Here is a 56,314-nt window from a genome sequence, read left to right as displayed (position 1 = left end):
TGAAACTATACCTAAAGTAGGAGAAAAGCTCTTTCCTCCTCTCGCAGGTCAAGCCGACGCCACCTAGACCATCCAGGACATCGATAAAATCGGCGACAGCAGCCGAAACATGCCGATCCGTAACGACCCCATGGTTGGTTTTTTCGATGTTCGACGCGAAGATATAGTCCGCCCCCTTTTTCTCGAACGCGTCGCGTGCCATTCCGCTCGCTTCACTATGTCGGATACCAGTCAAAATAAGAATCGCCAAATAACATGCTGTAAGAAGATGGTCCCCCTTTCGGGTAATTGAACTCTTAATTGAATGTGTGCCAATCGCGAATGGGATTGATGGAAGGGGAAGCTGATCTCTCGACTTCACGTTCGGGTAACACTTGCAAAGCTCCTCGAAGAACACTTGATCTACAGACCAAGCCTTTAATCGGCTGCCATAGCATGTGCTCCGTTCACCAAAATTTGAGAAAAATTGGCCAGCGGTCTTCCAACTAGGAAGCCTTCCCTCTTCGCGAAGCCTTCGTTCCGTTTGAAACCACGCGAGGACGTATTTGGTCTCATCCGATTTTATCAGCTGGAAACAATAACCTAGGACAGCCAAAGCAATTTCGAAAGGAACGATCGAAAAACTTCCGCCAGCCCGCCAATCTGCGTAGCTTTCGCCGGCATCTCTCACCCATACTGAGCAAAGGTCTTCCCAACGCCCACTTAGATTAGACGCCGGTAAGTACTGCTCAGGCACCAAACGGTGCTCCGCGTACCGCAGATCATACATCCACGCAAGTAGACGAATTCTACTGAACACCGTGGGCCCCCGAGCAATCGAACCATCGATATTGTGTATCACGAGCTCTATAAGTTCACTCTCACTGAGATCAGCTAGCAGTCGCCCCTGAAACTTACTGTTCATGAAATGAAATACTGAGGCAATGTTACCATAGGTAGAACTCATGCTTCTGGGACTCTGCACAGTCGCAAAGCCATTATCCACCCCTTCACAACGCAAGAACACAATATTCTTTGCGACCAGCTGCTGCCAGCTTCGAAGCTCCCCGAAACGACTCCTAAAGTCAATTTTCACTACCTCGCCTGAATCGACGTGATGAATAAACCAAATATCGTCGAAATACTTACCTGGGTTCTTGGCGTAACAAGAAGAGTCAATGAGAGGAGCACCGTCAGACGAACTAGCAGCATCTATCATTCCACGATCCATGAGTTCCCCCCTTCCGATATCGGTGCATGTGGTATCCTGCGTTCCAAATGCCCATATTTTTCAGATGCATCTTTCAGACTGACAGCACTGAAGCGCTTCAGGAGCAACTCAAGAAAGTTAAGCTTTGCCCACGCATTGATAGCCTTGTCGAGGTCTTGGGTGGCAAAAAGACCCTCTAACTCTCCCTCGATATGGCGCACCTCTTCCATCATCATGCGAGCCGTGAGACCGGAATCGAAGAGATAAATCATTCCATCCTTTTTAATCAAACCGCTTTTTTCGACAATAAATTTCTCTGCCTTGGCGGCCGCTAGGATTGTTTCGGGAGGAGCTTCGAGACTACTTCCCCGCAAGCCTATAAAATCCACTAAAGCAGAAACTGAAAACGGGCTTGTTCTCTCCTCCCATTCACCAATAATATCATGTGAAATACTGGCCATTTCCTCTGACACGGCGGCGGCAAACGCCCTGCCCTTCCTCAGCTTCACTTTATCTCTCGACCGCGCCCGATAGATTTCCTCACGGGTCTTCAATGTATGAAATTCATTCTGCGCTTGTCGTGAGAGTTCATCTGGATCTTCACTGTAATAGGACTTCAGCAGCGTAGTGGATTTAATGAATCCTCCTCGTTTTGCTTCTTCCGCATATACATGCGACTGAGCAATTGCCGAAGGAAGCAGCGCTTTAGCCGTACGCCTTTCGACGTCACCAAAATTAAACGCTCTGCCATTCTGACGTTTGACTTGAACGACGCTTAAGTATATCTGTTTAACTACAATTAAGTTTGCGTCTGACAAACCGTACTCGATCAGCCCTTCCGAGTGATCGGAGAAAGCCAAATGATAGAAATTCCAGGTGGAGCTAAAACGGGCAGTCTGCGGTTTATAGGGTGATATCATCGCTTCAGAAACGACATTCCCCAATGGGCGCTGATCATAGTTCCACAGATATGCTTTAAGCGCTCGACCCATCCTAGTATTCTTCTTAATACAAACGTTCTCGGCCTTACCACTCCGCCCCTTGAAGCTTCTAATCCAAATTCCTGTCGCATCTTCATCAATTTGCGCCCGTTTGAGGCGAACCGTGTTAGACAACTGAATTCTTCGTGATGCCAACAGCCAGACAAGGCACGTCTCTTCTTCCAAACTGGGGCCTAAGAAGTCGAGAAGTGAAAGCATTAATCTGGACATAATGGAGAAATTCTTCCCTCCATTTTCCCAAATAGACCATTGAGATTTCGGGTATGAACATGACGCAGTGACTTTTAAAAGCTGGTCTGCGAAACCCTTCGCTCCATTTTTGGCCAAATTCACTGCGGATGAAAAACGTTCGAAATGTATTGACTTCCGCCATTGGGACATTGCGATTGCATTGAGAAACGCATCATCCATAGCCACCAGAATCTCGATGTTAATACCCAAGATTTCGAACCACTCATTCTCCCATTTCAGAACTCTGGGTGAGTACGCTTGTGTTCTTTCAATCTTCTTGAGCCGTTCCACGCCGATCCGCGTCACCGCATCACAGATCTTAGCATATAGCTCTGGATGTTCGTTCCGAAGTCGCTTTCGAACATCTGACCATTTTCGGATAAACGCAGATGCATAATCAGTAACAGCATCGATGTACTGCTCATTCGTATAGTTAAGACTATCGCCGAATACATCTTCGAGAGACCTGGTCGGGTATCTTTCTACCGCTCTTAGGTTTGGCCAATAGCCGCTATCGAGGGCTTTTGCCCCCTTCCCCCCGATAAGGGTTCTGATCTCGCGCTTCACTTTTAGATCATCGCTCTTATCGGCGGCTTTATTGAACAGCCTCTTGGCGTCGTCCATGCTTGCCTTAATGCTGTATTCTGATGTCAACTCAGACTTTAAACGCTTGAGTAGCGCTCTTCCAAAATAACGCCTGTCTGATTCTTCACCGCTGACCGCTACCTTCACTATATATTCAAATGCTCTTTTATAACTTGGCACACGGGAAGCTGTGATGCCCGATTCTGGGGAATTTATGACTGCAATCATCGGCCCGATATATCGGTGGCATCGTAGTTGGGCAGGGACGCCAACCTCTTGAACCACGCCGAGGCTATCTACACCAATCCGTGCCACCCCCTTCAATGTGCCTGGTACATTCTGGACGTTGCTACGGTATTCTGCAGCATAGTCGCTCTCTTCTTCAGTAAGGCCTCCACGAATTAAACGCGCTTCCGCAAATGAAGATCGATTAGTCATTCAAACTCCTCCGTCAAGTAGCGGACTTGGCTGGCATCAGATGTTTGATCGACCATTTTGGCATTCTGTTCTTCGGCGTTGCCATGGAGAAGGATTTCGAAGTTGATGTATATATTCGTGGTGTCGAGACTTTCATGCCCTAACCTCTCTCTAAGCTGCTCATAGTTTTCGTTCAAAGCGCGAAGCCTATTTGCAAGGTTAGTCGCGTAGGTATGTCTCAATCCGTGGAATGTCCGTGTCCGGCTATGCCGTATCCACATATCGAGATTGGGAGTGTTCGCATTCCCATTCAATAGTATGGCGTCCTTGCAAGACTTATAAATTTTTGACGGATATGACGTGCTTAATCTTCTGTCGCGCGCCGACCCAAACGCAATATCGCCCGACACATGAAAGGTATTAACATAGCGGAGGATATCCTTCGCCAAGGCAGTTGGGAAAGCAATCTTCCGTACCTTTCCGGAACCCCGCCCCTTACCAATGATTGCGTACAAAAATTCGTTTCTCTGGCTGCTTTCAGCTTTCTTCAGCTCACTCCTAATTCTTGGAATACTGAAGTTGTCGGGATCAACAATTTCAGCGCCGCGGCAACCGGTCTCGTAGGCTACACGAAGTATGAGTTCATCTCGCCTTCTTAGCCTCGCGTTCTTTTTAACAACGTAACCAGAGAGGGTTTCGAAGTCTTTATAGGAAAGGTATTTCGCGTAAAGGCCAAACGGATCGAGTGAATTCTTTGTTCCGGCCGCCAGATTCACTTCCTCTTGCAGACTATGATTTATGTATTCCGATACCTCTATAGCCTTCTCAATGAACCCCAGATGCTCCATCGCCCTATAGAACTTTGCGATGAACCCGTGATAGTGTTCAACGGTAGTCGCTTCTAATCGCTTCTCTTGAAAGAGATGTTTGTCTAAGTATGCTTCGAGAAAGAACGCATCGACTTGGAGAGGCTCTATCCCTTTGCTTTTGGCAAAGTTCAGGAAATTTGCGACTTGGTGAGCCAGTTGATCATAGCCTCTCGGCTTCCGGTAGTATTCATTCATGAGCCAGATAGACGCAGGGAAGTAGGGTGCGAGCGTATCACCGTCTCGGATCATCTTGACGGTTCTCACCATGCCTTGGTGTTCGACTTCGCAAGTGACAACCTCAAATCCGCTCATACTGCTCCTGATGATGATCTGCAGGCTGTGGGCAGGTAGTTAATTCACCATTCAATATTACATTTTGCCGTAAAAATATACCCCGTTGTCGAAACGACCCTCAAAACGCTGGTTTGGGTATTTTTTTGCTTTGGTCTATAGAGTTAAATATGAAATCAGGTTGTAATGCGAATCCCCCGATTTGTCGTATTGCGCGGCCCGCCGCATGAGGCGTTTCGACAGCCCCGCCTGGTCGAGCGGCGCATCGCCTTTCCACGCCGTGACCTGCTCGATCAGGTTGAGCAGCGCCCGCCCGTCGCCATCGGCCATCTCTAAAAGCGCCTCGCGCGCCTCGGGCTGCAACGGCAGGGGCTTGCCCAACTCGCGCTCGGCCCGCTGCGCCAATCGCTCCAGATCGGTGAGCGGCAGGCGTTCCAGCACCAGCACCTGCGCGCGAGACAGCACAGCGGCGTTCAATTCGAAACTCGGGTTCTCGGTGGTGGCACCGACCAGAAGGATCGTGCCATCCTCCATATGCGGCAAGAACCCATCCTGCTGCGCTTTGTTGAAACGGTGGATTTCGTCGACGAACAAAAGCGTCCCCTGCCCCTGCCGCCGCCGCATCTTGGCCGCGTCGAAAACCTTGCGCAGTTCCGGCACGCCCGAGAAAATCGCGCTGATCTGCACGAAATGCAGATCGGTCTCATCCGCCAGAAGCCGCGCGATGGTGGTCTTGCCCACGCCGGGCGGCCCCCAGAAGATCAGCGAAGACAGCGCGCCCGCGGCCAACATCACCGACAGCGGCGCATCGGGGCCAAGCACTTTTTCTTGCCCAATCACCTCGGACAGCGCGCGCGGCCGCAACCGATCCGCCAAGGGGCGGTGCCCGGCCTCTGCCGCTGGGTCGCCGTCACCAAATAGATCCGCCACGCTACCCCCTGAACCGCAGAGCGACACGCCGGTCGCCGCGCTGAATAACCATCTGAATGCGCCGCACCTTGCCCGACAGCAGGGCGGCCAAACTGTGCGTCTCTGCCACCTCTACCCCATTCACCGAAAGGATCACATCACCATCCCGCAGCCCCACACGTGGGCCATAGCGGCCCGCATCCATGACCACGACGCCACTGCTTTCCAGCGGCAGGTTCAGTTCTGAAATCACCGCCGGATTGATACGCGCAGCACGCAATCCGGGCAAAAGGCTTCGGGTGCCCAACGTGACCTCGGCCCGGTCCGGTTCATCTGGGGCGGCGATCAACGCCACGGTCATCTCTTGGAGAACGCCATCGCGCCTGACGCCCACGCGCGTGGAATGTCCAAGACCGGCGACCGACATGCGGTAGATCATCTCTGACGGCGTATTGACCGGCTGGTCATCGACGCTGACGATGACATCCCCCACCTGCAGCCCCGCCGCGTTGAAGGGGCTGGCGCGATGCAGCCCCGAGACGATGATCCCGCCCGGTCGATCCAACCCCAGCGGGCCGGCCATATCTGCATCCACCGGCTGCCCGGCCAAACCCGCCCAAGGGCGGCTGAACGCCACCTCCCCTGCGCGGGCCTGCGCGACAAAGGCCGCGACCAGATCAGCGGGGATCGCAAAACCGATGCCGTTGCTGCCGCCCGAGCGCGTCAAGATCGAGGTATTCACCCCGATAAGCCGCCCCGCCATGTCAATCAGTGCCCCGCCCGAGTTGCCGGGGTTGATCGGCGCATCGGTTTGAATGAAATAGCCCTGCCCGCCATTATCCGCCGCCCCCGACCGCGCAAGGCCCGAGACGATCCCGCTCGACACCGTCTGCCCCACGCCGAAGGGATTGCCGATGGCCAAGGCAAGCTCACCCACCTCCACCGCGTCGCTGTCGCGCAACTCAAGAAACGGCAGGTCCGCCGCGCCTTCCAGCTTGAGAATCGCCAGATCGCTCTCCGCATCCCCCAAAAGCACATGGGCGCTGAACTCGCGCCGGTCATTCAGGACCACACGGATATCAGTCGCCGTGCCCACCACATGATAGTTCGACACCACGATGCCATCCGCCGACAGAATCACCCCGGAGCCGAGCGAATTCTGCACCCGGGGCCGCTCTGAGAAGGGATCCCGAAAGAACCGTTCGAAAAATGGATCGGCCTGAAGCGGCGTGCGCTGTGGCTTGGTCAGGATGCGGGCGTAGATGTTGACCACCGCGGGGGTGGCCTGTTTGACCAGTGGCACGAAACTCAACTGCATCTGCGCGGCGGAACTGGGCACCTGCTGCGCCGCTAGGGGGGCAGCAAGCAGCGTTAGGATCATCAGCAAATATCTCATGCCGTCAGATATGCGCAGCCGCCCCGGCTGGCGCAACTCCCATTTCGGAATGATCTTGAAATCTCTGCCGCGACAACGAAAAAGCCCCGCCAAATGGCAGGGCTTTCCATTCCGCAATCTGCGAAATCTTATTCTGCGGCGTCTTCTTCGGCCAGACGCGCTTTGTCTGCGGCGCCTTTGGCGTCGCGGTCGCGGTCGACGAATTCGATGATCGCCATCGGCGCCATGTCACCATAGCGGAAGCCAGCTTTCAGAACGCGGACGTAACCACCTTGGCGGTCTTTGTAGCGCGGGCCGAGGATGTCGAACAGTTTCGCGACATACTGGTCTTCTTTCAGCTTGGCGGCGGCCTGACGGCGGGCGTGCAGATCGCCACGTTTGGCCAGCGTGATCATCTTTTCGATGATCGGCTTGAGTTCCTTGGCTTTCGGCAAGGTTGTTTTGATTTGCTCATGCTCGATGAGCGAGCCTGCCATGTTCGAGAACAGCGCCTTGCGGTGTTCATGTGTACGGTTCAGGCGGCGGTATCCACGTGCGTGACGCATTGTCTTACTCCAATCGTGATGCCCTCTACGGGCGGTTTTGCTTTGTCTGGCCCGCGATGCGTGTCAGGGGCTCTCCTTGGGGCTTGCGCCCGGTCGTAACGGTGCCCGATTTCTTTTGAAGAAATCGGCCCGGAAACTTTAAAAGTTTCCGGGTCCGTGTCTCTTAGAACGAATCCTCGAACTTCTTGGCGAGGTCTTCGATGTTTTCTGGCGGCCAGTCTTCGACATCCATGCCAAGGTGCAGGCCCATGCCCGACAGCACTTCCTTGATCTCGTTCAAGGACTTGCGGCCAAAGTTCGGCGTGCGCAGCATTTCGGCTTCGGTCTTCTGGATCAGGTCACCGATATAGACGATGTTGTCGTTCTTCAGGCAGTTCGCCGAACGCACAGACAGTTCCAACTCGTCGACTTTCTTGAGCAGCAACGGGTTGAACTCAAGACCATCGTCGTCGTCCTGACGGGACGCCGATTCCGGCTCGTCAAAGTTGACGAAGATGCCCAGCTGGTCCTGCAGGATGCGCGCGGCAAAGGCCACGGCGTCATCCGGCGTGATGGACCCGTCTGTTTCCACTTTCATGGTCAGCTTGTCATAGTCCAGCACCTGGCCCTCACGGGTGGGCTGCACGTCATAGGAAACCTTCTTGACCGGCGAATAGATCGCGTCGATCGGGATCAGACCGATGGGCGCATCTTCGGGCTTGTTCTTGTCAGCCGAGACATAGCCCTTACCGGTGTTGACGGTCAGTTCCATGTAGACATCTGCACCATCGTCGAGGTGGCAGATCACATGCTCGCGGTTCAGAATCTCGATACCGGCGGATTCGGAGATGTCACCGGCAGTCACAACGCCCGGACCTTTGGCAGAGATCGACAGGCGCTTGGGCCCTTCGACTTCCATGCGCAGGCTGACGCCTTTGAGGTTCAGGATGATGTCGGTCACGTCTTCGCGCACACCGGCCACGGAGGAAAACTCGTGCAGCACGTTGTCGATCTGCACAGATGTGATCGCCGCGCCCTGCAGCGAGGACATCAGCACGCGGCGCAGCGCGTTGCCGAGGGTCAGGCCAAAGCCCCGCTCCAGCGGTTCGGCCATGACGGTCGCCTGACGTGCGGGGTCGTTGCCCGGCTTGACGTCAAGCTGTTGCGGCTTGATCAATTCAGCCCAATTCTTGTGGATCATGCGTCCCTCCATCCTTGTTTGTGCCTCATGTCCAAATGACACAAACGCTCGAGGTTTCTGAAAAGCGGTATGGGGCCGCACGCAAGGCGCGACCCCATGTAAAACAGTCCCGGCTTAAACGCGGCGGCGTTTGGGCGGGCGGCAGCCGTTGTGGGCCATCGGGGTCACATCACGGATCGAAGTGATGTTGAAACCGGCAGCCGCCAAAGCGCGGAGTGCGGATTCACGACCCGAACCGGGGCCCTGAACTTCGACTTCCAGCGTCTTGACTCCGTGATCCTGCGCCTTGCGGCCAGCATCTTCTGCGGCCATCTGAGCGGCATAGGGTGTCGATTTACGCGACCCTTTGAAGCCCATGGTGCCAGCGGAGGACCAGGAAATTGCGTTGCCTTGAACATCCGAGATCAGGATCTTGGTGTTGTTAAAGCTCGAGTTAACATGCGCCACGCCTGCGGCGATGTTCTTGGAGACCTTACGCTTGGTCTTTGTCTTATCGCGTGCCATTGATCAGACCCTCCCTTATTTCTTCTTGCCAGCAATGGCCTTAGCGGGGCCTTTGCGGGTGCGAGCATTGGTGTGGGTACGCTGACCACGGACGGGCAGGTTACGACGGTGGCGCAGGCCACGGTAGCAACCAAGGTCCATCAGACGCTTGATGTTCATCTGCGTATCACGACGCAGGTCGCCTTCGACGGTGTAGTTGGCGTCGATGTGCTCACGCACGGCCAGAACTTCGGCGTCGGACAGTTCGTTAACGCGACGGGTCGCGTCGATGCCAACGGCTTCGCAGATGGCTTTGGCGGAGGAAGTGCCAATACCGGTGATATAGGTGAGGGCGATTGGAACCCGCTTTGCAGTCGGGATGTTTACGCCGGCAATACGTGCCACGTTAGCTATTCCTTTTCGTTGCGGGTCCGTCGTTCCAGACCCTTTTTTCACAACACAAGCCCGAGGCGTTTGGGCCATCGGGCTGAGGCTGATCAGGTGATCTTACGGGGCTGGGCGGAACCCTTGCCGCAATTTGATTCTCTTGCGAGATAGGGGTGACTATGAGGTTTTGCGCAGGGCGTCAAGCCTTGCACAAAACTCCCGTAGGATCGGCGGCGCGGAGCGAAAGGCAGCGTCGCCCCTGCCCCCACCGCCGGGAAATCACTTGTCGAGAATCTGCGCGATGGCGCCGCGGACTTCTTCGATCTGACCCAGACCATTCACACCGCTGAGCATCTCTTTGGCGTAGTAATAGCCGATCAGCGGAGAGGTCTGTTTGTAGTAGGCCATCAGACGGGTTTTGAGGCTTTCCTCATTGTCGTCCGCGCGGCGCTTGAACTCGGTCCCGCCGCAGTTGCTGCATTTCCCATCTTCGGGGATCGGCTTGGTCAGGTCGTTGTAAACCTCGCCGCAGGACGCGCAGGTGGAGCGTGCGGTGATGCGAGCGACCAGCGCCTCATCGTCGACCTTCATCTCGATCACGGAGTCGAGGGTCTGGCCCTCTTGCTGCATCAAATCGGCCAGCGCGTCGGCCTGCGCCAGCGTGCGGGGGAAACCGTCAAAGATAAAGCCGCCATGTTCGGCCTTGTCGGTGAGCTTTTCGCGGATCAGACCGATGACGATCTCATCGGTGACCAGCGCGCCGCGGTCCATGACATCAGCCACGATCTTGCCCATCTCCGTACCGCTGTCCTTGGCCTCACGCAGCATGTCGCCGGTGGAGAGCTGAACCATGTTGCGGGTTTCGACCAGATAACGTGCTTGGGTGCCTTTGCCTGCGCCCGGAGGCCCGAGTAGGATAATATTCATCGACGTACGGGGCTCCGTTTCTTGCGTGTACCTTTGCCTTTGCCCGCGCCCTTGCCGCGCAGCTGAGACTTCTCAAGCAGACCTTCATACTGGTGCGCCAGCAGATGGCTCTGAACCTGTTGGATCGTATCCATGGTGACCGAGACGACGATCAGCACCGAGGTGCCACCGAAGTAGAAGGGAATGGCGAACTGGCCGCGCAAAATCTCGGGCAGAACACAGACCGCCGCCAGATAGGCCGAGCCGAGGACGAGGATGCGGTTGACCACATACTCCAGATACTCAGAGGTGCGCTTGCCGGGGCGGATGCCGGGGACAAAGCCGTTCTGGTTCTTCAGGTTGTCGGCCACGTCATCAGGTTTGAAGCTGACGTTGAAGGTATAGAAATAGGCAAAGAAGACGATCATCGCCACGAAGAACAGCAGGTAAAGCGGCTGACCGGGGCCGAAGTTCGCCAGAAGCCACGACATCACCGGGCTGGTGGAATTGCCCGAAAACGTGCTGACGGTGACCGGCAGCAGCAGCAAGGACGAGGCAAAGATCGCCGGGATCACGCCCGCCGGGTTCACTTTTACGGGCAGGTGGCTGGTGCCGCCGTCATACATCTTCATCCCGACCTGACGGCGGGGGTATTGGATGTGAATCTTCCGCAGCGCGCGCTCCATGAAGACCACGAACATGATCGTCGCAATCACCATGACCAGCACACCCACGATCACCGCAGGGCTGATCGCACCCGAGCGGCCCGAGGCGAAGAACTGCGCGATGGCGGCGGGAACCTCGGCGATGATGCCGACGAAGATGATAAGCGAGATGCCGTTGCCGATGCCGCGTGCGGTGATCTGCTCACCCAACCACATCAGGAACATGGTGCCGCCGACGAGGGTAATCATACAGGCGGCGATGAAGCTAAAGCCCATCTGCCCATCGGCCACGATGTCCCCGGCCTGGAGGCTGACCGCAAGACCGTAGGACTGCAGGGTCGCCAGCGCCACGGTGCCGTAGCGCGTGTACTGGTTGATCTTCTTGCGCCCCTGTTCGCCCTCTTTCTTCAACTGTTCCAGCGCCGGGACCATGGAGGTCAGCAACTGAACGATGATCGAGGCCGAAATATAGGGCATGATGCCCAGAGCGAAGATACCCATCCGGCCAAGTGCGCCGCCGGTGAACATCGACACCATGCCGCCGATGCCTTGGCCCGCGCTCTCCATAAAGTCGCGCAGTGCGCCGCCGTCGATGCCGGGCACCGGGATAAAGGTGCCAAGGCGGTAAACGATAAGCAGCCCGAGTGTGAACAGGATCCGATTGCGCAGGTCTGTTGCCTTGCCCAATGCGGCCCAGCTCGTGTTCGCGGCCATGTTTTCGACGGCAGATACCATGAGGGGTCTCTTCTTTTGTTGCGAAAACGCCGCCCGGGCCGTTTTCCGGCGGGCGGCGTTCGGGAAAACTTGAGGTTATGTAAGCGGCTGGCGCGCCGCTCACAAGCCTTAAGGCCGCTTTACTCGGATGCCTCGGCCGCCTTGGGGGCGGTCACGGTCACCTTGCCGCCTGCCTTCTCGACCGCCTCGATGGCGGACTTGGAGGCGCCAGCGACGTTCAGGTCGATCTTGGAGGTGATGTCACCTTTGGCCAGAACGCGGATACCGTCCAGCTCACGACGGACCAGACCGGAAGCGATCAGGGCGGCACCGTCGATGGTGTTGCCGGCGTCAAGCTTCTTGGCGTCGATGAATTTCTGGATCAGACCCAGGTTCACGACAGCGAAAGACTTGCGGTTCGGCTTGTTGAAGCCACGCTTGGGCAGACGCTGGTAGATCGGCATCTGGCCGCCTTCGTAGCCGTTGATGCTGACACCGGAACGGGATTTTTGACCCTTGATACCACGGCCACCCATCTTACCCTTGCCAGAGCCGGGACCACGGCCAACGCGCATACGCTTCTTGGTTGCGCCTTCGTTGTCGGAAAGTTCGTGCAGTTTCATGTCGCTTCTCCTTTTGCCGGAAATGGCCCCCAGCGACGGGAGTGGCCAAACGCGGCGTTGCGATTCCATTGCGACCCAACACGGGCCACCGGGGGCGTATAGGGGATGGCGGGAGGCGTGACAAGGGGGTGGGTAAACGCAGGTAGGACGTCATCCTCCCCCTACCTGCGCAATCCGTTTGCTTAATGGCAGTGGTATGGCTCTGACCCAGCATGGCAGCATTGACCGGGCGGTGAAGATTTCCGGCATCCGCCGCCATGCGAAGGAACTTCGGAGGTATAGGGTGTGGCGCTTTGCGTGTGAGCTGACGCGAAGGATGGCATGCCGAACGTCGCAATAATGAGTACAAAAACTGAAAAGGCTTTCATCGTTTATCCAATACGTTAACGCCCCCGCAAAAATCTACGAGGCCACTCAACGGTAAATGTTAACTAAATATTAACAAGTGTACAAAATCCCGTTGTTACGGCAGCAGTGATAGCCTCATGGTTCCGTAAGACGCGATGAAGGCGTCCACCATCACTCCGACACATCGGTCCGGAACAGTACGTGAAGCCGCAAATAGCAAAACGCCCCGCAGTTCCCTGCGAGGCGCTTTCGTAGAGTGGTCCCCCACCCTACCGCTGAACCAAAGTTCAGCCTTTCTCTTCGACGATCTCGACCATATGCGAGACCTTGTTGATCATGCCGCGGACGGAAGGTGTATCTTCCAGCTCACGGGTACGACCCATTTTGTTCAGACCCAGGCCAACCAAAGTTGCCTTTTGCTTGGCGGGGCGGCGGATCGGCGAGCCGACCTGCTTGATTACGAGTGTCTTGGCCATGCTTATGCCTCCTCAGCCACTTGTGCGGAGGACTCTACGTTGTCTTCACGCTTGGGCAGAATGTCAGCCACTTTCTTGCCGCGACGCTGCGCGACGGAACGGGGCGATTGCTCTTTTTTCAGACCGTCCAGAGTGGCGCGGATCATGTTGTAGGGGTTCTGCGAACCGACCGATTTGGACACAACGTCTTTCACGCCCAGCATCTCGAACACGGCACGCATCGGACCACCGGCGATGATACCGGTACCTTCAGGTGCTGTACGCATGATAACGCGGCCTGCGCCGTGGCGACCATGCATGTCGTGGTGCAGGGTGCGGCCTTCGCGCAGTTGAACGCGGATCATCTGACGCTTGGCTTGCTCAGTCGCCTTGCGGATGGCCTCGGGTACTTCTTTCGCTTTACCCTTACCAAAGCCCACGCGGCCTTTCTGATCGCCCACGACCACGAGTGCGGCGAAGCCGAAACGCTTACCACCCTTAACGGTCTTGGACACGCGGTTGATCGCGACCAGACGGTCAGCGAATTCCGGGGTTTCGTCGCGTTGGTTGCGGCGGTTGCCCCCACGGTTGTCATCTCTTGCCATCTGGCATCTTCCTTTTTCTGTGGCCCTGAGGCCCTTAGGATCAATCCTGGTGAGCCCTTGGCCCCCGGATCATCGAGAGGGCCAACCCGGCCCTCTTCGCAGGAAAGCTATGCGCGGGGCACAGCCTCCATATGAAAGCAGGTGCGTGGTTGCCCACGCACCGCACAATCAGATCTTCAAACCGCCTTCACGCGCGGCGTCGGCCAGAGCCTTCACCTTGCCGTGGAAGAGGAAGCCGCCACGGTCGAAGTATGCTTCTTCGACGCCAGCTTTCTTGGCACGTTCGGCAATCGCGGCACCGACCTTGGTCGCTGCTTCGATGTTGTTCTTGCCGAAAACGCCCAGATCCTTTTCCATCGAGGAAGCGGAAGCCAGTGTCACGCCGTTCACATCGTCGATCAGCTGAGCCGAGATGTTTTTGGACGAACGGTGTACCGACAGGCGAAGACGCCCGGCGTTCACTTTGCGGAGTTTGTTCCGAACGCGCATGCGGCGTTTCAGGAACAGCTGTCTTTTGGTGTTTGCCATCTTTCCGTTCCTTACTTCTTCTTGCCTTCTTTGCGGAACACGAACTCACCCTTATAGCGGATGCCTTTGCCCTTATAGGGCTCGGGCTTGCGCCATGCGCGGATGTTCGCGGCGACCTGACCAACAAGCTGTTCGTCAATGCCTTCCACAACGATTTCGGTCTGCTTCGGTGCCGTTACGGTGACGCCTTCGGGCGCAACGTAGTCAACATCGTGGCTGAGGCCGAGGTTCAGTTTCAGCGTGTTGCCATTGACGGCCGCACGATAACCAACACCCTGGATTTCCAGCTCCTTCTTGAAGCCCTCGGTGACGCCGGTCACGAGGTTTTCAATCATGGTGCGGGACATGCCCCACTGCTGACGTGCGCGCTTGGACTTGCCACGCGGTGTCACAGAGATTGCATCGTCTTCGACCGTCAGGGTCACGTCGTCAGTTGCGCGGAAGCTGCGGGTGCCCTTGGGGCCCTTCACTTCGATCGTCTGACCGCTCACCGATGCCGAGACGCCCGAAGGCATGGCGACTGGTTTCTTACCAATACGAGACATTGTCTTCTCCTTAGAATACGGTGCAGAGCACTTCGCCGCCAACATTGGCAGAGCGTGCAGATGCGTCCGACATCACACCTTTGGAGGTGGAGACAATCGACACGCCGAGGCCCTGACGGACAACGGGGATGTCATTGACGGCCATGTAGACGCGACGACCGGGTTTGGAAACCCGCTTCAGTTCACGAATAACAGGTTCGCCTTCGTAGTACTTGAGGCTGATCTCGATGGCGGGGTGGCCATCGGCGCCCGTGACTTTTTCGTAGCCGCGGATGTAGCCTTCGTCGGCCAGCACGTCCAAGACCCATGCACGCAGCTTGGAAGCCGGTGTGGAGACGGTGGATTTGCCGCGCAGCGAAGAGTTACGGATGCGTGTCAGCATATCTGCGATAGGATCGTTCATCTGATGCGCTCCTTACCAGCTCGACTTGACCATGCCGGGGATTTGGCCCGAAGAGCCGAGGTCCCGCAGCGCGATCCGCGAAATTTTCAGTTTACGATAGTAGGCGTGCGGGCGGCCCGTCAGCTGGCAACGGTTGTGCAGACGCACAGCAGAGCTGTTGCGCGGCAGTTTCGCCAGTTTCAGGGAAGCGCGGAAACGCTCTTCCATCGGTTTGCTTTCGTCGCTCACGATCTCTTTCAGAGCCGCGCGCTTCTCAGCGTACTTCTTCACCAGTGCTTCGCGCTTCTTCTCGCGCTCAATCATGGATTTCTTAGCCATTTCTAATCCTTCCCGCGCTTATGAATTGAAGGGCATGTTGAAAGCTTTCAACAGCGCCTTGGCTTCAGCGTCGGTTTTCGCCGTGGTGGCGATCACGATGTCCATACCCCAAGTCTCGTCAACTTTGTCGAAGTCGATTTCGGGGAACACGATATGCTCTTTCATGCCCATGGCGTAGTTGCCACGGCCGTCAAAGCTCTTGCCCGAGATGCCGCGGAAGTCACGGATACGGGGCATTGCGATCGTGATCAGACGATCAAGGAATTCGTACATGCGGTCGCCACGCAGGGTAACTTTCGCACCCAAAGGCATGTCTTCACGCACGCGGAAACCAGCGATGGATTTCTTGGCCACGGTTGTCAGAGCCTTCTGGCCTGCAATCGCGGTCAGGTCTTCCTGAGCCGACTTGGCTTTTTTGCTGTCGCGCACGGCTTCGGCACCGCAGCCGATGTTCAGAACGATCTTGTCCAGCTTGGGGATCATCATGTCGTTCTTGTAGCCGAATTCCTCTTTCAGGGCGGCGCGGATCTTCCCGCGGTATTCGGCCTGAAGGCGGGGTGTGTAGGTTGCGGTATCAAGCATCGATCACGTCCCCCGTGGTCTTGGCAAAGCGCACTTTTTTGTCGCCTTCGATTTTGAAACCTACGCGCGTGGCTTTGCCATTGGCATCCACCAGTGCGAGGTTGCTCAGGTCGATCGGCATCGCCTTGGGGATGCGGCCGCCCTGAGATGTCTGTGTCTGGCGCGTTGCGCGGATGGCGATTTTCACGCCGTCAACGATGGCCTTGTTCGACTTGGGGTCAACGGACGAGATGGTGCCCGTCTTGCCCTTGTCCTTGCCGGACAGGACGATGACCTTGTCACCTTTGCGAAGTTTAGCAGCCATGATTACAGCACCTCCGGAGCGAGCGAGATGATTTTCATGAAGTTCTTCGCACGCAGCTCACGAACAACCGGCCCGAAGATACGGGTGCCGACAGGCTCGTTGTTGTTATTCAGGATAACAGCAGCGTTGCGGTCGAAGCGGATGGCGGTGCCATCTTCACGACGAACTTCTTTGGCAGTGCGAACGACAACGGCCTTACGGACGTCGCCTTTTTTCACACGACCGCGCGGGATGGCTTCCTTGACCGACACGACAATGATGTCGCCGACGGATGCGTATTTACGCTTGGAACCACCCAAGACCTTGATGCACTGAACACGGCGCGCGCCGCTGTTGTCAGCAACATCCAGGTTGGTCTGCATCTGGATCATTTGGTTTCTCCCGACCTTCTGGGGGGCGATGCGGCCCTCATCCCAGGGTTTCGTTTAAGGGGCTCAGGCTTCGGTCTTGTCCGAAGTCAGAACTTCCCAACGTTTGGTTTTCGACTTTGGTGCACACTCGATGATGCGAACGCTGTCGCCCACCTTGAACGTGTTGTTCTCATCGTGAGCCCGGTACTTCTTGGACTTACGGATGGTCTTTTTCAGAACCGGATGCGTAAAGCGGCGCTCTACGGAAACGGAAACTGTTTGTGCGTTGGCGTCCGATGTCACGGTGCCTGTAAGGATACGCTTGGGCATGTTTCAGGCTCCTATTATTCGGCTGCCGCAGCAGCGGCTTTCTGGTTCAGCACGGTGTGGACACGGGCCACGTCACGCTTAACAGTCTTCAGACGTGCGGGGTTTTCCAACTGGCCGGTGGCCTGCTGGAAACGCAAGTTGAAGGATTCTTTTTTCAGGTTCACAAGTTCGTCGCGGAGCTGGTCCGGCGTCTTGTCGTGCAGTTCGCTGGCTTTCACGGCCTCTTCCTTTCAACATCACCAGTAGGCCCCTGTCAGGGTGACCATGATTCTGGTGGAGTTCATGATGAAAGGTGCCAATACGCGCTGAGGTCGCACATGGCAACCCCCGATGGCCCGGCGCCTGTGAATTAGGCGGGAAAGACGCTGGCGATAGGAACATGTTCCGCATAAGAAGGGCCTATGTCAAACATCAAATCGCTTTTCGCCACCCGCCTCTATCACGCCGCCCTGTCGGACCATGGCAAACCCATCGACACCGATGAGCTCGCCGCCTCTTGTTTCTCGATCGCCGAGGATGATGAGGCCGGGCAGGACTGGTGCGAAGAGAACGGCTATGCGGGCTACACCTCTTATGCGTCGCTGGACGACCTGCCCTACCGCTTCCCGATCTTCAAAGATCTGGTCGCCGTGCTGGACAAACATGTGGCCGCCTTTGCCAAGGATCTCGACTTCGATCTGGGCGAGCGCAAGCTGGTGCTCGACTCCCTGTGGCTGAACATCCTGCCCGAAGGCGGCATCCACACCTCGCATATCCACCCCCACTCCGTGATCTCTGGCACGACCTATGTGACCATGCCCGAAGGCGCCAGCGCGATCCGTTTCGAGGATCCGCGCCTGCCCATGATGATGGCGGCGCCCGGCCGGGTGAAAGACGCCCGCGAAGAGCTGCGCCCCTTCATCTATGTCGCACCCGACGCGGGCGACGTGCTGCTCTGGGAAAGCTGGCTGCGCCATGAGGTGCCGATGAACATGATCGAAGAAGACCGCGTTTCGGTCTCATTCAACTACAACTGGGCCTGACCGATGGCCGAGGACGTGGGCGCCCTCCCCCTGTCGGATCTGACAATCGACGCCGAGACCCGCCCGCCCCTGCCCGACATGGGCGACGTCACCGAGGCACAGCGACAAGCTGGGCGGCACCTTGCGGCGATCCACCGTCACTACCTCAGCGATCTATCACAAATCGCTCAGGTGATGACCCGCATTGAGGCCGGAGACGCGCCCCCGGCTGAGCTTGCACATATCGTCCTGCATAGCCAGATGGCCCAGAATTTCGCCGCCGCCGGGACGCTCTGCGGTCAGCAATGCTGGGCGTTGACGATGCACCACAATATCGAAGAACAAAGCATTTTCCCGCAGCTGCACGCCCGCGGCTCTGAACCCGTACGTGCAATCGTGGACCGGCTGCGGGCCGAACATGAGGTCGTTCACGCGCTTCTCGAACGGCTGGGCGCGGCGGCGGGCGGATTGTCCGAGGCACCAAGCTCAGAACAATTCGCCGAAACCCGCGCGATATTCGACCAACTGGTCGCAGTGGTGCGCTCGCATTTCAAATTCGAAGAAACCGCCTTGGCCGAGGCATTGGGCGTCTATCAGGTCGACATCTGAAGCACCGCCCGGCGGCTATTTCAGCTTCTTCGCCGCCTCTTCTTGCGCCTTGACCGCTGCCTTCTCTTCCTTGGTCAGCTTGTTGCCCCACTGATTGTTGCTGAGCCCGAGATCACTGGGCATCGGCTTGGTCTTGCCCTTCTTCACCTCTCCGCCCTTGTCGAGAAACGCTTTGATGAGGTCTTCGTCGGTGTTCGGCTTTGGGACGTGCTTCATCGGGCTGGGCCTTTCCTGTGGCATGGGGTTAAGCAAAGGCTACCTAGATTAAAGCGCATTGGCCAGCGTTGCAGGTGCTGCTTGCCCCGCCTGCCCGATTGGTGAACATTCAACCTCTAGCTTTATTTGAGTATCCCCTGCCGATGTTTGTCCCGTTCCTTTTGCTCTTTATATCCCTCGCTTTTACAACCGCAGCCGCATCCACGCCGGGCTATGGGGACTTCAGCCTGCTCGGCGCGCTTTGCGTTATCGCCAGTGCGATCCTTCTGCTGCGGTCTTTCCGCGGCGCGCGGCAGCAGCGGACAAAATGGATCATCGTCGACGGCTCCAACGTCATGCATTGGAAGACCGGCGCGCCGAACATGAATGCGGTCCGGGACGTTGTGGATGAGTTGCGCACGAGGGGCTATTCCCCCGGCGTCGTGTTTGACGCCAACGCGGGCTATCTGCTCGCGGGTCGCTATCAACATGACAAGGCACTGAGCAGACAACTTGACCTGCCGGTGGACCGGGTGATGGTCGTCCCAAAGGGCACGCCCGCGGACCCCTATATACTCCAATCCGCCCGAGACTACGGCGGGCAGATCGTCAGCCGCGATCAGTTCCGCGATTGGGCGGAGGCCCATCCCGAAATCGCTGAGCCGGGGCACCTGATCAAAGGCGGCTACCGGGATGGGAAACTCTGGCTCGACCTTGAGACCGACGCGCTGGTCTGACAAAGCAAAACCCCCGCCGAACACTCGACGGGGGTTTATGTCTTTCAGCAACCCCATGCGGGGCTGCGGGCTTACCAGTCCTCGCGGACGACAACCCGGGTCTTGATCGGCAGCTTCATGGCTGCCAGACGCAGGGCTTCGCGTGCCACGTCTTCACCGACACCGTCGATTTCGAACATGATGCGGCCCGGCTTGACCTTGGCTGCCCAGAAGTCGACGGAACCTTTACCTTTACCCATACGAACTTCGACGGGCTTGGAGGTGACCGGTACGTCCGGGAAAATGCGGATCCAGACACGGCCCTGACGCTTCATGTGACGCGTCATGGCGCGGCGTGCCGCTTCGATTTGACGGGCTGTAACCCGCTCCGGCTGCAGTGCCTTCAGGCCGTAGGTGCCAAAGTTCAGGTCAGACCCGCCCTTTGCCAGACCCTTGATCGAGCCCTTAAACTGCTTGCGGAATTTAGTACGCTTTGGTTGAAGCATTTCTCATTCCCCCTTAGCGACGACCGCCGGCACCGCGAGGTGCTGGGCCGTCTTGGAGTTCCTGTGCCTTACGGTCACGCGCGGCGGGGTCGTGTTCCATGATCTCGCCTTTGAAGATCCAGGTCTTGATCCCGATGATGCCGTAAGCGGTGGCCGCTTCGACATGTGCGTAATCGATGTCGGCACGCAATGTGTGCAGCGGCACGCGACCCTCACGGTACCATTCGGTACGCGCGATTTCGGCCCCACCAAGACGACCCGCGAGATTCACGCGGATGCCCAGTGCGCCCATGCGCATGGCGTTCTGCACGGCACGTTTCATGGCGCGGCGGAAAGACACCCGGCGCTCCAGCTGTTGTGCAATGCTCTCACCAACAAGGTGTGCGTCCAGCTCGGGCTTGCGAACTTCAACGATGTTGAGGTGCAGTTCCGAGTTGGTCATCTTGGCGATCTTCTGGCGCAGCGTCTCGATGTCCGCGCCTTTCTTGCCAATGATAACACCGGGGCGTGCTGTGTGGATCGTAACGCGGCACTTCTTGTGCGGACGTTCGATGATCACACGAGCGATACCGGCCTGGTGGCACTCTTTCTTGATAAAGTCGCGGATTGCGAGATCTTCGAGCAGAAGATCACCGTAATCTTTGGTGTCGGCGTACCAGCGGCTATCCCAGGTGCGGTTCACCTGAAGACGCATACCGATCGGATTGACTTTGTTACCCATCAGGCTTGCTCCTCAACTTGACGCACTTTGATCGTGATCTCGGCAAACGGCTTGATGATCTTGCCGAACCGGCCACGGGCACGCGGGCGACCGCGCTTCATCGTCAGGTTCTTACCAACATAGGCCTCGGCCACGATGAGCTCATCAACGTCCAGGTTGTGGTTGTTCTCGGCGTTGGCAATCGCGGACTGAAGGCATTTCTTCACGTCCTGCGCGACCCGCTTCTTGGAGAAGGTGAGGTCTGTCAACGCTTTATCCACGGACTTGCCACGGATCAAAGCTGCAACCAGGTTCAGTTTCTGCGGGCTTGTGCGAAGCATGCGCAGTTTTGCCATTGCTTCGTTGTCTGCCACGCGGCGGGGATTCTTATCCTTGCTCATGGCTTATTTCCGCTTCGCTTTTTTGTCGGCGGCATGACCGTAGTAGGTCCGAGTCGGGGAGTACTCACCGAACTTCTGACCGATCATGTCTTCGCTGACGTTAACAGGGATGTGCTTATGACCGTTGTACACGCCAAACGTCAGACCCACGAACTGGGGCAGGATCGTGCTGCGGCGCGACCAGATCTTGATCACTTCGTTACGGCCGCCCTCGCGGGAAGCCTCTGCCTTTTTGAGGACATAAGAGTCAACAAAAGGACCTTTCCATACTGAACGAGCCATGAATTAACGCCCCTTCTTCTTGGCGTGACGCGAGCGGATGATAAGCTTGCTGGACGCTTTGTTCTTGTTGCGGGTCTTGGCACCCTTCGTCGGCTTACCCCAAGGAGTAACCGGGTGACGACCACCAGAGGTCCGGCCTTCACCACCGCCGTGCGGGTGGTCGATCGGGTTCATCACCACACCACGCACAGAAGGACGGATGCCCTTGTGACGCATGCGGCCCGCTTTACCGTAGTTCTGGTTGGAGTTGTCGGGGTTAGACACGGCACCAACGGTGGCCATGCATTCCTGACGCACGAGACGCAGCTCGCCGCTGCTCAGACGAATCTGAGCGTAGCCACCGTCACGACCCACGAACTGGGCGTAGGTGCCGGCGGCACGTGCGATCTGACCGCCCTTGCCGGGCTTCATCTCGATGTTGTGGACGATCGTACCGATCGGCATGCCCGAGAAAGGCATCGCGTTACCGGGCTTGATGTCCACTTTGGCGCCGGCGATGATCTTGTCGCCGATGGCCAGACGCTGGGGGGCCAGGATGTAGGCCTGCTCGCCGTCTTCGTACTGGATCAGTGCGATGAAAGCGGTCCGGTTGGGGTCATATTCGATCCGCGCGACAACAGCGGACATGTCCAGCTTGTTACGCTTGAAATCAACGATACGGTAGAGGCGCTTTGCACCACCACCTGTACGACGCATTGTGATTCGTCCGGTGTTGTTCCGACCGCCAGATTTGGTCAAACCCTGAGTAAGGGCTTTGACCGGGCGGCCTTTCCACAGCTCCGAACGGTCGATCAGTACCAGTCCACGCTGGCCTGGCGTCGTCGGTTTGTACGACTTGAGTGCCATGTTCTCTGTCTTCCGTTTGCTTGGCACGCATCCACCGAGATGAAAGCGCGTTGGTTGTAGGGCCCCGAAGGTCCCCTGTAGGAGTGGTGGGTGGGCTTAAATCTCTTGCGAGGCAGGCATCCCAACCACCGGGATCGTTCAAATAGCCAAACCCCGGACGAATCCGGGGCTTGAGCCGATGTGGCGACCTAGCAGGTTCAATTCTGCCCGTCCAGTGGGCATGGCGAAATTCCTCTCCCACTGCCCGCACAAAAGAAAAGAAGGCGCCGAAGCGCCTTCTTCCGTAGGTTTACCGATTACCCAAAGCGGGTATTAGTCAAGGCCAATGCTCTCGGCCAGACGCATACCGGGGTCAAGGATTTCAACTTCTGCTTCGTTGAATTCCGGCATGCTTTCCAGACGCTCTTCGGTGACGCCGGGGACGATCACTTCGTCTTCACGCATGATCAGCTTCTCAACCGGAATGGCGACTTCGTTTTCGCCCATCCCAAGGAAACCGCCAACGCCGATGATCGCAACAACGGTGTCGCCACGGACGCCGATAAAGTCGATCTCGCCAACGTCTTCACCGGTTTCGGTGGCGACGCTGCGGCCGGTCAGTTCTTCGGCGGTCAGGTTAAAGATCGGCAGACGCTGCACGTTCTCCTGATAGCGGGTGCGGTCTTCTTCGGCCATATTGCCTTGCTCGTCAGCGTTGAAGTCTTCCATCAGCACGCGGGCTTGCTCTTGCTCGACGTTGATCTCGGCGCCTTCGGCACCTTCAACGTTGACCTGCGGCGCTTCGGCTTCTTCGACGACGACATTCGCGTCTTCACCCTGCTGCACGTTCACGTTGGCTTCTTCCTGCTCAACAGCGACGCGGGCCTCTTCGGATTCAGCCACGTTCACATTGGCTTCGGCCTGCTCAACCGTCACGCGCGGCTCGGCTTCTTCGATGGTCACTTTCGGCTCGGGACGCACGAATTTCACGACGGGTTCGGGCTGCTCCAGGTCAACGATCGGCTCACCTGTTTCCACATCGACCTGCGGCTTGGGAACCTGCACGGTCACGACCGGCTCAGGGATGCGCACGGTCACCTGCGGCTGTGCCTGCTCAACGGTGATGATCGGCGCCTGCTGCTGCACGCGAACAGTCGGCTCGGGCACAGCGACGGTCACTTCGGGCTGGCCCTGCTCAACCGTTACCACGGGAGCGTCCTGCGAAACGTTTACGTCGGGCTCGGGCACGGTCACGTCAACTTCGGCGTCTTCCTGCTCGACAACCACTTGGCCGCCGGCCACATTGGCGGTCGCGGCTGCGTCACCTTCAACTTCGACTTCAGCTTCTGCTTCCATCTCGGCTTCGGCGTTGCGCTCAATGGTCTCTTCGACTTTGTCTGTCGCGTCCTGCGCCAGAACCGGAGCGGCTGCGAAAAGGGCAACGGCGGATACGCCGGCCATGAGTGTTTTGGTATAGATCATTAGGTCTCTCCCGTATTCGTTTAAGATAGTTGGGGCGCCCAGCACCCCGTCTTCCACGGTGAGACAACCGGCAGCTTTCTGCTCTGTTCCAAGAAAATTGATAGCCTTTTTTCGGAACTTTTTATGGGTCGCCACATGATTGAGGCAGGCCTCGACGGGATCGCGCATGGGTAATGCCTCCCCCTAAAAACGCAAAAACCCCGCCGGAGCGGGGGTCTTGCATCAGCGATATGTTAGGGCTTAAGCGGCGCGGCGCGCCTGTGCGAAGGATAACAGGCGCTTGCTCTTTTCATCCCACAGATGCAGCCGCGCATTGGCGAGGCTTTCGCGAATGGTCATGCGGTTCCCCTCGGCCAAGGCCACATGGTCACGCAGCACTTCCGGCAGGCGATAGAACGGGATGCGGCTGTAAAGGTGGTGCACATGGTGAATGCCGATATTGGCACTCAGCCACTGCAAGGGCCGGGGCAGGATGTAATGCGACGAGCCGTGAAAGGCCGCGTCATGCAAATCCCAGGCTTCGTTCTCTTCCCAATGGGTCGTCTCGAACTGGTGCTGCACATAGAACAGCCACATGCCCGCCGTGGCCGCCAACAGGGTGCTGGGGACGAAGATAAGCAGAATGGGCATGATCCCCCCAAAATAGAAGATCACCGCAAGTGCTGCGAGGATCGTCAGGTTGGTGCCCATCGCGCTCAGCCAATAACGGGTTTGCGCCATCAGCCCCAGCGGGACGCGGTTCTGCACGAAAAACAGGTAGCTCGGCCCAAGACCAAAAAGCACGACCGGATTGCGGTAGAGACGGTACTGCAACCGCCCAAGCAGCCCAAGCTCGCGATACTCTGCAACGGTGAGCGTGTGAATGTCGCCAATCCCGCGACGGCCAAGATTCCCGGCCGAGGAATGGTGAATCGAATGGGTTCGGCGCCAAACGTCATAGGGCGTCAGTGTCAGCACCCCCAGGACGCGGCCCACCCAATCGCTGGTGCGACGGCTGCTGAAAAAGGCCGCATGGCCGCAGTCATGCTGAATCGCAAAGAGGCGCAGCAGGAAGCCTGCATTCACCAGCGAAATGCCGAGCGTCAGCCAGCCACTGATCGACAACGCCCACCAAGCCAGTGCCCAGAGAAGGACAAACGGCCCAAGCGTGATCGCCAGTTCAAAACTGCTTCGCCAAGTGCTTGGCTCGCGGTAGCGGGCCAGCACGCGCACCCAGTCGCGCGCGTTCGACACGTCCGCAGACGCGCCGGAGGTAGATTTTTCGTGGGACATAGAGCTGCTTTTTATCGTTGCTTCATGCCTTGTAAAGGAAAGCGCGCAGCAAGCAACTTATCCGTTGAGTATTAACGCGGGGTTTCCGCTCACGCGGCAAATAACTGTCGAGATAGGTCGCCTTGCTGGCCCCGAGTGATTGATCCTATCGGCCTCCACGCCTACGCTTGCGCATGACTTTGCCCGACCTGCCCTTTCAAACCGACGCCGTAACCCGCGCCTTCGCCGACTTTCCAGATAAGGTACGCCCCGGCCTCTTGGAAGTACGGCACCTCATCTTCGAAGTCGCGGCGACCGAGAATGTGGGACCCATCGATGAAACCCTGAAATGGGGTCAGCCCGCCTATCTCACATCCGAAAGCAAATCCGGCACGACCCTGCGCATTGGCGCGCCAAAGTCTGGCGGTTACGCAGTCTTCGTGCACTGCCAGACAACCATAATTTCAGACGCCCGTGCGGTCTTCGGAGATGCCTTCACCTATGACGGCAATCGCGCTGTCCTCTTTGATGCAGAGACCGAGGTCGCCAATACGCCCCTGGCCCTTTTGATCGCCCAGGCGCTGACCTACCACCGTCGAAACGAAAAAGGCCCCCGCTGAGCGGAGGCCTTTTCTAAATGTCGGTACCGAAAGCTTACAGCCCGGTGGATACGTCGATTGTGTTGCCCTCTTCGAGCGTCACATAAGCCTTTTTCACGTCTTTACGGCGGCCCATCTGGCCCCGGAAACGCTTGACCTTGCCTTTGGTGATGGACGTGTTCACGGCCTTCACCTTGACGTTAAAGAGCGCCTCAACGGCCTCTTTGATCATCGGCTTGTTGCTTTCGATCGCCACTTCGAAAACGACAGCGTTCCGTTCGGACGCCATGGTTGCTTTCTCGGTGATGATCGGCTTGCGGATCACGTCGTAGTGTTCATGCTTGGCGCTCATTTCAGGCGTGCCTCCAATGCTTCGATCCCCGCTTTGGTGATCACCAGAGTGTCACGCTTGAGGATGTCATAGACGTTTGCGCCCATCGACGGCAGGACATCCAGCCCTTCGATGTTGCGCGCGGCCTGTGCGAAGTTCTCGTTGACCGAAGCGCCATCGATGACCAGCGCGCGCTTCCAGCCCAGGTTCGACACCTGTTTGGCCAGAGCGGCTGTTTTGCCTTCGGATGTGGCTTCGTCGATGATGACCAAGGAACCGGCTTTTGCTTTGGCGCTCAGCGCGTGGCGCAGGCCCAGCTTGCGGAACTTTTTGGTCAGCTCGTGGCCGTGGCTACGCGGGGTCGGACCCTTGTAGATACCACCCTTACGGAAGATCGGCGCGTTACGGTCACCGTGGCGTGCGCCGCCGGTGCCTTTTTGGCGATAGATCTTCTTGGTCGAGTAGCTGGTCTCGGACCGGGTCTTGACCTTGTGCGTACCCTGCTGCGCGTTGTTGCGCTGCCAGCGCACGACGCGGTGCAGGATGTCGGCACGCGGCTCAAGGCCGAACAGTGCTTCGTCCAGGTCTACGGACCCGGCTTTGCCACCGTCGAGTTTGATGACATCGAGTTTCATGCGTCACCTTCTTTCTTGTCAGCGTCGGCATCGGAATTATCGGCATCCGAACCTTCAGCTGCGATTTCAGCTTCAGCGGCTTTCAGCGCTTCGGCTTCCTGTGCGGCTTGCTCTTCGGCCAAACGCTTGGCTTCGGCTTCTGCCTCTGCTGCGGCTGCGGCGGCTGCCTCTTCGGCGGCTTTCGCGGCTTCTTCAGCGGCAGATTTCAGAGCGGCGGGCAGAATCGCGTCTTCGGGGAACGGCTTTTTGACCGCATCCTTGACGGTGACCCAGCCACCTTTGGAGCCAGGAACGGCGCCTTTGACCATGATCAGGCCACGCGCACTGTCGGTCTTGACGACTTCGAGGTTCTGCGTGGTAACACGGGCAGCGCCCATGTGACCGGCCATTTTCTTACCTTTGAAAACCTTGCCGGGATCCTGACACTGGCCTGTGGAGCCGTGCGAACGGTGGCTGATGGAGACACCGTGTGTCGCCCGCAGACCGCCGAAGTTGTGACGCTTCATCGCACCGGCAAAACCTTTACCGATCGAAGTACCTGCAACGTCAACGTACTGACCCGCGAAGTAATGGTCCGCGATGATTTCCTCACCAACGTCCAGCATCGCGTCCGCATCGACGCGGAACTCAGCAACCTTGCGCTTGGGTTCCACTTTCGCAGCTGCGAAATGGCCACGCATGGCTTGGCTTGTGCGTTTGGCTTTCGCCGAACCGGCACCCAGCTGAACGGCGGTGTAGCCGTCACGGTCTGCGGTGCGCTGTGCGACAACCTGAAGCTTGTCCAACTGAAGAACGGTCACAGGAATCTGCTTGCCGTCTTCCATGAACAGCCGGGTCATGCCGACTTTTTTTGCAATAACGCCTGAGCGCAACATATGATTACCCTCCCGGCTTACGATTGCAGCTTGATCTCGACATCCACGCCAGCAGCGAGGTCGAGCTTCATCAGCGCGTCTACGGTCTGGGGGGTCGGATCAATGATATCCAGCAGACGCTTGTGCGTGCGGATTTCGAACTGGTCACGGGATTTCTTGTCAACGTGGGGACCACGAAGAACGGTGAATTTCTCGATTTTGTTCGGCAGCGGAATGGGACCGCGAACCGAAGCGCCTGTGCGCTTGGCGGTGCTGACGATTTCCTGAGTGGAGGCATCGAGCACCCGGTAGTCAAACGCCTTGAGGCGAATGCGGATGTTCTGGCTTTGAACGGCCATATGCATATCCCTTGTTTTGGGATTCTAACGGATTGGAGGAAGCAGGCTCATCCGGCCCCCTCATCGCGCCTTGGTATTAAATCAAACGGGGCGCGTCTAACGCACCCCGGTTCAATGGGCATCCTATAGGGGGAATCGCAACAGGTGGCAAGAGGGTTCTAAAAACCCCCGTGTTTTTAGAACCAGTGCGCAAAGTCACGCCGGCCACGGCGTGACAGCGCACCCCGCCAACGTTCAATCACCACCGAAAACCACACTTAGCTTTCCCGTTTCACCGAAGCGTCCCAAAAAGCCCCCTCCCCCACAAAAGCAAAAGGCCGCAGCAAACGCTGCGGCCTTTCAAATCTCTCAGACGTCAGGCCCGAAGGCCCCGCCCAAAATCACTCAGTGATTTTGGAAACAACGCCGGCGCCAACCGTACGGCCACCTTCGCGGATCGCGAAGCGCAGGCCGTTTTCCATGGCGATCGGTGCAATCAGCTCAACGCCGAAGGACACGTTGTCGCCGGGCATGACCATCTCGGTGCCTTCTGCCAGCTGAACGGTGCCGGTCACGTCAGTTGTACGGAAGTAGAACTGCGGACGGTAGTTCGCGAAGAACGGCGTGTGACGGCCACCTTCCTCTTTGGTGAGGATGTAGGCTTCGGCTTCGAACTTGGTGTGCGGGTTCACGGAACCGGGCTTGCAGAGAACCTGACCGCGCTCAACGCCGTCACGCTCAACGCCACGCAGCAGCGCGCCGATGTTGTCGCCAGCTTCACCACGGTCCAGCAGCTTGCGGAACATTTCCACACCGGTGCAGGTGGTTTTCTTGGTGTCGCGGATGCCGACGATTTCGATTTCGTCGCCAACGTTGATCACGCCACGCTCAACACGGCCGGTCACAACGGTACCACGACCAGAGATCGAGAACACGTCTTCGACGGGCATCAGGAACGGCTGGTCAACAGCACGCTCTGGTGTCGGGATGTAGTTGTCGACTTCTTCCATCAGCTTGCGGATTGCATTCTCGCCGATGTTTTCGTCACGGCCTTCCATCGCCGCCAGAGCGGAACCGGGCACGACGGGGATGTCGTCGCCGGGGTAGTCGTAGGAAGACAGCAGCTCGCGGATTTCCATCTCTACCAGCTCAAGCAGCTCTTCGTCGTCAACCTGGTCAACTTTGTTCATGAAGACGACCATGGCGGGGATGCCAACCTGACGGCCGAGCAGGATGTGCTCACGGGTCTGGGGCATCGGGCCGTCGGCCGCGTTCACAACCAAGATAGCGCCGTCCATCTGCGCGGCACCGGTGATCATGTTTTTCACATAGTCAGCGTGGCCGGGGCAGTCGACGTGGGCGTAGTGACGTGCTTCGGTCTCATACTCGACGTGCGCGGTCGAGATGGTGATGCCGCGGGCCTTCTCTTCGGGCGCGCCGTCGATCTGGTCATACGCTTGGAAGTCACCGAAGTATTTGGTGATCGCCGCGGTCAGCGTGGTTTTACCGTGGTCAACGTGGCCGATTGTGCCGATGTTGACGTGTGGCTTGTTACGTTCAAACTTTGCCTTTGCCATGGTGTTGGCTCCTTTAGATGTTGGGTGGTGGGCTTAAAAACCCACCCTACAGATTGGGTAGGGCGGGGTTCACCCCGCCATCCCGGTTATGCAAATTTGGCCTGAATCTCGTCGGAGATGTTCTGCGGCACAGGCTCGTAGTGGTCGAACTGCATGGTGAAGTTCGCACGACCGGAAGACATCGAACGCAGAGTGTTGATGTAGCCGAACATGTTGGCCAGCGGCACGAAGGCGTCGATCGCGATGGCGTTGCCGCGTGTGTCTTGACCCTGCACCTGACCCCGACGGGATGTCAGGTCACCGATGATGCCACCGGTGTACTCTTCCGGTGTCACAACTTCGACCTTCATGATCGGTTCCAGCAGCTTTGCGCCAGCTTTCTTCATGCCTTCGCGCATACCCATACGGGCGGCGATTTCAAAGGCCAGAACGCTGGAGTCAACGTCGTGGAACTTACCGTCGATCAGGGCAACCTTGAAGTCGATGACCGGGAAGCCCGCCAGCGGACCGGAGTCCAGAACCGATTTGATACCCTTTTCCACGCCCGGGATGTATTCCTTGGGAATGGCACCACCGACGATGCGGCTCTCAAAGGAGTAACCTTCGCCCGGCTCGGTCGGCATCAGGATCATCTTAACTTCACCGAACTGACCCGAACCACCCGACTGTTTCTTGTGGGTGTAGGTGATCTCGGCTTCGCGGCTGATCGTCTCACGGTATGCCACCTGCGGTGCACCGATGTTCGCTTCAACTTTGAATTCGCGCTTCAGACGGTCCACCAGAATGTCGAGGTGAAGTTCGCCCATGCCCTTCATGATGGTCTGACCGGATTCCAGATCGGTTTCGACGCGGAAAGAGGGGTCTTCGGCGGCCAAACGGGCCAGACCTGCAGACATTTTCTCTTGGTCGGCCTTGGTCTTTGGCTCAACCGCGATCTCGATGACCGGATCGGGGAAGGTCATGGTTTCCAGAACCACCGGATCATTGGCAGCACAAAGCGTGTCACCTGTGGTGGTGTCTTTCAGACCGGCAAGCGCGATGATGTCACCCGCAAAGGCTTCTTCGATCTCTTCGCGGTTGATCGAGTGCATCATCATCATACGACCGACGCGCTCTTTCTTACCTTTGGTCGAGTTCAAGAGGGTATCGCCCTTCTTGAGCACGCCCGAATAAACGCGGGTGAAAGTCAGCGAGCCAACAAAGGGGTCGTTCATGATTTTGAACGCAAGGCCAGAGAACGCCATGTCATCATCCGCACGACGCGGGATGTTACGTGTTTCTGTCTCATCGCCCGGCTTGAAGCCCATGTAATCGACAACGTCCAGCGGGCTGGGCAGATAGTCGATCACGGCGTTAAGCAGCGGCTGAACACCCTTGTTCTTGAAGGCAGAGCCGCAAAGAACAGGGATGAATTTGATCGCCAGAGTGCCCTTACGGATCAGCGCGCGCAGGGTGTCGACGTCCGGCTCAGCACCGTCCATCAGGTAGTTTTCCATCGCCTCATCGTCCATCTCGACCGCGGTCTCGATGAGCTTGGCACGCCATTCGTCAGCGGACTCTTTCAGGCTGTCACGGATCTCGCGCTGTTCCCAGCCGGCACCCAGATCTTCACCGGACCAGACCCATTCCTTCATTGTGACGAGGTCAACGAGACCTTCAAGCTCGTTCTCGGCGCCAATTGGGATCTGGATCGGAGCAGGTGTGGCACCTGTACGGTCTTTGATCATCTTCACGCAGTTGAAGAAGTCAGCGCCGATTTTGTCCATCTTGTTGACGAACACGATGCGCGGCACCTTGTAGCGGTCAGCCTGACGCCACACGGTTTCGGTCTGCGGCTCAACACCGGCGTTGGCGTCAAGAACGGCAACCGCGCCGTCGAGAACGGCCAGCGAACGCTCAACTTCGATGGTGAAGTCAACGTGGCCGGGGGTGTCGATGATGTTCATCCGGAACTTGGTGTCGGATGTCGCATCGGCTGTGGGCTCTTCCTGGCGCTGCCAGAACGTGGTGGTCGCGGCGGATGTAATGGTGATCCCGCGTTCCTGCTCTTGCTCCATCCAGTCCATCGTTGCGGCGCCGTCATGCACCTCACCGATGTTGTGGCTTTTGCCGGTGTAGAACAGGATGCGTTCGGAACAGGTGGTTTTGCCGGCATCGATGTGAGCCATGATGCCGAAGTTGCGGTAGCGTTGGAGCGGATAGTCGCGTGCCATGGGGCTGCTTCCTCGAAAATATCAGTACGAACAGATCGCGCCCGAAACCGGGCGCGACGTTGAAATTACCAGCGGTAGTGGCTGAACGCTTTGTTGGCGTCGGCCATCTTGTGCGTATCTTCGCGCTTTTTAACGGCAGTACCACGGGACTGGACAGCGTCCATCAGTTCGCCTGCAAGACGCTCTTCCATGGTGTTTTCGTTGCGGGCGCGCGCGGCTTTGATCAACCAGCGGATCGCCAGCGCCTGACGGCGCTCGGGGCGCACTTCGACTGGCACCTGATAGGTGGCACCACCAACGCGGCGCGAACGAACTTCGACGGACGGCTGGATGTTTTCAAGTGCTTCGTGGAACACTTCGATCGGGGCGCGCTTGATCTTGTCTTCGACGCGGGTCATCGCGTTGTAGACGATACGCTCGGCGACAGATTTCTTGCCGTCGATCATCAGGTTGTTCATGAATTTGGTGAGAACCAGATCGCCGTATTTGGCGTCTGGCAGGACTTCGCGTTTTTCAGCGGCGTGGCGGCGTGACATGTCAGTGTCTTCCTCTTGGCGGGTGGTGGGGGCATGCCCCACCCAACATCGAATGGATTGGTGGGGGCATGCCCCACCACTGCGAGATTACTTCGGACGCTTCGCGCCGTACTTGGAGCGGCGCTGCTTCCGGTCCTTGACACCTTGGGTATCGAGAACACCGCGCAGGATGTGGTAACGCACACCCGGAAGGTCTTTTACACGACCGCCGCGGATCAGAACCACGGAGTGCTCCTGAAGGTTGTGGCTCTCGCCCGGGATGTAAGAGATGACTTCGAAACCATTGGTCAGGCGCACTTTGGCAACCTTACGCATGGCCGAGTTCGGCTTCTTGGGTGTCGTTGTATAAACCCGTGTGCAGACGCCACGCTTTTGCGGGCACTCCTGCAGGTGCATGGATTTCGAACGTTTGACTTTCGGCTGCCGCGGCTTGCGGATCAGCTGTTGGATCGTTGGCATTCCGGATATATCCCCGTATCGCTCAGATTTTGTACACGGGGGATCCCCCATGCGGCTAAATTCGGTTACTTCGTGCGTCCACAAAGCAAAATGACCGCAACGTTCCCGTACCGAGGAAAACGACGCGGTGGGTTAACAGAGGATCGGGCCAGTAGTAGGCCGGATCGTGACCACTTGAGTTATGAGTTCGGATTGGCAGAGCGGCCTCCACCTCCGAGATAGCGGGCGTATAGAGCGTTGCGCGGGGGCTGTCAACAGCACCACCCGGCCCGGCACCGCCGAGAGCAGGGCATCGCGTGCTCTGGCTGCGCCATCCGCCCCCTGCCCTGCTAACCCCCCTTGCCAGCGGCCGCACCCTGTCGCCATATTCGCGCAAATTTTCCTTGAGGGGCAATACCATGCAAGCCATCGGCCTGTGCCGTTTTTCTTACCCCGCCCTTGGGGGATTTCAGGTGGGGCACGACACCACCGAGGAACGTATCGCCTACCTCTATGACGACGCCCGGCTTGAGGAGCGCTTCCGCTTGCTTGAGGCCGTCGCCCTGCCCTGCCTCAAAGCACAGTCAGACCCGGATTTCTCAATGATCTTCGTGATCGGCGACCAGTTCCCGGACCACCACGCACGCCGCCTCGAATCGCTCCTCGCCGACCTGCCGCAAGCGGTGATCCACCGCGAGCCGCCCCGCCAGCACCGCGAGGTGATGAAAGAGGTGCTGAACGCCGCGCGGATCAACCCCAAAGAGCCCTGTCTCCAATTCCGCTATGACGATGACGATGCGGTCTCGGTCGATTTCATTGCCCGGCTGCGGCGTACGGTTGAGGACAGCGCGGGGCTTTTGACGGGTCAACGCTCGGTCGCTTTCGACTGGCCCAAAGGGTATATCGCGGAGTTCGGGCAGGGCGGCATCCGCGCGGCGGAAGTGTTTCGCCCCCTCAATGTGGCGGCCTTGGCGATGTATGTGAAAGGCGGAAGCCCGGTCACGATCATGAACTTCGCCCATGAGAAACTGCCGCGCTTCATGCCCTGCGTCAGCCTGCCCGACGCGGCGATGTTCGTGCGCAGCCACAACGGATCGAACGATTCGCGCCAAGGACTTGCACGGCATGTGGACGTGGCCCCGCTGGATGCCGAAGGCGAAGCGCTGTTTCGAACGCGCTTTGCCATCGACAACGATCAAGTACGGCGTGTCTTCTCGGCCTGAACCTTCAGCTTCCGCTCGCGGTAGAGGGTAAAGACCCCTGTGGCCACGACAATGCCGGCGCCGACCAGCGTCAAGACACCCGGCCATTCGCCAAAGACCGCCCAGCCCAACAGCAGCGCCCAAAGCAGGCCGGTATAACGAAACGGCGCGACAAATCCGATATCGCCGACCCGCATGACTTGGATCGAAAAGAAATAGCCGCCCAACACAAAGACCCCGGAGCCGCCGATCAGCGCCGCCACCGACGGGGTCACCGGCGCCCATGGTCCGCTGAGCGATGCCAGCCCCGCCGCCGTCATCACCGACAGCGCGGTCACCAAGGTGACGGTCATGGAAGGCACCACAGGCGACAAGGCGCGGGTCGACAGGTCACGGATCGTCACGCAAAGCACCGCTATCAAGACGTAGATCGACCAAATGTTGAACCCTTCCGCGCCCGGCTTCACGATCAGCAGGACACCGCAGAAACCGATCCCGATCGCCACCAACCGCCGCCAGCCCACCGCCTGCCGAAACACCAACGCGGCGGCCAGCGTCACCGAAAGCGGCACCACCTGAAGGATGGCGGTCACATTGGCCAAAGGCATGTTGAACAGCGCGGTGAGAAAGAAATAAGCCGCTGCAATCTCGGCCACCGAGCGCAGGCCAATCACCCGCCAATCCCGCGGCTGGAGCCGGAAATCAATCCGGCCAAGCTGGCGGCTGAGGGCCAAGATCAGGACCGAGGTCGTCACCCCCCGCAGGAACAAAAGCTGAAACAGCGGCAGGGCCCCGTCGGTCATTTTCAGCAGCGTGTCGTTAAACGTGAAACAGGCCATCGAGGCAATCATCAGCAGCGCGCCGATGGTATTGGGGGACATGAAAGCGCTCCGGGAAAAAACCGCGCGGCTTATATCGATGCCGCTCCCGAATGACTGGCAGCGGGCGCGGGAGCTGTCAAGAACGGGCGGCTATGCAGGACAGCGGCTTGCGCCCCTCAAATGCGGCATGGCGGCTGCGTAAGACGGGTGCCCAGCAGTTGCCCGGCCTTACTGGTTGGACGCCTGCGCCACCGGCTGTTGCTGACTGGCCAACAGGTTCCGAACCGTGCTGCGCAGCAACCCCGGCTCGACAGGCTTTTGCATCACCGTCGCGGCCAGATTGCGAAAGGCGTCATAAACCTCAAGATCGCGGGTGCGGCCGCTGAGGAAGATAATAGGCGTTCCGGCGATGGCGGGGTTTTCGCCAAAGCGGTGCGCCAATTCCAGGCCGCCCATATCGGGCATGGAGATATCACTGATGATCAAATCGGGCTTCAGGTCATTCACCACCGCCAGCGCATCGCGGGCGTTCAGGCAAGAGACAAAGGTCAGCGATCTGTCGTCGGAAAAGATCATCTTTACCAATTCCAGAATGATCGGATCATCGTCGATATGTAGAATGCGAGACGTCATCTGAAGAACCTTACGACGGTTAAGCTTTCGCAAACCTATTGCCACTATGTGGCGGATGTAAGGCTACGGCGGCAAATTCCCGGCCATCTCGCTGGCAATGTGCAATCGATGCTGCGGCACCGCGCATAAAAAAGCCCCCGCAGCTTTCACTGGCTCATTCCGGAATATGGGACACCGCGCCCCGGAAACAATATGTTTCCGGGGCGCGGTATCGTTTGGTGATGATGCGGTTCGTTCAATAGGTTGGAACGACGGGAATCCTGCTCTCGTTCAGGCTCTTGAGAACCTGACCAAAATCCCGTTCCATGAGGAGCTGAGGCCCGACCAGCTCCCGCTCTACCTCCCGTGCGAGTTGAGAAGTGTTTCGAGCTAACGTCAAGAAGCTGCCCCATTTTTCGCTCTTGTCGAAGATCTTTCGAGTTCCATCCGGAGACATGAGGGCTTCAGCTTGCGAACGATTGGCCGCCAACTGATTTAGGAACGCACTGATCCCTGAAAGGATTGCCAAGTCTCTCGCGACATGGCGCCCAATCACATGGGACGGGCAGTGAAAAACTATGCTGGCAATGTCATAACTGCTGATTGACAAGTCTTTTTGACTGTCTGCGCTGAGATTTTTCAGCAATCGTATGGCCATCTTCGCGCCGTCATCGGTTTCCTTTCCCTTTTGGTCGATGTGGTGCCGGAACAAAAAGGGATAGTTGCGATGGCTCTCTTTCGTGTTCTTATTCACGACGCAGACGCCGCGAAAAACCTCATTTTGGTATGTTTGATATTCAACACTGTCGAACCAGTGCGACGGAACGACATCGATCTTGCGCCGGAAACCACCTTCGGAAAGCTGGATAGACTTGGCATTAGACCTGTCAATTTTTGCCCCCCAGAAGTGCGTAGCCAGCTCCTCCTCCGAGGCAGACCTCATTGCGAGAACTTCGTCCGCAATGGTTCCTGGACGTGTAGAAGGAGTATAGTTGAGAGCATTGGGGCCGGAAGGCGCGAATGTGATAGTTTCCCCAAGGATTTCCAATAAATCGACATCGCTCACGCCTCGAATATGAGTGTTCATGGGGACAGAGCCTTGGAGTCGGAAGCGAGGTTTGTAGCCGTGCTTCACCAGGCGTTCTCCTAATGCCTTCTCAACTTTTTGCGCCTCTTCACGCGAAATCTCCGTGGATCGAAAGTCCACCTCCTGCATCGCCCCCAAGGCATATCTCGTGGCCTGATTGCTCGTGCGCCGATCATAGTCCTCCACATAACCTCGGGTTGAAAGCGGCGCGTTCGAGGCGTCCATGCGACGCGATTTTAGGCGCTTCAGCCGATCTTCGATGCTGTAATCCATTATTCATCCACCTTCGAAAGTGTCATCTTTCCGTGCGTCATGCGTCCGCCGCCATTGAAATAGTTTCCACGTGCGGTCTTGAGGTCTGCATCGAACAGGAAATCGCAGTGCCCAAGGTGTGGAACGAGTTCTTTCTCGCCAGCATCCGGCTTATTCTCGTAGCTATATATCAGTCGATATCCCGCTCGACCCTCGTTTACTACAGCCGCGGAGATGCTCTTCGATGAGCTTTGCTCCGTCCGAAGGTGGACTGTGATTTTCTCGTAGCATTGCGTGATGTCGATCACGCCGCTCCAGTCATATTTTGGATTGTTTTCTGGATCGTAGGACTTTCCAGAAACGTGCCAGCTGCCTTCAAGGTCAGGCACGCCTACAACGCCACGTAGCCGCACCACTCTCCAGATATATTTGTTGAAAATCAAAAAAAGCAGACTGAAGATGACGGTGCCAGTAACCGGCCACAGAATAAGGTCAGGCACCTCGACTTGTTGATTGGAAAGGTATGTCGCTGTAAGCCCGGCAAGAGTTGCAAGCGCGCCTGAGACGGCGCCCGCGACGGCCGCGATGAACATACCTATTTTCGCTCTACTATGGCCCACAACTGAATACTCATGGTCTGCCATGCTTGATATTCCTCCTCGTCATCGCCGCTGCGCACTTTGCGAGAGCGCACCCAAGAAGAATATAGGTTCAAGTGTTGGGCAAAGGAAGATTTTGTGGTGGATATCTTCATCTGAACCAGCTGTAGTAGTGTGGAGCCGCTATCTGGACTCAAACTTTCGCCACAGCGGCGTGCCGTGATATAGCCAAGGCCTGTAGAGGACCCGCCTCGGATCGGGCGCTTTCCTTGATCGTCCGTTCGGTTTTTCCGGATCGGCCCCAAGACGCATTGCTGGCGTAAGCATCACCGGCACCGTCGTTGCCTTTTTCGGGATTTCGAGTGTCTCCTTTGTGCCTGGAATGCGAATGGCGGACATCCCTTCTGGGATCGTCGTTTCACTTCCGGCAGCCGCGCCCGGTCCCTTGTATTGCCGCGGCTCGAACCAGTTGTAGTAGACCCGGAAAATGTTGAGGAACGCCATCAGCACGGCAGGATTGAAGACCGCGCCATTGATGTATGCTGGGCCTGTCCGTGCTCCCTTGCCGCCGGCCCGTTTCGACGGGCTTGTCCTATGGCGCAAGGAACTCATGAAGGTCGATACGGGCTGAATAGTCGCTTTCAGCGCTCGTCGTGTCAGTGCTGCGCGAAGTTCTGGGTCATGAACCTCCTGGTCGAAATCCAACTTCTTCAGAGGATCTCGATATTTCTTCCGAAGGACAGGAAACCCCACGACTTTCTGGGTTTCCCCAAAATACTGCGCCGGCGTCTTTATCCAGACCTGGGGGAACTGGCGTGACTGGAAGTTCGCGATCGCATGCGAGTATTTCGCGCCACCTCGTCCCTCGACGCATGCCGTTTTCATCCGCTTGGTGCAGTATCGCTCCAGTAGTTCGCGATCCGAAATATCGCCTCCGAGCTTTGCCCGCGCCCTTTCCTTGAAGGCCTCCAGCCCCTCAGTGAATCGTGCCATTCGCTCCTTGCTTTTGGGCGCGGAGACTTCTTTGTCGAAGGAGATCACGAACCACTCGAACATGTCTTCGTTGATCATGTCGCGGAATACGTGTGGCACGACGCGAACCATTGTCGCCTCCTGTTCGCCGACCAACGTAATCTTGCCCTTGGGCAGCATATCACGGAGGCAGGCAAGATGCGCCGCCTTGGTGTATGTCGGCTTCACAACGCTCCCATTGAAGCTGCCCCGAAAGTCGCGATCCGTGTCGTGGAAGCCGAAATACCCCTGCCGGATCTGGTCCAGCTGATACCTCTTGTCGTCGGCCTCAGCGATCTTTTCCTGGGCCTCAGGCGGAAGGGTGAAGCCGGCATTCACGGTCTTTTCGTATGCATTCTGCACACGCTCGGAGAACACCCTCCAGCGGCCTTCCGCGCTGGCGAATAGCATGGCCTCATCGAGCCGCCCGCTCGGGCGCTGGAACTGCATCTTGGGTGCGGTGAAGGTGACCCCCGATTTCTGGGAGTATTGTTGCCGGAGGTTCGTGGGCTGGCCTGTGTCGTCGAGATAGTGCTCTTGGATGAACTCCACGGGATCGACATTCGGGTCGAAGTTTGCGTCGATCCGGAAGACATACCCGCTCCGAATGTCGGCGGAGACCGAAAACTGGAGGGACGTCAGCCGTCGATCGAAGCGGCTTTCCCAGTTGACCGATATCGTGACGTCGTCGTGGGCGATCCGCATGTGGCTGAAGCGGTCGGACGCCTCCACTCGCTGCTTCCATTCCTTCAGCTTCGCACGCTCGAAGGCGAGCAAGGTTTTCTCCAACCAGAAGATGCGGCTGTAAAGGCGGCTCACGCCGATCTGCTTCCCGGTGTCAGGGTCAGCCAGAACACGGCGCATGGTCGTGATGCTGTCGCCGTTGACGATGCATCTTAGGATTCGGACGTTGTCGCGCAACTCCTTCTGGGCTTGGTGATCCAGCGATACCGAGATCCTCGCACCAGGCTTACCTTTGCAGGGGCGGTGGATGATCCGGAACCCTGATGGTTTTGCCTTTCGGCGGTTGCCACCTGGAGCCAGCTTCCCGTGCGTGCCGTTGAAGATGAACTCGTCGGGCTTCTCAAGATACCGCGCACCGCACGCGCCGCACACAGGACCTTCGAGGCAGCCGCCAGCGAAGAGCAGCCGGTAATACTCTTCCAGGAAATGCTCGTTCGACAGGACCGCGAAGCTGATGTTGCAGATGCTGTTGCCGCGCTGATGACCGCACTCCATGGAGCGACCATCATCCCATCCAACGGGATCGCCGGCGTATTCGAAGACCTCCGAGATACGGGGATGATGATCATCGCTCGACATGGTGTAGGAGCCGAGCCCGGTCGTCAGGGCCGGGATGCTCGCCGCGGCCACCTGTTTGCGTTGCGCAGCGTTTTTCCCCTTGAAGACCGGGATCGTGAAGTCCGGCGCAACGCCGAAGTTGCCGCAGTCCGGGTCACCGCAGGTATTGAGGTTGAAATCTGCCAGAACGGCAGGGTAGACTTGAGAAAGTTTAAGCTGCTTGAGCTTCCTGACCATACGATCTCCGATCTGTCGATATTGATCTGTCAAGAAGGCCTCCGGGACCGAATGGGATGTTGGCCGTTTTGCCCGGCAACGAAATCCCAAAACGATTTTTCTGTTTACTGTTGCGTCGGGACAAAAGGCCCGTAGCCTGTGTAAGCAGCCCTGTAAAATATACGACTAAAATCAAACGGCTACCGAGGATTTTCTCGGTAGCCGTTGTAGTTGTGTCCCAAAAGCCGGAATGAGCCAAGCTTTCACTGCGGGGGCTTTTGATTGTCAGGTCAGAGCGGCGATCAATCGCGGCTCTCGTCGTCACCGACCGGCGTGTTGAACACATCGCCACCGACGATGTCGTCATCCGCAGAGGCCGCAGGTGCTGCCAAGGCGGCAGCGGCTTCGGCTTCTTCGCGGCGCGCTTCGATCACGACGTTGTCGCGGTCTGTCGCCACTTTGCGCATCTGCTGGGTCGCCCCACCAGTGCCCGCCGGGATCAGACGGCCCACGATGACGTTCTCTTTCAGACCGACCAGTTTGTCCCGCTTGCCCTGAACCGAAGCTTCGGTCAGCACGCGCGTTGTTTCCTGGAAGGACGCGGCAGAGATGAAGCTGCGGGTCTGCAGCGACGCCTTGGTGATGCCCAGCAGGATCGGTTCGCCCTTGGCAGGACGGCCACCCTTCGACAGGGCCTTTTCGTTGGCCTGATCGAATTCCTGCTTGTCGACGTGTTCACCCTTGAGCAGCGTGGTGTCGCCGCTTTCTTGGATTTCCCACTTCTGCAGCATTTGACGCACGATGACTTCGATGTGTTTGTCGTTAATCTTCACACCCTGCAGGCGGTAAACGTCCTGCACTTCGTCAATCATGTATTCAGCCAGAGCTTCGACGCCCATGATCGCCAGAATGTCGTGCGGCGCGGGGTTGCCGTCCATGATGTAGTCACCCTTCTGCACGAAGTCGCCTTCGGCAACGGGGATGTGTTTCCCCTTGGGTACCATGTATTCAACCTTCACGTCCGGATCATCCGAGCTTTCGATCGCGATGCGGCGCTTGTTCTTGTAGTCCTTGCCGAAGCGCACATAGCCGTCGATTTCCGCGATGATGGCGTGGTCTTTGGGGCGACGTGCCTCAAAGAGTTCGGCAACACGCGGCAGACCACCGGTAATGTCCTTGGTCTTGGCACCTTCACGCGGGATACGCGCGATGATGTCACCGGCCTGAACCTCGGTCTGGTCCTCAACGGACAGAACCGCATCCACCGACATCGGATAGGTAACCGGGTTGCCCGCATCGTTGCGGACCGGTTCGCCATCTTCACCCACCAAGATGATCTCGGGCTTAAGCTCGTTGCCCTTGGGGGCCGCGCGCCAGTCGATCACGATCTTCTGAGTCATGCCGGTTGCTTCGTCGGTGTCTTCTTTGACCGCGATGCCCGAAACAAGGTCGACGTATTTGGTCATACCAGGTTTTTCGGCGATGATCGGCAGGGTGTAGGGATCCCATTCGAACAGCTTGTCGCCGCGTGCCACGCTGTCGCCTTCCTTGACGTGAAGCTTGGTGCCGTAGCCGATCTTGTGGCTGGCGCGCTCATCGCCGTTCTCATCGACGATCGACAGTTTCATGTTCCGGCCCATGACGAGCATTTCACCGGCGCTGTTTTCAAGCGTCTGCGCATTGTCGAACACGATTTTGCCGGACTGGCTGGCCTCGAGGAAGGACTGCTGACCACCCTGAGCAACGCCGCCGATGTGGAAGGTCCGCATCGTCAGCTGAGTACCGGGTTCACCAATCGACTGGGCCGCGATGATGCCGACAGCCTCACCTTGGTTAACCAGCGTACCGCGTGCAAGGTCACGGCCATAGCACATGGCGCAGACACCCTCTTCGGCATCACAGGTAAGTGGGCTGCGGATCCGTGCGGACTGCACCCCGGCTTCGTCGATGGCATCCGACATGCGCTCGTCGATCAACGAGCCTGCGGGCACCAGAACATCCTCGGTGCCGGGCACCAGAATATCATCCGCCGCAACACGGCCCAGCAAACGCTCGGCCAGCGAGGAGACAACCTCACCGTCGTTAACCGCTGCTTCAGCCGTAATCGCAGTCTCAGTACCACAGTCATGCTGACGCACGATGCAGTCTTGCGCCACGTCCACCAGACGGCGTGTCAGGTAGCCGGAGTTCGCTGTTTTCAAAGCAGTATCCGACAGACCTTTCCGCGCACCGTGTGTCGAGTTGAAGTACTCAAGAACGGTCAGACCTTCTTTAAAGTTCGAGATGATCGGCGTCTCGATGATGTCGCCATTCGGCTTCGCCATCAGGCCGCGCATCCCGCCCAACTGTTTCATCTGCGTGACCGAGCCACGGGCACCGGAGTGGGCCATCATGTAAACCGAGTTCGGCTCTTTTTCGGAACCATTCTCGTGGTACGTGGTGGCCGAGATGGAGCCCATCATCGCGTCCGTGACCTTGTCGTTACACTTCGACCATGCATCGACGACTTTGTTGTACTTTTCGCCCTGAGTGATCAGGCCGTCCATGTACTGCTGTTCAAAGTCCTTCACCTGCTCGCGGGTCTCTTCAACCAGCGGCCATTTGGAGTCTGGGATCAGCATGTCGTCTTTGCCGAAGGAGATGCCCGCTTTGAAAGCTTCGCGGAAACCCATCGTCATGATCTGGTCACAGAAGATAACCGACTCTTTCTGACCGCAATAACGGTAGACGGTGTCGATGACCTGCTGCACTTCTTTCTTCCGCAGCAGACGGTTGACTAGGTCAAACGGTGCTTTGGCGTTCAGCGGCAGCAAGGCGCCAAGACGTACACGACCGGGGGTCGTGTCGAAGCGCATCATCACTTCGTTGCCTTCGGCGTCGATCTGTTTGATCCGGGCTTTAATCTTGGTGTGCAGGTGAACCGCACCGGCGTCGAGGGCGTGCTGCACCTCATCAACCGAACCAAAGACCATGCCTTCGCCAACCATGCCTTTACGCTCAAGGGTCGTGTAGTAGAGACCCAAGATCATATCCTGCGATGGCACGATGATCGGGGCGCCGTTTGCAGGCGACAGAACGTTGTTCGTGGACATCATCAGAACACGCGCTTCCAACTGGGCTTCCAGCGAGAGCGGCACGTGAACGGCCATCTGGTCACCGTCGAAGTCAGCGTTAAAGGCCGAGCAGACCAGCGGGTGAAGCTGGATCGCTTTACCTTCGATCAACACGGGCTCGAACGCCTGAATGCCAAGACGGTGAAGCGTCGGCGCGCGGTTGAGCATGACGGGGTGTTCACGGATCACCTCATCAAGGATGTCCCAAACTTCGGGACGCTCTTTTTCGACCAGTTTCTTCGCCTGTTTCACGGTGGAGGACAGACCTTTGGCCTCCAGACGCGAGTAGATGAACGGCTTGAACAGCTCCAAGGCCATCTTCTTGGGCAGACCACATTGGTGCAGCTTCAACTCAGGACCGGTCACAATGACCGAACGGCCCGAGAAGTCGACGCGCTTACCCAAAAGGTTCTGACGGAAGCGACCCTGCTTGCCTTTCAGCATGTCCGAGAGCGACTTCAGCGGGCGCTTGTTGGCACCGGTGATGACGCGGCCACGGCGGCCGTTGTCGAACAGAGCGTCGACGGATTCCTGCAGCATCCGCTTTTCGTTGCGGACGATGATGTCAGGCGCGCGCAGCTCAATGAGACGCTTCAAACGGTTGTTCCGGTTGATCACGCGGCGGTACAGGTCGTTGAGGTCAGAGGTCGCGAAACGGCCACCATCCAGCGGCACCAGCGGGCGCAGTTCTGGCGGGATCACCGGGATCACGGTCATGACCATCCACTCAGGACGGTTGCCCGACTCGAGGAAGGACTCAACCACTTTCAGACGCTTGATGATCTTCTTGGGCTTCAGCTCGCCTGTCGCCTCTTTCAGATCGGCGCGCAGGGTCTCGGCTTCGGCTTCCAGATCGATCGCCGCCAGCATCTCACGGATCGCTTCGGCACCGATATTGGCGGTGAAAGCGTCCATGCCATAGGCGTCTTGGGCGTCCATGTATTCTTCTTCGGTCATCATCTGACCGTATTGAAGATCGGTAAGGCCCGGCTCGATCACCACGTAGTTCTCGAAGTAGAGAACACGTTCCAAATCACGCAGTGTCATGTCCAGCATCAGGCCGATGCGAGAGGGCAGCGACTTGAGGAACCAGATATGCGCGACTGGCGAGGCCAGCTCGATGTGGCCCATACGCTCACGACGGACCTTTTGCAGCGTCACTTCGACACCGCACTTCTCGCAGACGACGCCGCGATACTTCATCCGCTTATATTTGCCGCAAAGACATTCGTAGTCTTTGATCGGGCCAAAGATACGTGCGCAGAACAGGCCATCACGCTCGGGCTTGAACGTACGGTAGTTGATGGTTTCCGGCTTCTTGATCTCGCCGAAGGACCAGCTGAGGATCCGCTCGGGGGAGGCCAAAGAAACCTTGATTTCGTCAAACGCTTTTTGCGGCGTCAGCGGGTTGAACGGGTTGTTTGTCAGTTCCTGGTTCATTTTCAGATCCTTGAAAGGGGTGCGATGGGAGGGAGGGGCGCCGTTTTCTTTTCAAGAAAACGGCCCGGAATTTTCAAAAAATTCCGTTTACGCCTCACTCATCCTCCTCCGCATCCAGGAGTTCCATATTCAGGCCGAGGCCGCGCACTTCTTTGACGAGAACGTTAAAGCTCTCTGGAATGCCCGCTTCGAAGTTATCCTCGCCCTTGACGATGCTTTCATAGACCTTGGTCCGGCCCGCGACGTCGTCCGACTTGACGGTCAGCATTTCCTGCAATGTGTAAGCCGCGCCGTAAGCTTCAAGAGCCCAGACTTCCATCTCACCAAAGCGCTGGCCACCGAACTGTGCCTTACCACCCAGCGGCTGCTGTGTGACGAGGGAGTACGGCCCTGTCGAACGTGCGTGGATTTTGTCGTCCACCAGGTGGTGCAGCTTGAGCAGGTACTTGACGCCGACAGTCACGGGGCGGGCAAACTGCTCACCTGTACGACCATCGAACAGCACCGACTGACCGGAGGTGTCGAACCCAGCACGCTTGAGGCTGTCGTTCACGTCCGCTTCCTTGGCACCGTCAAAGACCGGCGTGGCAATTGGCACGCCGCGGCGCACGTTGTCGGCCACTTCAAGAAGCGTGTCCTCGTCCATGCCGGTGATGCCCTCTTCGTAGACATCATCGCCATAAGCCAGCTGCATTGCTTCACGCACAGGTGTCAGATCGCCGGAACGCTTATACTCTTGCAGCGCCTCGTCGATGTTGATGCCCAGCCCGCGTGCGGCCCAGCCCATGTGTGTCTCAAGAATCTGACCGACGTTCATCCGGCTAGGAACACCCAGAGGGTTAAGGCAGAAGTCGACCGGGGTACCATCGGCGAGGAACGGCATGTCCTCCATTGGCACCACTTTCGAGATCACACCCTTGTTCCCGTGACGACCAGCCATCTTGTCGCCCGGCTGCAGCTTACGCTTCACCGCCACGAACACTTTGACCATCTTCATCACACCCGGGGGCAGATCGTCACCACGACGTACTTTCTCGACCTTATCCTCGAAACGTGCATCCAAGGTCCGTTTCTGGATCTCATACTGCTCGTTCAGGGCTTCGACGATCTTCGCGTCATCCTCGTCCTCAAGGGCCAGCTGCCACCACTGACCACGGGTCAGAGTTTCCAGCAGTTCCTCGGTGATCTGGCTGTTCGCCTTCACGCCTTTCGGGCCTTTGACGGCGATTTTGCCAAGGATCATGTCCTTGAGACGCGCGTAGATGTTGCGGTCGAGGATCGCCAGCTCGTCGTCCCGGTCACGGGCCAGACGTTCGACTTCCTCACGCTCGATCTGCAGCGCACGCTCGTCTTTCTCGACACCGTGACGGTTGAAGACGCGCACTTCGACAACGGTGCCGAAATCGCCTGGCTTCACACGCAACGAGGTGTCGCGCACGTCAGAGGCTTTCTCACCGAAAATGGCGCGCAGAAGCTTTTCTTCCGGCGTCATCGGGCTTTCGCCCTTCGGTGTGATTTTGCCCACAAGGATATCGCCCGGCTCTACGTCCGCACCGATGTACACGATACCGGCTTCGTCGAGGTTGCGCAGAGCTTCCTCGCCGACGTTGGGAATGTCGCGGGTGATTTCTTCTGGCCCAAGCTTCGTGTCACGCGCGGCGACTTCGAATTCCTCGATGTGGATCGAGGTGAAGACGTCATCACGGGAAATCCGCTCGGAGATCAGGATGGAGTCTTCGTAGTTGTAGCCATTCCACGGCATGAAGGCGACGACGACGTTCTTGCCGAGCGCCAGTTCCCCCATATCGGTCGACGGGCCATCTGCGATGACCTGACCTTTCGTGACCTTCTCGCCCACTTTCACCAGCGGGCGCTGGTTGATGCAGGTGTTCTGGTTCGAGCGCTGGAATTTGCGCATGCGGTAGATGTCCACACCCGCGTCGCCCAGCTCAAGGTCTTCGGTGGCCCGGATCACGATACGCGATGCATCGACTTGGTCGATGATACCCGCGCGGCGTGCCGTGTAGGCCGCCCCGGAATCGCGTGCCACAACTTCTTCGATGCCGGTGCCGACAAGAGGCGCCTCAGCTTGCAGAAGCGGAACCGCCTGACGTTGCATGTTCGAGCCCATGAGAGCGCGGTTGGCGTCGTCGTTTTCGAGGAACGGGATCAACGAAGCAGCGACCGAGACCAACTGCTTGGGCGAAACGTCGATCAGGTCCACGTTTTCCGTCGGGGCCAGTGTGTAGTCGCCGGACTGACGGGTCGAGACCAGTTCGTTGACGAACTTCATGTTCTCGTCGAGGTTGGCGTTCGCCTGCGCCACGGTGTGGCGCATTTCCTCGGTTGCGGACATGTAGTGCACTTCGTCGGTGACGGTGCTGTCCTTGACCACGCGGTAAGGCGTTTCGATGAAGCCGTATTTGTTCACGCGGGCAAAAGTGGCCAGCGAGTTGATCAGACCAATGTTCGGCCCTTCCGGCGTTTCAATCGGGCACATCCGACCATAGTGGGTCGGGTGAACGTCGCGCACTTCAAAGCCCGCACGCTCACGTGTCAAACCGCCCGGCCCAAGCGCCGAGAGACGACGCTTGTGCGTCACTTCGGAGAGCGGGTTGGTTTGGTCCATAAACTGCGACAGCTGCGATGAGCCGAAGAATTCACGCACCGCAGCGGCGGCTGGCTTAGCGTTGATCAGGTCTTGCGGCATCACGGTGTCGATCTCGACAGAGGACATCCGCTCTTTGATCGCACGCTCCATGCGCAGCAGGCCAACGCGGTACTGGTTTTCCATCAGTTCGCCGACGGAACGCACACGACGGTTGCCGAGGTGGTCAATGTCGTCGATGTCGCCACGGCCATCGCGCAGGTCAACCAACGCTTTGATACAAGCAACGATGTCGTCACGGTCGAGCGTACGCTGTGTGTCGGGCTTATCAAGCGCCAGACGCATGTTCATTTTCACGCGGCCAACGGCCGAGAGGTCATAGCGTTCGCTATCAAAGAACAGCGTGTCAAAGAGCGCAGACGCGGCCTCGACGGTGGGCGGTTCGCCCGGACGCATGACGCGGTAGATGTCCATGAGCGCGGTGTCGCGGTTCATGTTCTTGTCCATCGCCATGGTGTTGCGCATGTAGGGGCCGACGTTGACGTTGTCGATGTCCAGCAACGGAATCTCGGTGATGCCCGCGTCGATCAGCTCTTTCGCGGTGCCGCCGATCAGGGTGCCGTCTTTGTCGTATTCCAGCGTCAACTCGTCACCGGCTTCGACGTAGATCGCACCGGTTTCTTCGTTGATGATGTCACGCGCGACGAACTTGCCAACGATGTGATCGAAAGGCAGCAGCAGGTCTTTGACCTTGCCTTCGTCGAGCAGTTTTTTGACGGCGCGAGGGGTGACCTTTTTGGTCGCTTCGAACAGGATTTCACCTGTCGCTGCATCCACCAGATCATAGGTCGGACGGGTGCCGCGCACGCGGTCGGGGAAGAAGGGTGCAACCCAGCCCTTGTTCTTCTCAAGCGTGTAGGTGACCGTCTTGTAGTAGGCGTTCATGATCGCCTCTTGGTCCAGCCCGAGGGCATAGAGCAAGGTCGTCACAGGCAGTTTGCGGCGGCGGTCGATCCGGGCAAAGACGATGTCTTTGGCGTCGAATTCAAAGTCCAGCCAGGAACCGCGGTAGGGGATGATGCGGCAAGCGAAGAGGAGCTTACCCGAAGAGTGGGTTTTGCCCTTGTCGTGGTCAAAGAACACGCCCGGGGAGCGGTGCATCTGGGATACGATCACACGCTCGGTGCCGTTCACGACGAAAGTGCCGTTCGGCGTCATCAGGGGCATGTCGCCCATGAACACGTCTTGTTCTTTGATGTCTTTGACCGACTTGGCGCCGGTGTCTTCGTCTACATCAAACACGATGAGGCGCAGCGTCACCTTGAGTGGCGCGCTGTAGGTCATGTCACGCTGCTGACATTCCTCAACATCGTATTTCGGTTTTTCCAGCTCGTACTTGACGTATTCAAGCACGGAGGTCTCATTGAAATCTTTGATCGGGAAAACCGACTGGAAAACACCTGTGATACCTTCACCATCGGTGGGGGTCTCGGCGTCGCCGGAATTCAAGAACAGATCGTAAGAGGATTTCTGAACCTCGATGAGGTTCGGCATCTCCAGCACTTCGCGGATTTTGCCGTAATATTTACGCAGACGTTTCTGGCCAAGGAAGGATTGTGCCATGTGTCGTGTCACCTTTCGTGTCTCTTGCCGAGCGCATCAACCACCGGGGCCGTGGTGCGCGCCCATAAGAGCGGAAAATCCGGGTCAATTCTTGGAATGCGTCCCACTGCATCCCTTCCGACCATGGACCTCTCCAGAGAAATACTCCGCCGGACGGAACATTCGTCAAAACAGGTCAGGCTGGACAGGAAAACTCCCGTCCAGCCCTTGTTCATGCGTGGTGCACGTTGCCGCGCACCTCTGGCTTAGGCCAGCTCGACTTCGGCGCCAGCTGCTTCCAGCTTGCCTTTGATCTCTTCGGCTTCGGCTTTGTCGACGCCTTCTTTGATCTTGCCACCGGCTTCGACCAGGTCTTTGGCTTCTTTCAGGCCGAGACCTGTGATGCCGCGGACTTCCTTGATCACGTTGATCTTGGATGCGCCGGCGTTCTTCAGAACGACGTCGAATTCGGTCTTTTCTTCTTCGGCAGCGCCGCCATCAGCAGGACCAGCCATCATCACTGCGCCGCCAGCGGCGGGCTCGATGCCGTACTCGTCTTTGAGGATGGTTTTCAGTTCTTGTGCTTCAAGCAGAGTCAGACCAACGATGTCTTCTGCCAGTTTTTTCAGATCAGCCATGTTTAGCTCTTTCCGTTACGATATGTGTGTTCCAACGCGCGTGTTCAACCCGAGCGCCGGCTTGACGATATGCCTTACGCAGCCGCCTTGTCCTCGATCGTGGACAAGATGGATGCGATGTTGCTTGCAGGTGCGCCAATGGCCCCGGCGATGTTCGAAGCAGGTGCGCCGAGCATGCCCGCGATGGTGGAGATAAGCTCCTCCCGCGAAGGCATTTTCGACACGGCTTCGACACCAGCGGCGTCCAACGCGTTCTCACCCATGGAACCACCGAGGATCACCAGCTTTGGGTTTTCCTTGGAGAATTCCTGAGCAACCTTGGCCGCAGCCACAGGATCCTCAGAATAGGTCAGAACGGTCATACCCGTCAGAAGGTCAGCGATGCTTTCGCATGGCTTGCCCTCAAGGGCGATCTTGGCGAGCCTGTTTTTGGCAACACGCACGGCCCCACCGGCAGCGCGTGCGCGCGCCCGAAGGTCCTGCATTTCGGCAACTGTCAAACCGACGTAGTGGCTAACCACAACGACGCCAGAGCTTTCAAAGATCTGGCCGAGTTCGTCGACCAGCTGTTCTTTTTGTGCTCTATCCACAGTTTCACTCCAAATTTGGGGGTTGCCCCCCGGCTCAGTTCAGGATGCGATCTTTTGCATCCCATTCGGGTCCAATGTCAGGGTCCCGGCCAAAACCGCCCGAGGGCAGAATTTTTCCGGTTTCCCATCTCAGGAAGGAATTATTCAGGCCAAGGCCCAAACCCTCCGTCTCGGACAGACGCGCGGACCGATCTTTTGGTCCTTGCGTATCTGACGGCCGAAGCCGCCAAATCTCGGGTCGTAAGGTGGGAGGCTGGCCCCCACCCCACTGGATCACTCGGCGGTTGCGTTCTCGACAGCGACCGACACGCCCGGGCCCATTGTGGAGCTCAGGTTGATCTTTTTCATATATGTGCCTTTGGCACCGGCAGGCTTGGCTTTGGACACCGCGCCAACAAAAGCACGGATGTTTTCGGCCAGCTTGGCTTCGTCGAAGGACAGTTTGCCAACGCCTGCGTGGACGACACCGCCCTTTTCGGCTTTGAACTGAACTTCACCGCCCTTGGCCGCTTTCACGGCGTCGGCGACATCCATGGTCACGGTGCCAACCTTGGGGTTCGGCATCAGGTTACGGGGGCCAAGCACTTTACCCAGACGGCCAACGATCGGCATCATGTCGGGTGTCGCGATGCAACGATCAAAGTCGATCTTGCCGGACTGCACGGTTTCCATCAGGTCTTCTGCACCAACGATATCTGCGCCAGCCTTTTCGGCTTCTTCAGCTTTCGCGCCACGGGCGAAGACAGCAACGCGCATGGTTTTGCCGGTGCCGTTGGGCAGGCCGACAACACCGCGGACCATCTGGTCTGCGTGGCGTGGGTCAACACCTAGGTTCATCGCGATCTCGATGGTTTCGTCAAACTTTGCGTTTGCGTTTGCTTTGATGAGGCTTACCGCTTCTTCAACGGTGATCTCTTCTTTACCAGCAAAGGCTTCACGGGCGGCGCGGGCGCGTTTTCCAAGTTTTGCCATCTTACTTCACCTCGATGCCCATGGACCGGGCAGAGCCCAGAATGATTTTCATCGCCGCTTCCACGTCGTTCGCAGACAGGTCGGCGGCTTTTGCTTCTGCGATCTCGCGCAGCTGCTTGGTGGTCACTGTGCCGACGGTTTCACGGCTCGGCGTTTTCGCGCCGGAGTTCACCTTGGCAGCTTTTTTCAGGTAGTAGGACGCCGGGGGCGTCTTGATGTCCATCGTGAAGGACTTGTCCTGATAGTAGCTGATCACGGTGGGGCACGGTGCGCCCGGCTCCAGGTCTGCGGTCTTGGCGTTGAACGCCTTGCAGAATTCCATGATGTTGATGCCGCGCTGACCGAGAGCCGGACCAACGGGCGGGGACGGGTTTGCTTGACCCGCTTTAACTTGCAACTTCATCGTACCGACGAGTTTCTTGGCCATCTGACCATTCTCCTTTCAACACCCTTGGGGCGCGCCCCGCGGGATCTTCGTTGCGTGGTCCGGGTTGGGCGCCGCGGCGCCCTCGCCTCCCACAATGACCGACGCCCTCAGGCGCCGGGATGGCGGGGCGAAGCCCGCCTCACGCTCAGATCTGCTTGTTGACCTGCGTGAATTCCAATTCGACCGGGGTTTCCCGGCCAAAGATCGAGACCGATACCTTGAGGCGCTGGTTGTCCTCGTCGACCTCTTCGATCATGCCGTCGAAGTCTTCGAACGGACCGTCGGCAACCTTGACCTTTTCGCCGATCTCGAAGTGGATCAGCGTGCGTGGGGCTTCTTCGCCTTCCTGCACGCGACCCAAGATCGCCTGAACCTCGGCATCGCGCATCGGCATCGGGCGGCCTTGCGGGCCCAAGAAACCGGTGACGCGGTTGATCGAGTTGATCAGGTGATAGCCCGCGTCGGACATTTCCATATGCACCAGCACATAGCCGGGCATGAAGCGACGCTCGGTGGTCACCTTCTTGCCGCGCCGGACCTCGATCACCTCTTCGGTGGGCACCAGCACTTCGTCAATCTGGTCTTCAAGTTCCTGCTCGGCCACGGATGCGCGGATCTGCTCGGCGATCTTCTTTTCGAAGTTCGACAGGACACTGACCGAATACCACCGTTTTGCCATCTGAACTCTGGTCCCTGTCTTGCCATGCGGGCTGCCCCGGCATGTAAATTCGTCAATCACACGGAGCCTCGGCCCCGCAACATCTGAACAAAAAATCGGCGCGCAACTCGAATCGCCGCACGCCCCTTTTCAGGTCAGGTCTGCGCAATAGCCCGCGCAGACGCAGGTTTCAAGGGTGTAAAGATAAATTCACCCGAGCGGGCGATGCTTAGCCGAACATCCCAAGGATCTGCTGTAGACCGCCGCGGATCAGGATATCTACGATCGCAAAGAAAACCGCCGTCAGCGCGGCAAGGATAAAGACCATCACCGTGGTCAGCATCACTTCGCGTTTGGTCGGCCAAACAACCTTGGCAACTTCGGTGCGAACCTGCTGGATGAACTGAAGCGGATTGGTGGTGGCCATGACATCTTTCCTTGTTGCCCGATTGGGCGGATGTAACGGGTCCGCCCCCTAGTTTCAAGACACCATCGCGTGCAGCCTAGGCTTCGGAGTTGCGCAGACTGTCAAATCGGCGATCGAGGGCCTCGTCATGGCGGGTCTCAGCCGCTGCCATCTCGCCAAAGTCCGGCAGATAAAGCCCATCGACCATCCCTTCGGGAAAGCGATCAAGCACCGCATCCCATTTCATCGCGAATGCATCCAAACGTGCATGAAGCGCCGCCGCCCGCTCCGGCCGCCGCGCGGCATACCAGCGCCCAAGCGCCAGTGCGCGCCCCCAAAACCCGTCATAACCAAGGGCGAGAAAGACCCCCAGCGTGACGAACACCGCGATGAAAACCACGCCCAGTACCAACCAAGGCCGCATAATTACTGCGAGCGCTGACAGGCAAAGCATCACCGCCCGAGGCGACGGTCGCTTCCTGGGCAACTTGAGCGGCAAACGTTTTTCGGATTTGGCTTTGGCAACCTCCGGCTCCGGCAGCTCGGGAAAGGCATTGCGTCCGGACTGCCGATGTTTGGCGGGGGGCTCCGGTGTGTCCATCCCGGTGCCCGCATGCCCCTCCGCCATCACGTTTCGGATCGCAGACAGCGCGGTGGGGTCCAATTCAGATGCTGACGAAGGGGCAACCTTATCTGTGGGGGTCATCTTATCGATCTCTTTAGACAGTTGCGAAAGAGTTACCGATCTATTGCGCCCCCTGCAGGGCGGAAAATGGACAGTTCTTGGGCATAGTGGTTTTGCGCCCCCCCCCAAAGACAAAACCGCCGCAGCTTTATAGCTGCGGCGGTTTTGTTATTTTTCTCATCGTTGAGAGATACTTTTTTTATCAGGAACTTATTAGGTTTGGCGATGACCTACTCTCCCACGTCTTAAGACGCAGTACCATCGGCGCTACGGCACTTAACGGCTGGGTTCGGGATGGGACCAGGTGTTTTGCTCGCGCTATGATCACCAAACCAAATAAATTCCTGATAAAGCGCTCTGCGCGTTGCGACGCAGAGCGTGTTCCAAGTCATGTACAACTGATTGTATGTGTATGCTTTTGACCAGTTAAGCAGTCTTGCTTCTACTGGATCAAATCAAGCCTATCGAGCAATTAGTACCAGTCAACTGAACGTGTTACCACGCTTACATCTCTGGCCTATCGACGTGGTGGTCTACCACGGCTCTCAGGGATACCTTGTTTTGAGGGGGGCTTCCCGCTTAGATGCCTTCAGCGGTTATCCTGTCCGATCATAGCTACCCAGCACTGCTATTGGCATAACAACTGGTCCACCAGTGGATCGTTCACCCCGGTCCTCTCGTACTAGGGGCAACTCCTCTCAAGTATCCTACACCCACGGAAGATAGGGACCGAACTGTCTCACGACGTTCTAAACCCAGCTCACGTACCTCTTTAAACGGCGAACAGCCGTACCCTTGGGACCTGCTCCAGCCCCAGGATGAGATGAGCCGACATCGAGGTGCCAAACACTGCCGTCGATATGGACTCTTGGGCAGTATCAGCCTGTTATCCCCGGCGTACCTTTTATCCGTTGAGCGATGGCCCTCCCACTTGGGACCACCGGATCACTATGGCCGTCTTTCGACTCTGCTCGACTTGTCAGTCTCGCAGTCAGGCTGGCTTCTGCCATTGCACTCAACGAGCGATTTCCGACCGCTCTGAGCCAACCTTCGCGCGCCTCCGTTACGATTTAGGAGGCGACCGCCCCAGTCAAACTACCCGCCACACAGGGTCCCGGAACCGGATAACGGTCCGCGGTTAGACATCAAGCAGAACAAGGGTGGTATCTCAAGGGAGGCTCCACCGAGACTGGCGTCTCGGTTTCAAAGCCCACCACCTATCCTGCACATGTTCGGCCTAATGCCAGTGTGAAGCTGTAGTAAAGGTGCACGGGGTCTTTCCGTCTAACCGCGGGTAACCGGCATCTTGACCGGTAATTCAATTTCGCTGAGTCTATGTTGGAGACAGCGGGGAAGTCGTTACGCCATTCGTGCAGGTCGGAACTTACCCGACAAGGAATTTCGCTACCTTAGGACCGTTATAGTTACGGCCGCCGTTTACCTGGGCTTCAATTCAGAGCTCTCACCCCTCCTTTTAACCTTCAGGCACCGGGCAGGCGTCAGACCCTATACGTCGTCTTGCGACTTCGCAGAGCCCTGTGTTTTTAATAAACAGTCGCCACCCCCTGGTTTGTGCCCCCAGCCTCTAGTTGCCTAGAAACCGGGCCTCCTTCTCGCGAACTTACGGAGGTATTTTGCCGAGTTCCTTCAACATAGTTCTCTCAAGCGCCTTGGTATTCTCTACCTGTCCACCTGTGTCGGTTTAGGGTACGATCTAGCGATGGAGCTATTTCCAGGGACCTCTAAGCAGCCCATTCAATCCGATAAGGATGAACTACCCTCGAGATCCGTCACTTCCATCTGGCCCAGGAATATTAACCTGGTTCCCATCGACTACGCCTTTCGGCCTCGCCTTAGGGGTCGGCTTACCCTGCTCAGATTAGCTTTAAGCAGGAACCCTTGGACTTTCGGCGAGAGTGTCTCTCACACTCTTTGTCGCTACTCATGTCATCATTCTCACTAGTGATCTCTCCACCGGATCGCTCACGCGCCAGCTTCACAGAAAGCTCCTTGTGTCCAATCCTACGGTCCGGTTGGGGTAAACCAAACGAACAAGTGTAGGTAAGGACACATGGAACTATGTCACACTACGCTCTGCTACCATGCAATAAATGCATCCTCAGCTTCGGCTCATGGCTTGAGCCCCGTTACATCTTCGCCGCAAGACAACTTATTTAGACCAGTGAGCTGTTACGCTATCTTTAAAGGATGGCTGCTTCTAAGCCAACCTCCTGGTTGTTTTGGTCGTCTCACCTGCTTTCCCACTTAGCCATGAATTAGGGGCCTTAGCTGGAGGTTAGGGTTGTTTCCCTCTTCACGACGGACGTTAGCATTCGCCGTGTGTCTGCCGACTAGTACTCCTCGGTATTCGGAGTTTGGTTAGGATCAGTAAGCCTGTGGGGCCCCATTACCCATCCAGTGCTCTACCCCCGAGGGTATTCGGTCGACGCTCTACCTAAATAGATTTCGCAGAGAACCAGCTATCTCCGAGTTTGATTGGCCTTTCACCCCTAGGCACAGCTCATCCCGATCTTTTTCAACAGATGTGGGTTCGGTCCTCCAATAAGTGTTACCTTATCTTCAACCTGGCCATGCCTAGATCACTCGGTTTCGGGTCTGATCCCACGAACTCAACGCCCTATTAAGACTCGCTTTCGCTACGCCTACACCTAACGGCTTAAGCTTGCTCGTGAGACCAAGTCGATGACCCATTATACAAAAGGTACGCTGTCAGGACGCAAGGTCCCTCCAACTGTTTGTAGGCGTTCGGTTTCAGGTACTGTTTCACTCCCCTCGTCGGGGTGCTTTTCACCTTTCCCTCACGGTACTGGTTCACTATCGGTCAGTAAGGAGTACTTAGCCTTCGAAGGTGGTCCTCCGATCTTCAGACAGAATTTCACGTGTTCCGCCCTACTTAATACGTCCAATCATGCTTCTTATACGGGACTATCACCCACTTTGGTTGCGCATTCCAACGCATTCTAACCACACTCATGGCTCGGCTGGTCCCCGTTCGCTCGCCGCTACTAGGGGAGTATCATATTGATTTCCTTTCCTCCGGGTACTTAGATGTTTCAGTTCCCCGGGTTTGCCTTTTTAAGCCTATATATTCAGCCTAAAAATACCTGGTTTACCAAGTTATTAGCTGATCCGAAGATCAGTAATAACAAAGTATCAGGTGGGTTGCCCCATTCAGAAATCCATGGATCAAAGCTTATTCTCAGCTCCCCATGGCTTATCGCAGAGTATCACGTCTTTCATCGCCTCTTACTGCCAAGGCATTCACCAAACGCCCTTTTCGCGCTTGATTTGATCCAGAAAAAGCAAGACTTAGCGTCTCGCGCGAAGATCAGAAGCTGGTAAGAAACTGATCCTCTTTATCCTGTATCAAAAGCATACTTTTACCCGCCCAGACTATCGTCTGG

General features: G+C 57.4%; 57 protein-coding genes, 2 rRNA genes and 1 pseudogene (1 of these 60 running past the window's edge). 5 read left to right on the top strand and 55 right to left on the bottom strand.

What is annotated here, in order from left to right; all coding sequences use genetic code 11:
• The 23 genes and pseudogenes from R1T45_RS07910 to rpmC all read right to left on the bottom strand — a co-directional run.
• Positions 1–1,210, bottom strand: the 5' portion of a protein-coding gene (locus R1T45_RS07910) for a hypothetical protein (protein ID WP_093737968.1). 800 nt of this gene lie to the left of the window's left edge; 1,210 of the gene's 2,010 nt are visible here — the first part of the coding sequence; its start codon is at positions 1,208–1,210; its stop codon lies beyond the left edge, outside the window.
• Entirely contained in the window at positions 1,195–3,444 is a 2,250-nt protein-coding gene (locus R1T45_RS07905; protein ID WP_317390559.1) for a hypothetical protein, read from the bottom strand. The genes R1T45_RS07910 and R1T45_RS07905 overlap by 16 nt, the downstream gene beginning before the upstream one ends.
• On the bottom strand, positions 3,441–4,604 hold the full coding sequence (locus R1T45_RS07900; RefSeq protein ID WP_093737972.1) for a tyrosine-type recombinase/integrase: 1,164 nt from the start codon (positions 4,602–4,604) through the stop codon (positions 3,441–3,443). The genes R1T45_RS07905 and R1T45_RS07900 overlap by 4 nt, the downstream gene beginning before the upstream one ends.
• 144 nt (positions 4,605–4,748) lie before the next feature.
• Positions 4,749–5,513, bottom strand: a pseudogene (locus R1T45_RS07895) (AAA family ATPase); the annotation flags it as partial.
• A gap of 1 nt (position 5,514) precedes the next feature.
• Positions 5,515–6,888, bottom strand: coding sequence for a trypsin-like peptidase domain-containing protein (locus R1T45_RS07890; RefSeq protein WP_317390558.1), 1,374 nt, complete (start codon positions 6,886–6,888; stop codon positions 5,515–5,517).
• Between the two features lie 128 nt (positions 6,889–7,016).
• Positions 7,017–7,433 (bottom strand): 50S ribosomal protein L17, encoded by a 417-nt coding sequence (gene rplQ / locus R1T45_RS07885; RefSeq protein WP_067622218.1) that lies wholly within the window; start codon positions 7,431–7,433, stop codon positions 7,017–7,019.
• A gap of 163 nt (positions 7,434–7,596) precedes the next feature.
• Entirely contained in the window at positions 7,597–8,613 is a 1,017-nt protein-coding gene (locus tag R1T45_RS07880) for a DNA-directed RNA polymerase subunit alpha (RefSeq protein ID WP_007118862.1), read from the bottom strand.
• A gap of 114 nt (positions 8,614–8,727) precedes the next feature.
• On the bottom strand, positions 8,728–9,117 hold the full coding sequence (gene rpsK / locus R1T45_RS07875; protein WP_067622222.1) for a 30S ribosomal protein S11: 390 nt from the start codon (positions 9,115–9,117) through the stop codon (positions 8,728–8,730).
• A 15-nt stretch (positions 9,118–9,132) separates the two neighbouring features.
• Positions 9,133–9,501: a 30S ribosomal protein S13 gene (rpsM, locus tag R1T45_RS07870; RefSeq protein ID WP_007118860.1), complete on the bottom strand. Its 369-nt coding sequence runs from the start codon at positions 9,499–9,501 to the stop codon at positions 9,133–9,135.
• Between the two features lie 261 nt (positions 9,502–9,762).
• Positions 9,763–10,410, bottom strand: a complete 648-nt coding sequence (locus R1T45_RS07865) for an adenylate kinase (protein ID WP_132444197.1) — start codon at positions 10,408–10,410, stop codon at positions 9,763–9,765.
• Positions 10,407–11,789: a preprotein translocase subunit SecY gene (gene secY / locus R1T45_RS07860; RefSeq protein ID WP_120351861.1), complete on the bottom strand. Its 1,383-nt coding sequence runs from the start codon at positions 11,787–11,789 to the stop codon at positions 10,407–10,409. Before secY ends, R1T45_RS07865 begins: the two co-directional genes overlap by 4 nt.
• 119 nt (positions 11,790–11,908) lie before the next feature.
• Positions 11,909–12,391 carry a 50S ribosomal protein L15 gene (gene rplO, locus R1T45_RS07855; RefSeq protein ID WP_067622231.1) on the bottom strand — a complete coding sequence of 161 codons (483 nt, stop codon included), beginning with the start codon at positions 12,389–12,391 and terminating at the stop codon, positions 11,909–11,911.
• Between the two features lie 635 nt (positions 12,392–13,026).
• Complete coding sequence (rpmD, locus tag R1T45_RS07850; RefSeq protein ID WP_007118856.1) at positions 13,027–13,215, bottom strand: 50S ribosomal protein L30; 189 nt, start codon at positions 13,213–13,215, stop codon at positions 13,027–13,029.
• 2 nt (positions 13,216–13,217) lie between these two features.
• Positions 13,218–13,799, bottom strand: a complete 582-nt coding sequence (gene rpsE / locus R1T45_RS07845) for a 30S ribosomal protein S5 (RefSeq protein WP_067267992.1) — start codon at positions 13,797–13,799, stop codon at positions 13,218–13,220.
• 168 nt (positions 13,800–13,967) lie between these two features.
• On the bottom strand, positions 13,968–14,327 hold the full coding sequence (gene rplR, locus R1T45_RS07840) for a 50S ribosomal protein L18 (RefSeq protein ID WP_067622237.1): 360 nt from the start codon (positions 14,325–14,327) through the stop codon (positions 13,968–13,970).
• Between the two features lie 11 nt (positions 14,328–14,338).
• Positions 14,339–14,872: a 50S ribosomal protein L6 gene (gene rplF / locus R1T45_RS07835; protein WP_067622240.1), complete on the bottom strand. Its 534-nt coding sequence runs from the start codon at positions 14,870–14,872 to the stop codon at positions 14,339–14,341.
• A gap of 10 nt (positions 14,873–14,882) precedes the next feature.
• Positions 14,883–15,275, bottom strand: a complete 393-nt coding sequence (gene rpsH / locus R1T45_RS07830) for a 30S ribosomal protein S8 (RefSeq protein ID WP_067622243.1) — start codon at positions 15,273–15,275, stop codon at positions 14,883–14,885.
• Between the two features lie 12 nt (positions 15,276–15,287).
• Positions 15,288–15,593 (bottom strand): 30S ribosomal protein S14, encoded by a 306-nt coding sequence (rpsN, locus tag R1T45_RS07825; RefSeq protein ID WP_007118851.1) that lies wholly within the window; start codon positions 15,591–15,593, stop codon positions 15,288–15,290.
• Positions 15,594–15,611: 18 nt separating this feature from the next.
• Entirely contained in the window at positions 15,612–16,175 is a 564-nt protein-coding gene (gene rplE / locus R1T45_RS07820) for a 50S ribosomal protein L5 (protein ID WP_317390557.1), read from the bottom strand.
• The gene (gene rplX, locus R1T45_RS07815; RefSeq protein ID WP_067267981.1) at positions 16,168–16,479 is read right to left on the bottom strand and encodes a 50S ribosomal protein L24; all 312 of its coding nucleotides are present in this window, start codon (positions 16,477–16,479) and stop codon (positions 16,168–16,170) included. The genes rplE and rplX overlap by 8 nt, the downstream gene beginning before the upstream one ends.
• Positions 16,480–16,481: 2 nt before the next feature.
• On the bottom strand, positions 16,482–16,850 hold the full coding sequence (gene rplN, locus R1T45_RS07810; protein WP_005621870.1) for a 50S ribosomal protein L14: 369 nt from the start codon (positions 16,848–16,850) through the stop codon (positions 16,482–16,484).
• 63 nt (positions 16,851–16,913) lie between these two features.
• On the bottom strand, positions 16,914–17,159 hold the full coding sequence (rpsQ, locus tag R1T45_RS07805; protein WP_120351863.1) for a 30S ribosomal protein S17: 246 nt from the start codon (positions 17,157–17,159) through the stop codon (positions 16,914–16,916).
• Between the two features lie 14 nt (positions 17,160–17,173).
• A complete protein-coding gene (gene rpmC / locus R1T45_RS07800) occupies positions 17,174–17,377 on the bottom strand; it encodes a 50S ribosomal protein L29 (RefSeq protein WP_007118846.1) in 204 nt (67 codons plus the stop codon).
• 183 nt (positions 17,378–17,560) lie between these two features.
• On the opposite strand from rpmC, the gene R1T45_RS07795 reads away from it, so the two are divergent.
• Positions 17,561–18,181: a TIGR02466 family protein gene (locus tag R1T45_RS07795; protein ID WP_067622256.1), complete on the top strand. Its 621-nt coding sequence runs from the start codon at positions 17,561–17,563 to the stop codon at positions 18,179–18,181.
• Positions 18,182–18,184: 3 nt separating this feature from the next.
• The gene (locus tag R1T45_RS07790) at positions 18,185–18,769 is read left to right on the top strand and encodes a hemerythrin domain-containing protein (RefSeq protein WP_317390556.1); all 585 of its coding nucleotides are present in this window, start codon (positions 18,185–18,187) and stop codon (positions 18,767–18,769) included.
• A gap of 15 nt (positions 18,770–18,784) precedes the next feature.
• Here R1T45_RS07790 and R1T45_RS07785 read toward each other — a convergent pair whose 3' ends face one another.
• Positions 18,785–18,985 (bottom strand): hypothetical protein, encoded by a 201-nt coding sequence (locus tag R1T45_RS07785; RefSeq protein ID WP_067625860.1) that lies wholly within the window; start codon positions 18,983–18,985, stop codon positions 18,785–18,787.
• Positions 18,986–19,128: 143 nt separating this feature from the next.
• Between R1T45_RS07785 and R1T45_RS07780 the strand changes: the two genes are divergently transcribed.
• Positions 19,129–19,701 carry an NYN domain-containing protein gene (locus R1T45_RS07780; RefSeq protein WP_317390555.1) on the top strand — a complete coding sequence of 191 codons (573 nt, stop codon included), beginning with the start codon at positions 19,129–19,131 and terminating at the stop codon, positions 19,699–19,701.
• 71 nt (positions 19,702–19,772) lie between these two features.
• Here R1T45_RS07780 and rplP read toward each other — a convergent pair whose 3' ends face one another.
• The 7 genes from rplP to R1T45_RS07745 all read right to left on the bottom strand — a co-directional run bounded on the left by rplP (position 19,773) and on the right by R1T45_RS07745 (position 25,148).
• The gene (rplP, locus tag R1T45_RS07775) at positions 19,773–20,186 is read right to left on the bottom strand and encodes a 50S ribosomal protein L16 (protein WP_007118841.1); all 414 of its coding nucleotides are present in this window, start codon (positions 20,184–20,186) and stop codon (positions 19,773–19,775) included.
• Between the two features lie 13 nt (positions 20,187–20,199).
• Complete coding sequence (gene rpsC / locus R1T45_RS07770) at positions 20,200–20,907, bottom strand: 30S ribosomal protein S3 (RefSeq protein ID WP_067936359.1); 708 nt, start codon at positions 20,905–20,907, stop codon at positions 20,200–20,202.
• Positions 20,907–21,287: a 50S ribosomal protein L22 gene (gene rplV / locus R1T45_RS07765; RefSeq protein ID WP_067267968.1), complete on the bottom strand. Its 381-nt coding sequence runs from the start codon at positions 21,285–21,287 to the stop codon at positions 20,907–20,909. The genes rpsC and rplV overlap by 1 nt, the downstream gene beginning before the upstream one ends.
• Before the next feature lie 3 nt (positions 21,288–21,290).
• The gene (gene rpsS, locus R1T45_RS07760; protein ID WP_007118838.1) at positions 21,291–21,569 is read right to left on the bottom strand and encodes a 30S ribosomal protein S19; all 279 of its coding nucleotides are present in this window, start codon (positions 21,567–21,569) and stop codon (positions 21,291–21,293) included.
• Between the two features lie 3 nt (positions 21,570–21,572).
• Positions 21,573–22,415, bottom strand: coding sequence for a 50S ribosomal protein L2 (gene rplB / locus R1T45_RS07755; RefSeq protein WP_067267965.1), 843 nt, complete (start codon positions 22,413–22,415; stop codon positions 21,573–21,575).
• A gap of 312 nt (positions 22,416–22,727) precedes the next feature.
• Positions 22,728–23,876, bottom strand: a complete 1,149-nt coding sequence (locus tag R1T45_RS07750; RefSeq protein WP_120352286.1) for a PRC-barrel domain-containing protein — start codon at positions 23,874–23,876, stop codon at positions 22,728–22,730.
• Positions 23,877–24,116: 240 nt separating this feature from the next.
• A complete protein-coding gene (locus R1T45_RS07745) occupies positions 24,117–25,148 on the bottom strand; it encodes a fatty acid desaturase family protein (protein ID WP_120351869.1) in 1,032 nt (343 codons plus the stop codon).
• A gap of 173 nt (positions 25,149–25,321) precedes the next feature.
• On the opposite strand from R1T45_RS07745, the gene R1T45_RS07740 reads away from it, so the two are divergent.
• Entirely contained in the window at positions 25,322–25,747 is a 426-nt protein-coding gene (locus R1T45_RS07740; protein ID WP_120351870.1) for a DUF1801 domain-containing protein, read from the top strand.
• A 34-nt stretch (positions 25,748–25,781) separates the two neighbouring features.
• Here R1T45_RS07740 and R1T45_RS07735 read toward each other — a convergent pair whose 3' ends face one another.
• The 8 genes from R1T45_RS07735 to rpsL form a co-directional block, all read right to left on the bottom strand.
• Positions 25,782–26,078: a 50S ribosomal protein L23 gene (locus tag R1T45_RS07735; RefSeq protein ID WP_317390554.1), complete on the bottom strand. Its 297-nt coding sequence runs from the start codon at positions 26,076–26,078 to the stop codon at positions 25,782–25,784.
• A complete protein-coding gene (gene rplD, locus R1T45_RS07730) occupies positions 26,075–26,692 on the bottom strand; it encodes a 50S ribosomal protein L4 (RefSeq protein WP_067622160.1) in 618 nt (205 codons plus the stop codon). Before rplD ends, R1T45_RS07735 begins: the two co-directional genes overlap by 4 nt.
• On the bottom strand, positions 26,689–27,567 hold the full coding sequence (rplC, locus tag R1T45_RS07725; RefSeq protein WP_082849552.1) for a 50S ribosomal protein L3: 879 nt from the start codon (positions 27,565–27,567) through the stop codon (positions 26,689–26,691). The genes rplD and rplC overlap by 4 nt, the downstream gene beginning before the upstream one ends.
• A 17-nt stretch (positions 27,568–27,584) precedes the next feature.
• Positions 27,585–27,905 carry a 30S ribosomal protein S10 gene (gene rpsJ / locus R1T45_RS07720; protein ID WP_067267998.1) on the bottom strand — a complete coding sequence of 107 codons (321 nt, stop codon included), beginning with the start codon at positions 27,903–27,905 and terminating at the stop codon, positions 27,585–27,587.
• Between the two features lie 380 nt (positions 27,906–28,285).
• Positions 28,286–29,461: an elongation factor Tu gene (tuf, locus tag R1T45_RS07715; RefSeq protein ID WP_067622157.1), complete on the bottom strand. Its 1,176-nt coding sequence runs from the start codon at positions 29,459–29,461 to the stop codon at positions 28,286–28,288.
• Positions 29,462–29,547: 86 nt separating this feature from the next.
• Positions 29,548–31,674 carry an elongation factor G gene (gene fusA / locus R1T45_RS07710; RefSeq protein ID WP_120351871.1) on the bottom strand — a complete coding sequence of 709 codons (2,127 nt, stop codon included), beginning with the start codon at positions 31,672–31,674 and terminating at the stop codon, positions 29,548–29,550.
• A gap of 65 nt (positions 31,675–31,739) precedes the next feature.
• The gene (gene rpsG / locus R1T45_RS07705; protein ID WP_007118827.1) at positions 31,740–32,210 is read right to left on the bottom strand and encodes a 30S ribosomal protein S7; all 471 of its coding nucleotides are present in this window, start codon (positions 32,208–32,210) and stop codon (positions 31,740–31,742) included.
• Between the two features lie 87 nt (positions 32,211–32,297).
• On the bottom strand, positions 32,298–32,669 hold the full coding sequence (gene rpsL, locus R1T45_RS07700) for a 30S ribosomal protein S12 (protein ID WP_007118826.1): 372 nt from the start codon (positions 32,667–32,669) through the stop codon (positions 32,298–32,300).
• Positions 32,670–33,067: 398 nt separating this feature from the next.
• Between rpsL and R1T45_RS07695 the strand changes: the two genes are divergently transcribed.
• Entirely contained in the window at positions 33,068–33,871 is an 804-nt protein-coding gene (locus R1T45_RS07695) for a putative rhamnosyl transferase (RefSeq protein ID WP_317390553.1), read from the top strand.
• Here R1T45_RS07695 and R1T45_RS07690 read toward each other — a convergent pair.
• From R1T45_RS07690 to R1T45_RS07615, 16 genes are all read right to left on the bottom strand, one after another.
• Positions 33,844–34,731, bottom strand: a complete 888-nt coding sequence (locus R1T45_RS07690) for a DMT family transporter (RefSeq protein ID WP_317390552.1) — start codon at positions 34,729–34,731, stop codon at positions 33,844–33,846. The genes R1T45_RS07695 and R1T45_RS07690 overlap by 28 nt on opposite strands.
• A 168-nt stretch (positions 34,732–34,899) precedes the next feature.
• Positions 34,900–35,304: a two-component system response regulator gene (locus R1T45_RS07685; RefSeq protein ID WP_067622145.1), complete on the bottom strand. Its 405-nt coding sequence runs from the start codon at positions 35,302–35,304 to the stop codon at positions 34,900–34,902.
• 235 nt (positions 35,305–35,539) lie between these two features.
• Positions 35,540–36,643, bottom strand: coding sequence for a hypothetical protein (locus R1T45_RS07680; RefSeq protein WP_317390551.1), 1,104 nt, complete (start codon positions 36,641–36,643; stop codon positions 35,540–35,542).
• Positions 36,643–37,266, bottom strand: coding sequence for a hypothetical protein (locus R1T45_RS07675; RefSeq protein WP_317390550.1), 624 nt, complete (start codon positions 37,264–37,266; stop codon positions 36,643–36,645). The genes R1T45_RS07680 and R1T45_RS07675 overlap by 1 nt, the downstream gene beginning before the upstream one ends.
• Before the next feature lie 138 nt (positions 37,267–37,404).
• Positions 37,405–39,804 carry a hypothetical protein gene (locus R1T45_RS07670; RefSeq protein WP_317390549.1) on the bottom strand — a complete coding sequence of 800 codons (2,400 nt, stop codon included), beginning with the start codon at positions 39,802–39,804 and terminating at the stop codon, positions 37,405–37,407.
• Positions 39,805–40,052: 248 nt separating this feature from the next.
• Positions 40,053–44,303 (bottom strand): DNA-directed RNA polymerase subunit beta', encoded by a 4,251-nt coding sequence (gene rpoC / locus R1T45_RS07665; RefSeq protein WP_067938323.1) that lies wholly within the window; start codon positions 44,301–44,303, stop codon positions 40,053–40,055.
• Positions 44,304–44,397: 94 nt separating this feature from the next.
• On the bottom strand, positions 44,398–48,534 hold the full coding sequence (gene rpoB, locus R1T45_RS07660; RefSeq protein ID WP_093928958.1) for a DNA-directed RNA polymerase subunit beta: 4,137 nt from the start codon (positions 48,532–48,534) through the stop codon (positions 44,398–44,400).
• Positions 48,535–48,779: 245 nt separating this feature from the next.
• Positions 48,780–49,151: a 50S ribosomal protein L7/L12 gene (gene rplL / locus R1T45_RS07655; protein ID WP_007118820.1), complete on the bottom strand. Its 372-nt coding sequence runs from the start codon at positions 49,149–49,151 to the stop codon at positions 48,780–48,782.
• 74 nt (positions 49,152–49,225) lie between these two features.
• Positions 49,226–49,741: a 50S ribosomal protein L10 gene (gene rplJ / locus R1T45_RS07650; protein ID WP_007118819.1), complete on the bottom strand. Its 516-nt coding sequence runs from the start codon at positions 49,739–49,741 to the stop codon at positions 49,226–49,228.
• A 273-nt stretch (positions 49,742–50,014) separates the two neighbouring features.
• Positions 50,015–50,713: a 50S ribosomal protein L1 gene (gene rplA / locus R1T45_RS07645; protein ID WP_317390548.1), complete on the bottom strand. Its 699-nt coding sequence runs from the start codon at positions 50,711–50,713 to the stop codon at positions 50,015–50,017.
• A gap of 1 nt (position 50,714) precedes the next feature.
• The gene (gene rplK, locus R1T45_RS07640; protein WP_007118817.1) at positions 50,715–51,140 is read right to left on the bottom strand and encodes a 50S ribosomal protein L11; all 426 of its coding nucleotides are present in this window, start codon (positions 51,138–51,140) and stop codon (positions 50,715–50,717) included.
• Between the two features lie 145 nt (positions 51,141–51,285).
• Positions 51,286–51,819, bottom strand: coding sequence for a transcription termination/antitermination protein NusG (gene nusG / locus R1T45_RS07635; RefSeq protein ID WP_007118816.1), 534 nt, complete (start codon positions 51,817–51,819; stop codon positions 51,286–51,288).
• Positions 51,820–52,027: 208 nt separating this feature from the next.
• Positions 52,028–52,225, bottom strand: coding sequence for a preprotein translocase subunit SecE (secE, locus tag R1T45_RS07630; RefSeq protein WP_007118815.1), 198 nt, complete (start codon positions 52,223–52,225; stop codon positions 52,028–52,030).
• 76 nt (positions 52,226–52,301) lie between these two features.
• The gene (locus R1T45_RS07625; RefSeq protein ID WP_317390547.1) at positions 52,302–52,910 is read right to left on the bottom strand and encodes a hypothetical protein; all 609 of its coding nucleotides are present in this window, start codon (positions 52,908–52,910) and stop codon (positions 52,302–52,304) included.
• 196 nt (positions 52,911–53,106) lie between these two features.
• Positions 53,107–53,221, bottom strand: a 5S ribosomal RNA gene (rrf, locus tag R1T45_RS07620).
• A 119-nt stretch (positions 53,222–53,340) separates the two neighbouring features.
• A 23S ribosomal RNA gene (locus R1T45_RS07615) occupies positions 53,341–56,199 on the bottom strand.
• Positions 56,200–56,314: the final 115 nt, after the last annotated feature.

It is taken from the genome of Sulfitobacter sp. LC.270.F.C4 (assembly GCF_032922545.1).
In the GTDB taxonomy this organism is placed as follows: Bacteria; Pseudomonadota; Alphaproteobacteria; order Rhodobacterales; family Rhodobacteraceae; genus Sulfitobacter; species Sulfitobacter profundi.
The sequence above is the reverse complement of the archived record's forward strand: the minus strand, read 5'-3'. Positions and strand labels throughout refer to the sequence as shown.

Excerpts from the sequence above, each read along its gene's own strand:
- R1T45_RS07905 (WP_317390559.1), bottom strand. The coding sequence starts at position 3,444 with ATGACTAATCGATCTTCATTTGCGGAAGCGCGTTTAATTCGTGGAGGC.
- R1T45_RS07900 (WP_093737972.1), bottom strand. The coding sequence starts at position 4,604 with ATGAGCGGATTTGAGGTTGTCACTTGCGAAGTCGAACACCAAGGCATG.
- R1T45_RS07890 (WP_317390558.1), bottom strand. The coding sequence starts at position 6,888 with ATGAGATATTTGCTGATGATCCTAACGCTGCTTGCTGCCCCCCTAGCG.
- rplQ (WP_067622218.1), bottom strand. The coding sequence starts at position 7,433 with ATGCGTCACGCACGTGGATACCGCCGCCTGAACCGTACACATGAACAC.
- R1T45_RS07880 (WP_007118862.1), bottom strand. The coding sequence starts at position 8,613 with ATGATCCACAAGAATTGGGCTGAATTGATCAAGCCGCAACAGCTTGAC.
- rpsK (WP_067622222.1), bottom strand. The coding sequence starts at position 9,117 with ATGGCACGCGATAAGACAAAGACCAAGCGTAAGGTCTCCAAGAACATC.
- R1T45_RS07865 (WP_132444197.1), bottom strand. The coding sequence starts at position 10,410 with ATGAATATTATCCTACTCGGGCCTCCGGGCGCAGGCAAAGGCACCCAA.
- secY (WP_120351861.1), bottom strand. The coding sequence starts at position 11,789 with ATGGTATCTGCCGTCGAAAACATGGCCGCGAACACGAGCTGGGCCGCA.
- rplO (WP_067622231.1), bottom strand. The coding sequence starts at position 12,391 with ATGAAACTGCACGAACTTTCCGACAACGAAGGCGCAACCAAGAAGCGT.
- rpmD (WP_007118856.1), bottom strand. The coding sequence starts at position 13,215 with ATGGCCAAGACACTCGTAATCAAGCAGGTCGGCTCGCCGATCCGCCGC.
- rpsE (WP_067267992.1), bottom strand. The coding sequence starts at position 13,799 with ATGGCAAGAGATGACAACCGTGGGGGCAACCGCCGCAACCAACGCGAC.
- rplR (WP_067622237.1), bottom strand. The coding sequence starts at position 14,327 with ATGGCAAACACCAAAAGACAGCTGTTCCTGAAACGCCGCATGCGCGTT.
- rplF (WP_067622240.1), bottom strand. The coding sequence starts at position 14,872 with ATGTCTCGTATTGGTAAGAAACCAGTCGCCATGCCTTCGGGCGTCTCG.
- rpsH (WP_067622243.1), bottom strand. The coding sequence starts at position 15,275 with ATGAACGATCCTATCGCAGATATGCTGACACGCATCCGTAACTCTTCG.
- rpsN (WP_007118851.1), bottom strand. The coding sequence starts at position 15,593 with ATGGCTAAGAAATCCATGATTGAGCGCGAGAAGAAGCGCGAAGCACTG.
- rplE (WP_317390557.1), bottom strand. The coding sequence starts at position 16,175 with ATGCTTGATACCGCAACCTACACACCCCGCCTTCAGGCCGAATACCGC.
- rplX (WP_067267981.1), bottom strand. The coding sequence starts at position 16,479 with ATGGCTGCTAAACTTCGCAAAGGTGACAAGGTCATCGTCCTGTCCGGC.
- rplN (WP_005621870.1), bottom strand. The coding sequence starts at position 16,850 with ATGATCCAGATGCAGACCAACCTGGATGTTGCTGACAACAGCGGCGCG.
- rpsQ (WP_120351863.1), bottom strand. The coding sequence starts at position 17,159 with ATGCCCAAGCGTATCCTTACAGGCACCGTGACATCGGACGCCAACGCA.
- R1T45_RS07795 (WP_067622256.1), top strand. The coding sequence starts at position 17,561 with ATGTCAAACATCAAATCGCTTTTCGCCACCCGCCTCTATCACGCCGCC.
- R1T45_RS07790 (WP_317390556.1), top strand. The coding sequence starts at position 18,185 with ATGGCCGAGGACGTGGGCGCCCTCCCCCTGTCGGATCTGACAATCGAC.
- R1T45_RS07785 (WP_067625860.1), bottom strand. The coding sequence starts at position 18,985 with ATGAAGCACGTCCCAAAGCCGAACACCGACGAAGACCTCATCAAAGCG.
- R1T45_RS07780 (WP_317390555.1), top strand. The coding sequence starts at position 19,129 with ATGTTTGTCCCGTTCCTTTTGCTCTTTATATCCCTCGCTTTTACAACC.
- rplP (WP_007118841.1), bottom strand. The coding sequence starts at position 20,186 with ATGCTTCAACCAAAGCGTACTAAATTCCGCAAGCAGTTTAAGGGCTCG.
- rpsC (WP_067936359.1), bottom strand. The coding sequence starts at position 20,907 with ATGGGTAACAAAGTCAATCCGATCGGTATGCGTCTTCAGGTGAACCGC.
- rplV (WP_067267968.1), bottom strand. The coding sequence starts at position 21,287 with ATGAGCAAGGATAAGAATCCCCGCCGCGTGGCAGACAACGAAGCAATG.
- rpsS (WP_007118838.1), bottom strand. The coding sequence starts at position 21,569 with ATGGCTCGTTCAGTATGGAAAGGTCCTTTTGTTGACTCTTATGTCCTC.
- rplB (WP_067267965.1), bottom strand. The coding sequence starts at position 22,415 with ATGGCACTCAAGTCGTACAAACCGACGACGCCAGGCCAGCGTGGACTG.
- R1T45_RS07750 (WP_120352286.1), bottom strand. The coding sequence starts at position 23,876 with ATGATCTATACCAAAACACTCATGGCCGGCGTATCCGCCGTTGCCCTT.
- R1T45_RS07745 (WP_120351869.1), bottom strand. The coding sequence starts at position 25,148 with ATGTCCCACGAAAAATCTACCTCCGGCGCGTCTGCGGACGTGTCGAAC.
- R1T45_RS07740 (WP_120351870.1), top strand. The coding sequence starts at position 25,322 with ATGACTTTGCCCGACCTGCCCTTTCAAACCGACGCCGTAACCCGCGCC.
- R1T45_RS07735 (WP_317390554.1), bottom strand. The coding sequence starts at position 26,078 with ATGAGCGCCAAGCATGAACACTACGACGTGATCCGCAAGCCGATCATC.
- rplD (WP_067622160.1), bottom strand. The coding sequence starts at position 26,692 with ATGAAACTCGATGTCATCAAACTCGACGGTGGCAAAGCCGGGTCCGTA.
- rplC (WP_082849552.1), bottom strand. The coding sequence starts at position 27,567 with ATGTTGCGCTCAGGCGTTATTGCAAAAAAAGTCGGCATGACCCGGCTG.
- rpsJ (WP_067267998.1), bottom strand. The coding sequence starts at position 27,905 with ATGGCCGTTCAAAGCCAGAACATCCGCATTCGCCTCAAGGCGTTTGAC.
- tuf (WP_067622157.1), bottom strand. The coding sequence starts at position 29,461 with ATGGCAAAGGCAAAGTTTGAACGTAACAAGCCACACGTCAACATCGGC.
- fusA (WP_120351871.1), bottom strand. The coding sequence starts at position 31,674 with ATGGCACGCGACTATCCGCTCCAACGCTACCGCAACTTCGGCATCATG.
- rpsG (WP_007118827.1), bottom strand. The coding sequence starts at position 32,210 with ATGTCACGCCGCCACGCCGCTGAAAAACGCGAAGTCCTGCCAGACGCC.
- rpsL (WP_007118826.1), bottom strand. The coding sequence starts at position 32,669 with ATGCCAACGATCCAACAGCTGATCCGCAAGCCGCGGCAGCCGAAAGTC.
- R1T45_RS07695 (WP_317390553.1), top strand. The coding sequence starts at position 33,068 with ATGCAAGCCATCGGCCTGTGCCGTTTTTCTTACCCCGCCCTTGGGGGA.
- R1T45_RS07690 (WP_317390552.1), bottom strand. The coding sequence starts at position 34,731 with ATGTCCCCCAATACCATCGGCGCGCTGCTGATGATTGCCTCGATGGCC.
- R1T45_RS07685 (WP_067622145.1), bottom strand. The coding sequence starts at position 35,304 with ATGACGTCTCGCATTCTACATATCGACGATGATCCGATCATTCTGGAA.
- R1T45_RS07680 (WP_317390551.1), bottom strand. The coding sequence starts at position 36,643 with ATGGATTACAGCATCGAAGATCGGCTGAAGCGCCTAAAATCGCGTCGC.
- R1T45_RS07675 (WP_317390550.1), bottom strand. The coding sequence starts at position 37,266 with ATGGCAGACCATGAGTATTCAGTTGTGGGCCATAGTAGAGCGAAAATA.
- rpoC (WP_067938323.1), bottom strand. The coding sequence starts at position 44,303 with ATGAACCAGGAACTGACAAACAACCCGTTCAACCCGCTGACGCCGCAA.
- rpoB (WP_093928958.1), bottom strand. The coding sequence starts at position 48,534 with ATGGCACAATCCTTCCTTGGCCAGAAACGTCTGCGTAAATATTACGGC.
- rplL (WP_007118820.1), bottom strand. The coding sequence starts at position 49,151 with ATGGCTGATCTGAAAAAACTGGCAGAAGACATCGTTGGTCTGACTCTG.
- rplA (WP_317390548.1), bottom strand. The coding sequence starts at position 50,713 with ATGGCAAAACTTGGAAAACGCGCCCGCGCCGCCCGTGAAGCCTTTGCT.
- rplK (WP_007118817.1), bottom strand. The coding sequence starts at position 51,140 with ATGGCCAAGAAACTCGTCGGTACGATGAAGTTGCAAGTTAAAGCGGGT.
- nusG (WP_007118816.1), bottom strand. The coding sequence starts at position 51,819 with ATGGCAAAACGGTGGTATTCGGTCAGTGTCCTGTCGAACTTCGAAAAG.
- secE (WP_007118815.1), bottom strand. The coding sequence starts at position 52,225 with ATGGCCACCACCAATCCGCTTCAGTTCATCCAGCAGGTTCGCACCGAA.
- R1T45_RS07625 (WP_317390547.1), bottom strand. The coding sequence starts at position 52,910 with ATGACCCCCACAGATAAGGTTGCCCCTTCGTCAGCATCTGAATTGGAC.